The organism is Limnovirga soli, assembly GCF_013106755.1.
Lineage (GTDB): Bacteria > Bacteroidota > Bacteroidia > Chitinophagales > Chitinophagaceae > Limnovirga > Limnovirga soli.
Genome location: NZ_WHPF01000018.1, coordinates 1 through 57,671 on the forward strand (window position 1 = coordinate 1; position 57,671 = coordinate 57,671).

Consider the following 57,671-nt stretch of genomic DNA (forward strand, 5'->3'; position numbering starts at 1 on the left):
CACATGAACGCTCCGCGCATTGGTCCGGGCCAACGCCTCCCCCTGTGTATTGGGTATTGGAAGTTTTGTTTTCTTTTGGTTTGGTGTTTTATATTTTTTTTGTTGTGCTTATAGCTGCTAGCAAAAAGGATAACAGTTCCGAAAAAAGCGCACTAAACAAGCATTGATTATCAATAGCTGATTTTTTTGGTACGGCTATTTAGTTCGTCTATTTTTGAGTTGTGTGTCATTATCAACTTCTAAACAATGCGACTAACAAAGGTTTTACTTTTATTGTTTATATGCTGCTTATCACTTCGCTGTCAGACAGAAATGCGAAAATCATTTTTTATTTCTGTGGAATATTCATCTTGGGGTTACTCTACCAAATATTGTTTGACTCAAGATTCGATTCTTTTGAAGGTGAATAAAAATGTGGTTGAGAAAAAAATGGAAGATTTATATTCAAGAGCATTGACTAAAAAGGAAAGTGTCAAGATCTATCAGTTTTTGACATCCCTTTCTTATGATACATTAAAGGATGAATATATAAAGCAAGGCATTTATGACGCAACAGACATTCGTGTTCAATTATACGGAGACGGGTTGCATTCGAAGAATGTGTTACTGTATATAAGTACAACAGCTATCACTGACACAATAGAAAAGCTTGTTCAAAGACATATATTGGACACAAATTTTCAGTTAAGAAATTTACATGCATTGCAATAACGAATGCACCACAAAAGTATTTGCAATAGCAGGGGGGACGAATGAACAATCGGCAACAAAGTGGAAAGCAGTGTCTCTAAGGTTTAGGTGTATAATGGTAAATTAGGTGAAATGCTTGATTCCTGCCAAGCATTGAAGGTTGTTGGCGGGGACGCCAATGCCAGCGAAAATATTTATTGGGTAATGCGACTATATTTGTATTGTATGATTTCAGCCAATTCATATTTATTTAGAATAAAAACCTTTTACTGTTGTATTTTAATAATGACTGTATTCAATTCCTGCTTCCTACTAGTCCCGTATGAACCTTCAAAGGAGGAAAAAGAGGATGTTTTCAAAACTGTGAAGTGGGATAAACAAATATTGACTGATTTTTCTAAATACGATTCTTTAGCCCAAATTTTGCTTTCTAATCTGGACACAATTATTAATTACAAAAACAAAACAACTTATGTTACAATAATTGAAGGGGGTGGCAAGGAGACAAAAGAATTGGCTAATGAAACCTGCTATGCGTTTTTTGACGGAAATGATTACTATGATATAAAAAAAATACCACCCTATCTATCATCTAAGGTAGACTGTCTATGGACATTGGTTGGCAAACCTGAAATAAAGATTTGTAAAGAAAAAAGACCTGCTAATCTTTCTCTTCGAATTAATTTTACGGAACGAAAAAACAATGTTTTAGAATGTCATGTTCTCTATTGGCGCCTCACTGATTTTGATAATCATGACAGCTTTTATTTGATTAAAGACACCGCACTTAGTAAAGACTGCATTTATAGAATAGGTATTACAACAGACAATAGTGGATGGTAGAATTTACACGAAAAGTACATACTTCAATAACAGCGAAAAATGTTTTTGTAAACCTAAATGGTTAATTGTTGGCATTTGTCACTTTCTTTGTCTTGATACAAAGAAAGTAACCAAAGAAGAATTAAGGCCCACATGAACGCTCCGCGCATTGGTCCTTGCTCACGCCTCCCCCTGTGCAGGTGGTGTTGGAAGTTTTGTTTCCTTTTGGGTTCGTCTTTTATACTTTTTGTTGTCATTCTTATGGCTGGTAGATGAAGGCTAACAGCTGCGAAAAAAGCGGACTATGCAAGCATTGATTAGTAGTAGCTGATTTTTTTGGTATGGCTATTTAGTTCGTCTATTTTTGATTTGGTTGCAATCAACAAGAGTCGTTTAATCTCTGGTTCATTTTTTTATTCATATATTCAATAAACAAAGGAACATCCACATCGACATTACGCTATGAAATATATATTATTTTTTACTTCCTTATTTTTCTTTATTAATAGTAAAGCTCAAACAGACACGACGATTTACGGATACATAGATTCGGTAACAGTGAAAAATGTGCAAATACCTCCGAAATTTTCTGGTGGTGACGGAAATTGGAAAATGTATTTAAATAAATATTTAAAGTATCCTAAAGATGCTAAACAGCAAAAAATAGAAGGGACGGTTATGGTTGAATTTGTAGTAGAAAAAGACGGAAGTCTATCCAATATTACTATAGTCCATTCAGTATATCCAAGTTTAGATGAAGAAGCAGTTAGATTAATTCAGCATTCAATGTGGACGCCAGCTGTTCAAAATGGAGGTAATGCCAGATATAGAAAAAGACAACCCATCGAATTTCGTTTGCTAAATTAAATTTCTGCTGCGGTTCGCTGGGACGCCAATACCAGCGAAACGGCATAAGTAAAAATCTACCTTACTTCTGAATTTGAAAAATGGATTGTATCCGTTTTTTTCAAATCTAACCCATTAATGCTTATGTCTTTTAAGAAAGACCCTTTGAATATACCTTCAACCTTTTTAGATTTGATATATTCATAAACAGAGTCTTCATCGAATATAAAAATGTGAAGTTTGTTTTCCTTTTTCAGCACAGGGGGCTCTCCATAGATATCTATTAATTTTTGTTTATTTATGGAATATTTCTGTCCATAAAACAATATGGTATCATTTACCGTATCTCCTCCATACATCACTGTAAGATTCCGATTTGAAATATTATCAATAGTTACTATTTTTTCTGCACGATCCATAATACAAGAATTCAAGAAAAAGCAACAATAAATAAACCTATTTCTCATGAATTTTTTTTGATTTGAAACTTTTTTGGACGATTTTGATTGTTTGCCATTGCTGATTGAAGATACTTGATTCCTGCACCAGTATTGAAGGCTGTTAAGGCGGCCGCAAACAGCATCAATTTTTTTAAGGTAAACTTATTTTCAAATTTTTAGGCACTTTTAGTTCCATCCGTTTTAATTCAAATTCTTCTTTGGTTAATGGCCCAACCAAAAGGTTTTGCTCATGAGAAATTATCCAGTAATAAATTGAATCCTTATTTGGTGGGTAATGTATGGTAGCAGCAAATTCTCCCTCGAAACAGGGCAATACTGGTTTTTGGGCTGCAATTATATACTCCTTATTATAATCATAAGAAAGAATTTCACAGGGTATAAGTTTTCCGTAATAATCTAAACCATCTTTTTCTATCACATTTTGATGAACGCCTTCTTCATAAAAATAATATTCACCACTTATTTCTTCATAAGTATCCGACTGGCAACTACCCACCCATGCGGCCAAAACAATTAAACAAAGCATTTTTCTCATCATTGCAATTTCATTTTTTCTTGCTGCTGTTGATGTCCGCACCTGGCTGTTGCTGGCGGGGGTGCCAACTGCTGGAAAATGTTCTTTTTTAAAATCCGGTATCTACCGGTTCTTTTACATTTAACAAAGAATCTATCTCTGATTGCTGAATGTACATCTTCCATTTTTCATTCCAGCTGATTGATATTGAGCTTATTTCTGGTTTTTGATTTGCATTTTTAGAAAGGCTATTATTAAAATCTATTCCTACTACAAAATACTTTTTTTGTTTCATATAAGTATCCCAATTCCCTGCCGGCAATTTACCTCCCGGCTTCTTTCCAACAAAAGTTATCGCACTTACTGGTAAATCTGATTTAATAGTATCAATATATTGTTGGGCAATATTTGCAAACTGCCTTATTGTGATGGATTTATTTATATAATTGGTTACTACTAAATAATCACCATAAGTCTTATATCCATTATTATTCCCTATATCCCGATAATAAAATAATATTTCTTGCTCACCATACTGCTTATTTTTGCATCCCGTGTTAGAGCAAAGGATACTGCTCATTAATAAAAGCACCATGTAAATTGGTTTGTAATTGCCTAATTGCATAATAGTTTATTTTTTTCCTTTTCCGCAGCGTTTAATAATAATTGCATTATGCGAGGCAGTAACTATTCGGTTTATATTAGTAATGGTAATTTACAAGAAATACTTGATTCCTGCACCAGCAGCAGCGAAGAATTATTTACAATTATAGGAATATTGGAACAAGACATTGTGGTTGCCTTGTTCAAACCAAATGCCGTCAATTAAATAGTATTTAATATCAACAATTTTTAATATCGGAAAATTTCCATTTATAGACTTTTTGTATTCTTCACTAGGCGATTTATTTACATTAAAGTCGCCAGATAAGATTTCATAATCGTTAATGAAAGCCATATGATTTTTATCAAATTTCAAACTGATTGTAGTATCATAGGTATAAGTTCGAGTAGAATCTTGCTGGGATTTATTTTGATCGTGGATTTCTAATCCTAAACTATTATCATTTATATTGTAAAAATTAACACTATAGTGCCGGTATTCTTCAAATAAATGCAATGAATCCGCAACTGTGTTATATGCTTTATCCAGACTCTCCTTATATTCAGATAAAAAATGCATAGCTGTATAAAGATGTTTATTATTTATACACAATAAAAGTGTGCGACGTATTTTTATTCCAGAACCACCTTTTAATGAATAAGTAATTTTAAGGAACCTGCCGTAAACCTGAACATCTCCCACTATATCAGTAAAATCAGGAATACAAATGGAATCAGAATTGAAAGTAATGCTGATTTTGTTATTGGTATATTCGGGATTGACTCTTATAATACAATCATCTCCCTCTAATGACTTAACTCTAAAGCTATTTTGTGCATAACTATAATTGCTGATTGTTATACTTAAAAAAATAATTATCAAACAATTTTTTATGACCATTTTTATGATTTCCTTTTCCGCTGCGGTTACTACTAATAGCGTTGTGCAAGGCAGTTACTCTGCTGTTTACGTTTGTAATGGTAAATTACATAAAATACTTTATTCCTTTGCCAGCATTTAAGGCTTGTGGCAGCGCCGCCATAAGCAGCGAAAAAGAATTATTTCAAATCAATTATTGCATTTTTGGGGGCCATAAGCAAAATGTCTTTTTGCCTATCCAATATTTGATTGTCAAGTGAAAGATTTAAAGTATCGTTTTTTTCACTACACACCACGATTTCTCTGATATAATCATATTCTTCGTTATATAATTGACGATAACTAAAAAACCAAGTCTTTGAATTTATAGGTTTATTTGCACTAGAAATGAAATTCTCATCTAAAAATAATATAAGCTGCATAAAAGTTTTACTTGACTCTTTAGACAATCTTGGGATTTTTAAGGTATCAGATATTTTATGTTTTTTAAAATTGTTTATATACAAATAGTCTTCCTGCAAGACATAATGTGGTAAAAAACTAGCGTCTTCAGGTACATGGGGCAAACTATCTAATAATATTTGAAGATGTAATAGTGCATTTTGAACTGTGTCGATATTGTCTTTAAAAACTATGATATTTCTATTTTCATTTATATCTCTACAAGAACATAAACACAAAAGGGCGAAAAATATAGTTATATTCCTAATCATATTACCTAAGTTTAAAATTTTCAATTGCCTAAAATACCATTTGTGGATCTCTTAAAGGGTGTTGTTGGCGTTCCGCAAACAACTGCGAAAATGGCCTAGTACAAGGCAGTGTCCAAGCGGTTTACTTTTGTAATGGTAATTTATATAAAATACTTGATTCCTGCCCAATCATTGAAGGCTGTTGGCGGGGACGCCAACAGCAGCTAAAAAATACTTCATTCCTGCGGCAGCATTTAAGGCTGTTCGCGGGGACTCAGACAGCTGCGCAAATCAGTTATCTTTTTTGTTTAAAAAGTATATCCTGCCTTCAAAAAAGTAAGCCATTTCATTAAATGTAATTATTTCAAAATATATTTTATTTGAAATATTAAGTAGAGATACATTTTTTCTGCATGGGCGGTACCCATAAAAGAAAGTAGTCGTTTTCAGGTTCATCTCCTCTAAAGTATTAATGAAATTAAGTTTATAAGTGGGCTGATGAACTCTGATTGGGCTATCAAAAAATTCAAAGTTGAAATTGGTAGAATCAAAATACAACTCCTTGCCAATTTGTAGTTTTATTTCATTTTCTTTTTTTGGACTACTTCCGGTTTTGGCAATCGAACTAATTATCCATTTGCCAAATAAATTAGTTACTTTTTTTGTACTTAATGTGTCTAGATAATCTTCCTGGATATTTCTATAGTAAAATTTTATAGAAGTGTCTGCTTGATACAAGCTATTTGAATTTTTATATTTCCCATAGATTGTATTACTATATAGTATACAATATACCAATGTAGTAAAAGCAATTATTTGTATTGGTTTCATAAAAAAAGTTTCCTACTTCTGTTGGTTTCAATACCAGCCTATGTTGGCGTCCCAGCCAACAGCATCGAAAAATAGCAGCGATAGATGCTTTTGTAAAAATAAATGGTTTCTTTGCGATGTTTGTCACTTTCTTTGTCTTGATGCAAAGAAAGTAACCAAAGAAAAATCAAGGACCACATGAACGCTCCGCCCATTGGTCCGGGCCAACGCCTCCCCCGGTGCAAGTGGATTTGGAAATTCAGTTTCACTTTTTTTCATCTTTTCCACCTTTTGCTTTTCATTGGCTGTTTAGCGAATATCGATCTGCTGCACTTCACCACAGTAGCACAAAAGCTTAATGACTATTTCCCCCCCGAAAACGGGCAGTTTCGTTTTCGGGTGTCTTTTTTTGGTTCTTTTTTGGACAAGCAAAAAAGAACAGACACGTTTCATGATGAGACAAATACATAGAATCGATTTCCCAATTAAAATTCTGGCTTTTTGAAGTTGTAAAAATTAATAGCGCACTGCATTTCCAGGTTGTATTTTATACAGTGTTTGTCACTTTCTTTGCCTTGATGCAAAGAAAGTAACCAAAGAAAAATCAAGGACCACATGAACGCTCCGCGCATTGGTCCGGGCCAACGCCTCCCCCTGTGCTTGGGGTATTGGAAGTTTTGTTTGCTTTTGGTTTGGTGTTTTATATTTTTTGTTTTTATGCTTATAGCTGCTAGTAAAAAGGCTAACAGCTGCGAAAAAAGCGCACTATACAAGCATTGATTAGCCGTAGCTGATTTTTTTGGTACGGCTATTAAGTTCGTCTATTTTTGAGTTGAGGGCAAGCTTAAACGGCATCTCGTTCGACATAATATTCATGACAAATGTTTGCAGAATTTATACACAGACCAACTTCGGGGCAATACCCAGAAAAACACTTCGGAACAATTTCACCAAACTGCCTTTGGGTAAAGTTTACTGATATAGAATATGAAGATTGGGTTGGCTCATTTCAACAAGGTTGGGACGGCAACGGAACTTTCATTATCAACCTTGACAAAAGGGAGAAAGCTTTTGTTGTCGCAGGCGGGCAAAGTTTTCTAATTGACATTTCAACTAAGCTATTACTAAACAAACAAGAAATTTCAGACACAACATCCGCAATTCTAAATGACGACCAAAGCATAATTTATTTTTCAGGTGGGTATGACTTACAATATTTAGATTTAGATGGAAATATATCTGTTTTATTTGACAAGTGTTATTTTGACGACTTAAAATTGATTGAAATAAAAGACAATAGACTTTATGCAAAATATTGGCATTATCAACGAGACAAAGAACCATTTCTGTTTGAAATAAACTTGCATACAAAAGAAGTTAAGGACTCGTATTACAACAGAGACTAACAAGAATACACCAATGAGAATCCTAATCCTTCGTTATTTGACAGAATAGCAAAATGGATAAAAATGTAGGATGAGACTTCTATAGCCATTTTATTCGCTTTGGTACAAGCTGCATAGCATTACCCGGCGCACAAGAGTGCGACGCAAGTAATGCTGATTATTTATTTTTTGCCTGGAGCCTGTTAGTCTTTTTTCTCTAAAAATATTTCGGCCATCATACAACGTACACTGCCGCCGCCAATGGTTTCGATGGTTTTAATATCGATGGGTAATAAAGTGGTGTGGTGCTGTAGTATTTGTTTTTGCTCACGGGTTAATGATATATAGGCCGAACGGCTGAGGATGGTAAAGTTTTTGCCTTTTTCGTTTTTTACCTGTAACATATTGCCTGCATATGCATGTACCTGTTGCATGGTGATGGGTATAATTTCGTGCCCGGTGCTTTGCAGTAGTTGCGATAGGGCTATGCGTTCTATTTCTTCGGGGATAGACTCCATACAAATGATGGCATAGCTTTCGCCCAAATGCATGATTACGTTGGTATGGTATACATCGGTACCGGTTTCGTCTTTTGAATGAAAGAGCATTGCTTTGTAGCCGTGTGCAAAGGCGAATTTTTCGAGCACGGCTTTGTTGGTACGTGCAGAAATACAGGCATAAATAATTTTGTATTCATGGTCTATAATCATGCTGCCGGTGCCTTCCAGAAAAAGATGTTCGGCTTCGTACTCGCTCCAGTCTTCTACGTCTTTTACTTTATAATTATCGGCCAGCATTTGCAGCAGGTCGTCTCTTTTTTCAATACGCCTGTTGGCGGCATACATGGGAAATACGGCTACAGTGCCATCCTGTAAGGTGCAAAACCAGTTGTTGGGGAAAAGCGCATCGGGTTTTTTGGGCAGGGGTGTATCCTGCACTACCAGTACTTCAATTTTCTTTTTGCGTAAGGTATCAATAAAATTATCGAATTCTTCAACGGCTTTTTCCTGCACCTGTTGTTGGGTAAGTGAGGCAGATTTGGATTGAAAAACATTGTTGGCAGCGGTTTCTGCATTATACCCAAAACTTGCCGGACGTATCATTAATATGGTGGAAGCTATTTTACTCATACACTAAATATTTTCTCTGAGCAGTGGCATGCTCATACAATGTGCGCCACCTCTTGCTCTTGATAATTCTGCAGAGGGCAGTACAATTAATGTGTTTTGTACCTGTGCAGGGGTTAACTCTTTGTTTTGAAATTTTTGTAATAAATCTGTGACCTTGATTACGTTAAAACCGGCCGCCTGAAAGGCTTTCATAGTTTCATCGTTACGGTCGTACCCAACTACAACGCCTTCTTTAAGGGCCAGCAAGTTACAGGAGTCTGTCCATTGTTCGCGTTCATCGTATGGAAAAACATTGTTGCCGCTGTAAATAATGGTTACGTCTTCGGGCGCCACGCCATAGTCTTCGATACTGATATTGTGCAATAAGGATTCGAGCCCCTGAATTTTATCACGGATATCGAGTTGGTAATTGGTACCGGGATGATAGGCTTGTTGTAAAGGTTTATAGAAACGTAGTACCTCTATATTTTCCAGATCGGGCATGTCTTCTTTTTCCATCAGGTGCAGGTAGTAAGCGTATTGGGTAGCATTTTTTTGCTGCATTACTTTTTCGGAAAAGCGGCCAAAGAGCACCCAGGTGTTTTTGCGTACCTGTGTAAATACGGTATCAATATGCATCATGGCACGTTGCTTGGGTATTTTTACCACAGATATTTTTTCTATACCGGTTTGGTTATTGGCAAATATTTTATGAATGATTTCATCAACGGCGCTGGGGGTGGTTCTTTCGCTGCAGCCAATTAATAAATGGTTGGGGGCAATCATCATCACATCGCCACCTTCTACCGATGTTTTAAACACCTGCTGTTCGCTTTGTTCGAGTAAAAAGAAATCGCTTGATTCTGATATCTCGATTACTTTTTCGGGATTGTTTTTATATAGGTGATAATAGGTGATATACTTCATTAGCATGCTTTCTCTTTCCCTGGCAGGGGTGGCGGCATTGCTTAATAAAATATGATCGTTGATGACGATACTAATATCACGTGTAAATATAAAATTGGGCAAAGGTGCAAATACAAAATCGTTGGCATTATTATCGGCAATATGCAATACGCCGCTAATTAATACTTTAGCCAGTTCGTAGGGGTCCTGAATGGCATCGAGCATGCGTTCTGTAGCAAAACTACAGCCCTCCCAGGCACATACAGCAGATACAATGCGTTGTTTGATGGTTTCGTTTTTAAGCACCTGCGCCAGCAGATATTGTGTATCAATTACTTTATCGCTGTTAAAATAATCGGGATGGTGTGGCTTATAACAGTCAGGCTGTTTTTTGTGTGCCTGCTTTTTTTCAAACTCGGTGATATATGGAATTTTTTCCGGGTCAAGAAAGTACAGGAGTAGTTTTACATACTCGTTATATTCCCTGCGCATCTGGCTGATGTGTACTGTATCATCGTACAGCCATTCTTTAAATTTACCGGGTACTACTTTTCCTATACCGCCATCGGGGCTATGCACCAGCAAACGCTTTAGCGTTCCCAGTTCGGAGTTTACATGTATAGTAGCATTTGAATTCATAGATATAATTATTATACAAAGCAACGAAACTTAAGCCAAACAGGCATAAGCCGGGTATTAATTGTTTATTGTGATATGATGCTGGTACAGAAAAAAGGCGATTTTATTGCAATAAAAACACTGTTGCAAGTATTGAGAGCATTATAACAGGCTATCTATTCTTTTGGCCAGTTTATAATCTTTGGCGGTAATAATATCGCCAGCATCGTGTGTGTTTAGCCATATTTCTACCTTATTGTATACATTTTTCCAAAGAGGATGATGGTTCATTTTCTCTGCTTCTATGGCTACCCTGGTCATAAAAGCAAATGCTTCTGAGAAGTTATTGAAAGTAAACTTTGCGTATAAGGTATTCTTCTTTTCTGCCCAGTTGCCTTTGGCAGGTATTTTTTTTGCATGCATAATAGTTTTTTTAATCTAACAAATTAAAACAAGCTCTTGTTCGCCCAATGGCAGGTTACAGTAACACCGCTAAAAAACAAGATTACCTTTGGTTTTTATTTTTTCGTTGGTTAACTCTGCCACCAGTTGTACACCATTAATTTGCTTAACACTTTGTATTATTTGCTGGGCGTAATTATAAGGTGGTACACCCCCTTTTACCAGCCATAGAAAATCCATATGTTTAAACTCTGGCAGCAGGTATTCCCCATCGTACTGATTGTGGTAAATATAGTGGTTAATATCTGTTACGCTTTCTGTATGCTGGTATACCGGGAAAAAATAGCGACGCCCTTTTTTTTGAATTTCTATATTAATATCTGTGTTTAACCTGAAATTATAGCCCAATACATTATTTACCTGCCAGCAAAACCGGTAACTTTTGGCAGTTACAATAATGCCCAATAAAAATGCATCTTCAAAGAAGTCTTCGTTTAATGCATCAATATCTAACTTAAGCTTCATGGTTAAAACTGGATGTTAAACTCCATCTCTTTATCTGCGCGTTTTATTTTCAATACAGATGAATCACCTTTTTTAAAGTGCTGTAAAGCCTGCATGTAAGATTGCACATCAACAAATTTATAATCGCCCAGCTGTAATAAAATATCGCCTGCCTGTAAGCCGGCACGTTCTGCTGCTTTGCCCTTACTAACGCCGTCTATACGCATGCCTGTGCCGCTAAAGCCATAATCTGGTATAACACCCAGGGTAACGGGTAAGGCTACCGAACGGGCTTCCTGATCTCTGGTTTTTGTAAATGGCAATTTACCTTTTGCATCGGTAGCTTCTATAATGGTATTAATCAGGTTTACAATTTGTACTTCGCCGGCATAATTAATTTTATCCCAGTCGTCGCTGGCTTTATGGTAATCGCTATGGCTGTTGGTAAAAAAGAAAAGCACCGGAATATCTTTTCTGTAAAAAGATGCATGGTCGCTTGGGCCAGAGCCGCTGCTATCAAATTTAATAATCAGGTTGGTATTATGAATGTTATTAAAAACGGTACCCCAAACCGGTGATGTGCCATAACCACCCACCGTTAATTTATGGGTAGTATCATAACGGCCCACCATATCCATATTCAACATATAATTGGGAACAATATTTACACTGGGTTTTTCCAGCCAGTGTTTAGAGCCAAATAAGCCCAGTTCTTCGGCAGAAAAAGCTATAAATAAATAGTTGTTATTGTGGGCGGGTGTTTTTTGTAATATCCTGGCCATTTCAATCATGGCGGCAGTACCACTGGCATTATCATCGGCGCCATTGTGTATTTGTCCCAGACCATCCAGACTATTGCCATCTTCGCCATAACCCAGGTGATCGTAATGCGCACCAACAATGATGGTGGTAGGCGCATTAAAATTTAAGAAACCTACTACGTTTCTTGCTTTACGGATGGGATGTGTAAGGGTAACTGTAAGCTTTACTTCGTAGGTATCTGTTTCATCGTCAAAGAATTTCTTTAAACCATCGGCGGTAATATAAATTATGGGGATGGTTACTGCGGCGGTAGCATCGTTTTTATTGAACTGAATATTATCAACACTATGGGCGCTGTTAAAAACAATTAAGGCCTTGCCGCCTTTTTCCATGGCATGTTTGGCGCTGGCCAGTAAAATGGTATTAATGTCAAAATGCGGATTGCCTTTGTTTTCTTCCACTACATCTTTAACATCAAAAAACCAGGGTTCTGCTTTTTCCTGTAATGCGGTAGATACAAAGCCTGCAGCGGTACCATTGCCTGAATAGGATAAGGGGAAAAAATCTTTTTTCAATTCCAGTTGCTTATCGTTTACCGAGAAGCTATTGTTATCGGCTGTAAATTGACGGCCTTCATCAATATCAAACTCCTGAATATAGCCATCTGCGCCCTTTGGTGCTAAACCAATTTTGGCAAACTGAGCACTTATATATTGCATGGCCAGCAATTCGCCCGGAGTGCCGGCACGGCGGCCTTCCAGCTTATCATCGGCAAGGTATTGGATATTGGTTTGAAGGTTGGTTAGCGTTATTTTATCTGCCTTAAGTTGTGCCTTTTTTTGTTTTTTGGTTTGAGCAAAACAAAGCGCAGGTACCATTGCAATAATCAGCAAAAGTTTTTTCATAATAAATAGTTCTGTTTCAACAGCAAATGTAATAAGGGCTTTTATTCTTAACTAATTTCTTTGTTTGGCAGACAGGCAGCAAGTGTGTTGGATAAATACAATTATGTTACCAGCGTATGGCAATTATGGCATCGGCTCTTGCCACGTTCGGTTCAGGGTTCCTCATTTATAGCAGCAAAAAGGGATATTAGTAAGCTGTAAAATGACCAAAATAATAAAAGCGGATAAGAACAAAAAGCAATCTACAAATTCCTACTCCCAACCGCACATCCTCCCATTCTCAAATCCGCACATCCGCAAATTCTCCCCTCCTCCAATCTGCCTTTCCTGCTGCCATTGTTGCTAACCGTACAAGAGTGCGACGCAAGTAAAGCCAAATAGATGCACAATTGCACGGCTCATGCACTGTATTATTGCACTTGCCGGCCTTTCCATTCATATTTGCCAAACTTACCCAACCATCCGGATATAACGGTATATACTATATGAAATGGTTGCATAGCCGGAAACCACCTGAGTAAAGATTGGGCATTAAAAAAGCGGGCAACCGGTAGCAGAAAGAATAATTCGCAGGCCGTTTTTGCCAATAATAAATAACCAAAAACAGGTAAGAAACTTTGGTGCCAAATAGCTAGCAAAGGCAATAACAAAAGCATGAGGTTAACCAGGTACACCAATAGCAACACAAGGAATATTTTTTTATCGGTATAGCTGGTGGCTTTGCTTGCCCAGCGAATGCGTTGGTTGATAAAGGATATCCAGTTGGGCATGGGCTGGGTGGCTACAATGGCTTTTTGGTTAAACAGGTAGCCAATGCCATTGGGATAGGCCAATTGTATTTTATGCATCAGCAGCATATCATCGCCGCTGGCAATGGTATCAACGCCGACAAAACCATTTACTGCATAAAAAGCGGCTTTGGTATAAGCAAGGTTAGCACCGTTGCACATACTATGAAAACCGGCACTTACCGATGCTGCTGTTATACCCTGTAAGCTAATAAAATCAAGGCTTTGAAACACTGAGATAAAGCTGCGTTCTTGTATAAATTGTACTGGGGCTGCTATAAAAACAGCATTGCTCTTTTGTATATAGGCATCAAATAAGGCGAGCCATTGCGGGCTAACTATGCAATCTGCATCGGTAGTAATTATCCAGTCGTGTTTGCTGTAACCAATGGCAGTTTCTATTGATTTTTTTTTGTAGGAATTAATAGGGTAATCAACAATATTTTTTAATTGAATTAGCTGGATATTTTGGTGCAGTTGCATTAGCTGTTGCACTATTTCAGCGGTGTTATCGGTAGAAAAATCGTCTATTACGATTATTTCAAAAAGAGCGGTTGGGTACTGGTTTTGTAAAATGGAGTTTAAACAGACACCAATATTGGCGGCCTCATTTCTTGCCGGAATAATTATGCTAAACCTGTTAACCGCAGTGGTATTGGCCGCAGGTGTAAACATAGCCAGCTTTTTAAACCAACTATAATAAGTAAGTAGCAGTATACAATATACAATGGTGATACAAATTGCAAATATGGAAATGAAGGGCCACATAACTGCAAATAAAGTTTAAATTACTGAGAGAATAATGCGCCAATAGCAGTGGCAAATCTTGGTTTTAATAAATCATGCCCGCCTTCAATGATGGTGATACTTACCAGATTGTTTTGTTGTTGCAGGTATTTGCTTCTTTTGGGTACAATAATCCTATCATAACTGCCATAAAGGATATTTACCGGAATTTGGTACTGCTGTATAAGCTGTTTAATCTTTTTTTGTTTGGGTGCAAAATGGCGCAGGGCAGTCCACCGTTGATATAATTGTGTGCGAATGGTAGGGTCGTCCATATGCGCATGTACAAATTTGGTAATGCTTTTATTAAGTATGCCTGTTTTTCGGCCCACCGTTACAATAGCAATAAACCAATTAGGATATTGCATGGTATATTTAAACAAGGCATTTCCCCATTGGGTTTGTGTACCCAGGCGGTACCAGAAATTAACCTTTAACCCATCTGGCGCCAATAATACCAGTTGCTTTATTTGGGTAGGGTACAATTGTAATAAATGTAATGCCAGTCTTCCACCCAGGCTATAGGCAAGAATGGAAACAGGATCTTGTATAAAATTGGTTGGGTGGTGTTTTGCTGCAATAGTTGCCAGTACTTCCCAAAACTCGGCGGGGTGTATGTTTATACCTTCCTGCCATTGGGTATTACCATGAAAGGGGATATCGATGGCAATACATGTAAATTGCGAGGCAAGTTCTTTTTCCAGGAAATTAAAACTGCTGCCATCTTGCCCAAAACCATGCAGGCATAACAGACATTTGGGGCCATGGCCCCAAATCGTATACTGTATCAATGAGTTTTTATGCTGTAGAAAATGCATTTGCATAGCCAGCAATATTTTATAAATATTAGAATATTTTAACCCCGTATTGTTGGTAGATTGGTAAAGATAGTTGAATTTTGAAATTAGTTGCATAACTAACTATATGTCCAACAACTATTTTAAAAGAGGTGAAATTTATAGTGTAATCAACGGAATGGCCAGTAGTGCAGTGGCCCGGCGTTTGCAAAAGCATTTCAGGGATGCCAGTTTGGATATTACTATTGAACAATGGAGTATTTTATACCATTTATGGCTGGAAGATGCGTTAAGTCAGCAGGAGTTATGTAACCGTACATTCAGAGATAAGCCCAGCATTACCAGGCTATTAGACAATTTGGAAAAGCAACAGCTGGTAAAACGGATCGCTTCTAAAACAGACAGGCGGGTAAATATTATTTGCTTAACCGATCAGGCCAAAGCCTTACAGGATATTACCATAGAGCTGGCCAACCAAACCATGGATGAAGCATTAAGTAATGTTACCAAAGAGGAAATAGAAACGGTGAAAAAGGTATTAAATCAGGTGTACGACAACCTAAACAAATAAGCAACAAGTACTGTATTTATAAACTACTTGCCATTATATTATTTATCAAATTTCAAAAAAATAACCCATGAGTGCTGCAACACTACCACACACAGCTTTAAAAGGCGGGGAATGGCTGATTAAAGAAACAAATTCCCAGGACATTTATATACCTGAAGATTTTTCTGAGGAGTATGTAATGATTAACGACATGAGCCGCCAGTTTATTGATACGGAGGTAATACCCGTAATTGACCGTATTGAAAAAATGGAGCCGGGCCTTATGCACTCTACACTGGCTAAAGCGGCAGAACTGGGTTTGGTGGGTGCTAGTGTTCCCGAGCAATATGGTGGACTGGGTAAAGACCTGATTACTTCTACCATTATCAACGAAAACTTTGGAAAAGGCTATTCTTTTTGTGTTGCCTTTACTGCGCATACCGGTATTGGTACCATGCCCATTTTATATTTTGGCAACGAAGCACAACGCAATAAATATATACCCAAACTTATTTCGGGTGAGTGGACTGGCGCCTATGGTTTAACAGAACCTAATAGCGGCAGCGATGCCCTGGGTGCTAAAACCACGGCTACGCTAAGTTCAGATGGTAAGCACTATATATTAAACGGTCAGAAATGCTGGATAACCAATGGTGGCTTTGCCGATATTTATACTGTTTTTGCCAAAATAGATGGCGATAAGTTTACCGCATTTATTGTAGAACGTGATACCGAAGGATTTACCCGCGGCCCCGAAGAACATAAAATGGGTATCAAAGGTTCCTCAACGGTTCAGTTATATTTCCAGGATTGTAAAGTGCCGGTAGAAAATGTATTGGGCGAAATTGGCCGTGGCCATATTATTGCATTTAATACCCTAAATACAGGCCGTTATAAATTGTGTGCTGCTACACTGGGTGGCGCTAAAGCTGCCGCTGCACAATCAGTAAAGTATGCTATTACCCGTGAGCAGTTTAAAACCCCTATTGCCAATTTTGGAGCCATTAAACATAAGCTGGCACAAATGGCTGTTTTATTATGGGTTGGAGATGCCGGTATGTACCGCACCGGTAAAATGATTGACGAAAAAGAAGAAGAGCTTAAAGCACAGGGTTTAAGTTTTGAAAAAGCCTATCTGGGAGCAGCTGAAGAATATGCCATTGAATGTGCTTTACTAAAAATATATGGTAGTGAAGTGCTGGATTATGTAGTAGACGAAGGTGTTCAAATACATGGTGGCAACGGGTTTAGTGATGAATATGAAATTAGCCGCGCCTACCGCGATAGCCGTATTAACCGTATTTACGAGGGTACTAACGAAATTAACCGTTTACTTACCGTAGACATGATGCTAAAACGTGCTATGAAAGGTACACTAAACCTAATGGGGCCTGCCATGGCTGTAAGCAAAGAGCTAATGAGCATACCCGATTTTGGCAACGATGACGATACCCCATTTGCGAAAGAGAAAAAATATATTGCCAACTTTAAAAAAGCCATTATAATGGTAGCCGGTGCTGCTGTACAAAAGCTGATGATGAACCTGGATAAAGAACAGGAAATTCTGATGAATATTGCCGACATGTCAATAGATACTTACCTGGCAGAAAGTGCTTTGTTAAGGGTGATAAAACTTACTGAACGTAACGGTGAAGCTGCTACTGCTTTGCAGACTGATATTATGCATACTTTCTTATATGATGCCGCAGACCGCATTAACAAAAATGGTAAAGATGCCCTGAATGCATTTGCCGATGGCGATGAATTACGCATGATGCATATTGGCCTGAAACGTTTTACCAAAGTAGATGCATTTAACAGCAAAGCAGCCCGGAGAAGGATTGCAGATAAAATGATTGCCGAAGGTGATTTTTGTTTTTAAATACAGGATTTTGAACTAAGCTGAAGTACAGGCATTGGGCTTTACTTGCCACGCTCGGTTCAGGGTTCCTCTTTTATGGCGGCAAAATTAAATTACATGTTTTAGCAGGCGTAAGTATTGTGTACGTTTGTTAAAACATGTTTTTCTTTTAAACAACGCTTACAATGCTGCCATTTATTCCACCGCACAAGAGTGCGACGCAAGTAAAGCTGCAATAATATTTATAGCAGGGCTAATAAAAAGCTTTCAACTGGGTTTAATATGCCAATAATTGTTGTATGTTTTCGTGTAAACGGGCTTTGGCCAAATAGTTTTTTTCCAGCGCTATATTAAAAGGAATTGGCGTATCTAAAGAAGCGCAACGTATTACCGGTGCATCTAATAATTCAAAGCAATGCTGGCTTATCCATGCGGCAATTTCTGCACCTATACCGCCGGTTAAATTGTCTTCATGAAATACTAATACTTTGCCCGTACGTGCCACTGTAGCTTTAATAGCGTCATAATCCAGGGGCAACAAGGTTCTAAGATCGAGAATGTCAATGCTTATTTGCGGGTATTGAGTAGCATATTCTACGGCCCAATGTACACCGGCGCCATAGGTAATGATACTTATATCAGTACCTGCCTGTACTTGTTTTGCTTTGCCTATTTCTATTGTGTAATAGTCGTTGGGTACCGGGCCACTAACACTACGGTACAAGGCCTTATGTTCAAAAAACAGAACCGGGTTAGGATCATTAATGGCGGCTATTAATAAGCCTTTGGCATCTATGGGGCTGGATGGATATACTACTTTTAACCCGGGTGTATGTACAAACCAGGCTTCGTTGCTTTGTGAGTGAAATGGCCCTGCGCCAACGCCTGCACCTGTAGGCATTCGAACCACCACATCTGCCTGTTGGCCCCAGCGGTAATGCATTTTTGCCAGGTTATTGATAATTTGGTTAAAACCTACGGTTACAAAATCGGCAAATTGCATTTCCATCATGCTTTTAAATCCGGCAAGGCTAAGGCCAAGTGCTGTACCCAGTATAGCACTTTCGCATAAGGGAGTGTTGCGTACCCTTTGTTTGCCAAAGGCAGTAAGAAATCCTTCAGTAATTTTAAAAGCGCCGCCATATTCTGCAATATCCTGGCCCATTAAAATAAGATTGGGGTGTTGCAACATGCTTTGAAAAAGCCCGTCTTTAATGGCATCAATCATCCTTTTTTCCGGTGCATTTTCTATGATATTTATTGGTAAACTGTTATTGATAATGGTAATACCTGTTTGGGCAGGTACGGGGGCATACACATCCTGTAATTCTTCGTTGGTATCGGGTACAATATCATCCGCAGTAAAAGCAATTTGTAATTCGGCTTCTATCAATTGCCTGATGGATTCTTTTTGCTCTTCAATAGCTGTTTGGGTAAGCAATTGTTGAGAAAGTAAATATTCCTCGAAATTTTGCAAAGGATCTTTTTGGGCCCATTCTTCCATTAGGGCAGAAGGAACATATTTGGTGCCACTGGCTTCTTCGTGACCCCGCATGCGGAAAGTGGTACACTCTACCAGGTATGGCTTTTGTTCTCTAATACAATACTCCCTAATGCCTTTGATAGAATCTATTACTTCCAGTATATTATTGCCGTCTATACGTACGCCTTCCATGCCATAACCTTTTGCACGTTGCACCAGGCTTTCGCAACGGTATTGTTCGTTGGTGGGGGTACTTAAGCCATACCCATTGTTTTCTATGATAAAAATTACGGGTAAATCCCAAACGGCTGCTACATTAAGTGCTTCGTGAAAGTCGCCTTCGCTGGTGCCGCCATCGCCGGTAAAAGCCATGGCTACTTTGGGCTGTTGTTGTAAGGTTTGTGCCAGCGCTACGCCATCTGCAATAGCCAGTTGCGGGCCCAGATGTGATATCATGCCGCAAATATGGTGCTCTTTACTGCCAAAATGGAAGCTTCTTTCTCGCCCTTTGCTATAACCTTCTTTATTGCCCTGCCACTGCATAAATAATTTGTGTAAAGGCATATTGCGCCCTGTAAAAACACCCAAATTGCGGTGCAGGGGCATTATCCATTCATCGCTATCAAGCGCATAGGTACAACCTACTGAAATGGCTTCCTGGCCAATACCACTAAACCATTTGCTTATTTTGCCCTGCCTAAGTAAGATGAGCATTTTTTCCTCGATAAGCCTGGGTAATAGCAGCCTTTTATAAATATCAAGCAGTGCTTCGTTGGTAAGATTTTTTCTATCGAAATACATGGCAGCAAATTATGCGTTGTAAGTTATAGGTTTTAAACAATACGTTTTATGATTTACGCCGGTATTGTAAAAAAACTGCCTTGTTTAAACAAGTTTTCCTGTAGCTATTTTACAGGTAAGTTACTGCATTTTTTGCTGCCAATTGAGGCGAACGATGAACCGAGCGTAGCAAGTAAAGCTTAATACATGTTGGTACGCCGGGCCAATAATTATTTATTAAATGGATACTCGCTAACCCAATGAAATCCACGGTTGATTAGCCTGAAATTTTGTAATGGAAATTGCTGCATTTTTATGCTCACTGTATCATGTTGCCATATACCATTTAACTGAAGGGTATTGTTCATCTGGCTATATTGCAAAATGGATTTATTTGTAGTATCAGCATCAGTATACATGGTTATTTTTTTGGCGGCTGTATCGGTTTCAAATACATAGGCATGCAAGCTATCATTCATTGCCATTACTGTGGCATAACCATAGCTGCCTACAATCAGCTTATGCCAGTATAGAGAATCGGTTGCCAAAGGTGTAAGTGTATCTTTGTTTTTTACAAATTGCTCTGTGGTGTAGATGCCATACAGAGCAGGTTTTGGGGCATCATCTCCATATTGGCTAAGGGCTTCTGAACCCTGATAAATATAGGTGACAAAAATAAACAGTATAGTGCCATATTTTACAACCACCAATGCTTTGTTTATCCATGGTTTTTTAAAGGTTGGGGTGGCAATATCTGCAGGTGCCGCAGTGGTATTAAGTACCAGAAACTGCAATAATCTTTGCAGGTCTTTGGCTAATAGAAATAATGACATCACCACCAAAGTGGTAGACAATAATTTTACCGGTACATCAAAGCAATAATTAATAGCCATTACATTGGCGGCAACCACTAAAGATAATAACGCACCCATGGTTTTGGTACGCCTGAAGAGTAGAAAAACACCGCTAAAAACTTCACCAAAACCAGTAAAATAATTATAGCCTTTAGAGAAACCCATAAAGGTCCATGCCAGTCTCATGGGCGACGAATTGCCATAGGGCTCCATTAATGTGCCTGATGAAGGAAAAGGAAATTGCAGTTTGAATACTTTGTAAAATCCATAGGTTAACATGGTAAAGGCCAAATAATAGCGCACTAAAACAGTTAACCAATAATATAATACATTATAATTTTTGCGGTTGGTTGGTACTATGCTCCACACAATTGTAACCGCAACAGATAGCATGCTTATAAAAAACAAAGTTACCCAATCGTATAAGGTATCGCCACTGCCGGTGGGGTGTGCAGCAGCTTCATTGGTAGTATGTAAAATATGAGTGCCTATCCATGGAATAAGTGAACGGAAAGGCTGAATATAAATTTCAAACAAATAATCAAAATAGGGAAAGAAGCCATTGGGATAAAACAAAACAAAAAGCACAAACAAGGTAAAAAAGAAGCGAAATCCTAATTTTTTGAGAAAGCTCCACTCTTCGGCGGCAGATTGAAGTTGTTCCATCATTAAACTGTTTATTTTTATTCAAGATAGTGTTTATTAGATTTGCGAAACGATTGTGCTGTAACATTTTTATTCCCTGCAATGAGAAAAATAGTATTTCTGGTTAATCCAATATCTGGAACAGCCAAAAAAGATATTGTATTAAAAGCTGTTGAACATACCTGCCAAAAAGAAGGATTGCATTTTGAAATAATGCCCACCCATGCCAATGGCAATTATACCTTGTTAAAACAAAAAATACACGAAGAGCAAATAACCGATGTGGTAATCATTGGAGGCGATGGATCTGTTAACCAGGTAGTGCATGCATTGCACCGGGAGCCGGTAAGGTTTGGGGTTATTCCATTGGGTAGTGGCAATGGCTTTGCCTATGCAGCTGCTATACCTGCCAATATGCAAAAAGCAATCGACATTATTGTACAGGGCCATTCAGGCAAAGTAGATGCATTTCGCGTAAACAACAGGTTCTCTTGTATGCTAACCGGCATTGGTTTCGATGCTAAAGTAGCACACGATTTTGCCACCAAAGCCAGGCGTGGTTTATTAACTTACACACAACAAAGCCTTATCAATTTCTTCAAAGCTCAACCCTACCAGTTTGAAGTGGTGCTGCCCGAATTTTCTTTTTTCACCGATGCTTTTTTCATCAGCATTGCCAATGGCAACCAATTTGGTAACCATGTAACCATTGCACCCCAGGCCGTATTAAACGATGGTTTGCTGGATGTGGTAATAGTACAAAAAATGAATAAGGCAAAACTGCCATTTGCCATTTTAAGACAAATGCGCGGCAACAATAAATTGCAACAACTGGTAGATGATATTGCCCAAAAAAATATTTTATATTTTCAGGTTCCCTCCATTAAAGTACGCAACCATCGGCTGGCGCCTTTACATATAGATGGTGAGCCGGTAGAAACTGCAGAAGAACTTAACTTTGAAATTATAAAAGATTGTTTCGATCTGTTGCAGCCTGCAAAAAGTTTTAAAGAAAATCAATAGCTGTATGTACCCGGCTTTGGTACAGGTATATGGCATCCGTTGCGTCGCACTCTTGTGCGGTATAGCACTGTTCTGCAAATACAGCCTATTCTTTACCCATCCCTAAAACACAAATGGCTGAAAATTTACTTTCATCCATTTGCCAATCATCTATCAATAATTATAAAGGTCTTACCCAAATATTTCTAAAACTTACCGGGTTGCCATCATCGCCATGATCCTGCAACATAATCGACTTTGCGCCATGTGCCGAATACGGCGCCCTGCCAATCCAGTCTGTAGGCCCCAGCACCGAAAAATTATTTTGAATCAATATACCGTTTTGTAAAACCGTAACCCTTGCCGGTGAAAGCAGGCTGCCATCTGTATTAAATCGGGGAGCTGTCCATATCACATCATAACATTGCCATTCTCCCGGTTTACGGCATGCATTTACCAATGGTATAGATTCTTTATAAATAGCACCACACTGCCCATTGGGGTAGGTAGTATTGTCGTAGTTATCCAGCACCTGCAGTTCGTATTGTTCCTGCATAAAAATACCACTGTTGCCGCGGCTTTGTCCACTGTTTATAACAGGTAATGGTTCCTTCCATTCAATATGTAATTGGAAATCGGTAAACTGCATTTTTGTTTTAACACTTCCACTGCCTTTAACAACAGTCATAGCATTGTCTTTTATCAAAAACTTTGCCGGACCGCCCTTGGTGGTTTCCCACATTTCGCTGTTGGTGCCATTAAAAAGCACAATTGCATCAGATGGGGCATCCTGTGGGGTAATACCGGGTGTAACAATGGCAGGTACCGGTGTCCATACTTCTGTTTTAGCAGCTTCCCTGGCCAAGCTATCTCCCCTGGAATTTTGGGCAAAAACGGGTGCCATGCCAATGCAGGCGGCGGCGGTTAGTACAAGTTTACATTTCATGTTGTTGTAATAAATGGTAAAATAAAAAAACGGTTGAATACTTTAGAAGTTTCAACCGTTTTAAATGTATAAAAAAATTATAAAGGTCTTACCCAAATGTTTCTAAAACTAATAGGCTCACTGGGATCTCCGTGAGATTGCAGTTTAATGGGGCTTGGTCCGTGTTTTTTGTAAGTGTGAGCTCCAATCCAGGCGGTAACTCCATTAATGGTTACATTGTTTTGCAATAAAACACCATTATGCATTACAGTTACCCTGCCAGGTGATTTTACAGTACCATCCTCATTAAACCGGGGGGCCGTCCAAATTATATCATACACCTGCCATTCGCCTGGTTTTTTACAGGCATTGGCCAAAGGGATTGTTTCTTTATACACCGAACCGGTTTGCCCATTGGTATAGGTTTTATTGTTGTAACAATCCAGTATCTGAATTTCATAGCCTTCATCACCGGGGCCTGTAGATGCCAGAAAAATACCGCTATTACCACGGGCCTGTCCTTCGCCATGGATTACTTCGGGTACACGCCATTCCAGGTGCAGCTGGTAATCCATAAAACTTTGTTTGGTTTCTATATTGCCGGTGCTTTTATCTACTGTAATAATGCCATTGGCCACTTTCCAGCCAGCCGGTTTTGAATGATCGTTTACTGATACCCATTGATCCAGATTTTTACCATCGAATAAAATAATGGCATCTGATGGGGCGTCCATTGGTGTGGCGCCTGGAGTAACTACGGGTGGTACGGGTGTCCACACCTCAGTTTTAGCGGCCTCTTTGGCCAGGCTGTCCCAGTTTTTTTGTTGGGCAATGCTACTTAATGCTAGCGGAAATGCAAGAGAAAAGACAAGCAATTTTTTGTTCATGTTGTAATAATTTTTTGAAAATAGAAATCACCTAATTTTTATTATGCCTTATGCACAATTGGTTTGTTATTCACTGTTGTATTGGCTGCATAAAGTTATGTTGTACAAGTGTGCGACGCAAGTAAAGTTGACAGGTATTTGTTAAGCCGGGCTAAAAATTTGTATTATGCCTTTGGCTGTTTTTTTTGCTGTTTTTGAAAATAGGCGCACATGGTTTGCAAAGCACAGCTATCGCATTTGGGGTTACGGGCCAAACAGGTGTATCGGCCATGTAATATTAGCCAATGGTGTGCTATATGCACCAGCTCTTTAGGTATGTATTGTATAAGTTGTTTTTCGGCTGCCAGCGGGGTGGTGGCTTTTATGGTTAAACCCAGCCTGGCAGCTACCCTAAACACATGGGTATCTACGGCCATATTAGGCTGGGCATCTATTACCGATGTAATTACATTGGCTGTTTTACGCCCAACACCAGGAAGTTGTACCAGTTCATCCACGGTCATAGGTACCTGGCCGTTGAATGTATTTACCAGCATATTGGCCATGCCAATTAAATGTTTGGTTTTATTGTTGGGGTAAGAAATACTTTTTATGAGGGGAAACAATTCTTCGAAACTGGCTTGCGCCAATAATTGCGGGGTGGGGTATTGGTTAAAAATGGCCGGGGTGGTAAGGTTTACCCGCTTATCGGTACATTGGGCGGATAGTATAACCGATACCAATAATTGATATGGATTATCGTACATTAATTCCGTTTCTGCAACGGGCATGTTTTGCTGAAAATAGGAAAGTACCTGCTGGTAGCGTTCTTTGCGTGTCATAGAAATATGCGTAAACTGCAACGAATGTACCTTAAGAAAACAAACTATACCCTATTAATCAGGAAGTTATTTTAGCCGTTTGCATAGCATATTGCATGATAGCATTGATGGTTTGCCTGCGCGGAGATTGCAATGGCATATTGTTGATGCGCCTGGCAGATTCTTTTAATACACTGTATTTTTCCTTTAAGGCCCAGCTTTGCTGTAATTCCAGTTCTACTGCGGCTCTGTGCGAGTTATTTGATTCGTTATACATAAAAAGTACCAGGTCTTCAATTGTAGAATTAGCCATATGAAAGCATTTGTAATTTGTAAATAAAATACATTACCACTTTGATGTTTCATAGGATACCGCTATTTAAACGCCCTGCTTTACGGTATATTGTATTAGTTGCTAATTTTTAACACCGGTACTATCTGGTACGGTAATAAAAATATCCTCGTTATCTTTTTTCATAAAATATTTTTCACGGGCATATTTTTCCAGCGCTGCGGTGTTATTGCTTAAATCTGATATTTCTTTTTTGGTTTTTGCAATTTCCTGTTCGTAGTAGGCTTTTTTGTTTTGTAGCTCTTGTAGCTCTTGCTTACGTTGCCATTGCTCAAATATGTTATTATGGTCTGTAATTAATACCACCACAGCAAAAACAAGTATTGCTACCAGGTATTTATTACTAATCAGCTGAAGTATTTTGCGGATAACAGGCATAAAAAAATCGTTGACCTTAGTAAAAATACTAAAACGGCCAACGATTTATATTATTTTTTTTATATCCTATTTGCTAAAAAGGCTTTTACCATTTGGAAAAACGCCATTGGTACCCAGTGCTTCTTCAATACGAATTAGCTGGTTGTATTTGGCCATACGGTCTGTACGGCTGGCGCTACCTGTTTTAATCTGGCCACAATTTAAAGCAACAGCAAGATCTGCAATGGTTGTATCTTCTGTTTCACCACTACGGTGGCTCATAATGGTGGTATAACCAGCATTTTGTGCCATTTGAACCGCGTTGATAGTTTCGGTTACAGTACCAATCTGGTTTACTTTAATTAAGATGCTGTTGGCTACGCCTGTATCAATACCACGTTTTAATATTTTGGTATTGGTAACAAACAAATCATCGCCTACCAGTTGTACTTTATGGCCAATGGCATCAGTTAATTTTTTCCAGCCATCCCAATCTTCTTCGGCCATACCATCTTCAATAGAAACAATAGGATATTTATTTACCCATTCTGTCCAGTAAGCAACCATTTCATCGCTGGTAAGTACTTTACCATCGCTTTTATGGAAAATATATTTGCCATCCTTATACATTTCACTGCTGGCAGCATCCAAAGCAATGGCAATTTGCTCACCTACTTTATAACCGGCTGCTTCAATAGCCAATAAAACTGTTTCAATAGCTTCTTCGTTGCTTTGTATATCTGGGGCAAAACCGCCTTCGTCGCCAACATTGGTGCTAAAGCCTTTCTTTTTCAAAACCGATTTCAGGTGGTGAAATACTTCTACACCCCAGCGTAAGCCTTCGCTAAAACTGCTTGCACCTACTGGTACAATCATAAATTCCTGATAATCAATCTTGTTATCGGCATGGGCACCGCCATTTAGAATGTTCATTAAAGGCACGGGTAAAACGGTTGCATTTACGCCGCCTAAATAACGGTATAAAGGCAGGTTGCTTTCCAATGCAGCAGCCTTTGAAACTGCCATAGAAACAGCCAACAGGGCATTAGCACCCAATTTGCCTTTATTATCGGTACCATCCAGCTCAATTAATTTTTTGTCAATGCCTGCCTGATCGCAAACATTCCATCCAATCAGTTGATCGGCAATAATATCATTTACATTCGAAACTGCTTTTAAAACGCCTTTACCTACGTAAACAGCTTTATCGCCATCGCGTAATTCTACTGCTTCGTGAATACCGGTACTGGCACCACTTGGTACTGCTGCACGGCCTAAATGACCATTCTCAGTTAACACATCTACTTCAATAGTAGGGTTTCCACGACTGTCAAGAATTTGCCTGGCATGAATTAGTTCTATGTAGCTCATATTCGTTGTTGTTTATGATTTTTAAATATTGGTTGTTATTTGTTGGGCCCGGCAGTTGAGTAAGATGGCATCGCCGCTTGCGTCGCACTCTTGTACTTTCGGGTATTTGCGCTGCAAAGAAACAACCTTCTTTCCGATATTTAAAGCAGGATACTAAATTTTAAAGTTCTGTGCCGCACAAATAAACAAACACTTGTTCTTTATTTAGCACTACTGACCCTTTTGCCCAATAATGGGCTAAACGCTCCAGTGTGCGACGCAACGGCAGGTAAATAGCACTTTAAAAGTCTGGTCCAAAAAATGGCTATACGCCAATAAGTGCTAAAAATTCGTCTTCGCTAATAATTTTTACGGTATTAATTTTTTTGGCTTTTTCCAGTTTGCTGCCCGCATCTTCGCCCACTACCAGGTAATTTAATTTACTGCTAACGCCACTTACAATTTTACCACCATTTGCTTCGGCCATGGCTTCGGCATCGCTGCGTTTTAGTTTTGCCAGCGTACCTGTAAACAAAAAGGTTTGCCCTTGCAGGGCGCCGCTTGCCACTGCTTCCCGCTTGGTATTGTGCAATTGCAAACCCAAAGCCTGCAATTGGTGCAGCATATCAATATTTTGCGCATTTTGAAAAAACCGGTAAATACTTTGGGCCACTTTTACACCAACATCTTCCATTTGCTGCAATTCTTCCTCGGTTTTTTGGGTAAATTCAAAAATGTTTTCAACGGCATTGGCCAATGTTTTGGCAGTGGTTTCGCCCACATAGCGTATGCCCAAAGCATAAATAAGCCGGTATAATGGCTGTTGTTTGGAAGCGGCTATGGCGGCCTGTATATTATCAATGCTTTTTTTGCCAAAACCTTCCAGTTGCCCAATGGCATCAAAGTTTAATGTGTAAATGCCGGGAATATCAGATAATAAGCCCAGTTCAAAAAACTTGCGCACATTGGCTTCGCCAAAGTTTTTTATATCCATGGCATCCTTACTTACAAAATGTATTATGCGTTCTGCCACCTGTGCAGGGCATTCAATATTAATACAACGCCATACGGCTTCTGTATCTTCTTTAGCCAGCTCGCTGTTACATACCGGGCAGTTACGAGGGAAAATAATAGGTGTTTCACTGCCATTTCTAATATCGGGCAAGGATTTTACTATTTGTGGTATAACATCGCCGGCCCTTTCAATTAAAACAGTATCACCTATATTAAGGTCTTTTTCTTTAATATAGTCTTCATTATGTATAGAAATACTGGAAACCGTAACGCCACCAATACCTACCGGGTCTAATTTGGCAACCGGTGTTATTGCCCCGGTTCTACCCACCTGAAATTCAACGGCTCTTAATTTAGTAGTAGCCTGCCTGGCTTTAAATTTAAAGGCAATAGCCCAGCGCGGGTGGTGGGTGGTCATGCCCATTTTATCCTGCAGGGCAAAATCATTTACTTTTATTACCATGCCATCAATTTCATAGGGCAGGGTATCCCGCATGGCTTCAAAATCCTGTACATGTTGTATTACTTCATCAATACCTGTTAGCACCAGTTTTTCTTTTTGCGGGCTGCGAAAGCCGCACTGCCACAATAATTCCAGCGTGCCTGCATGTTTTTGCAGCAGGGCTAATTTTTCGGGGTCTACAGCAACGTGCTCGTTCTCAGTATAAAAACTTATGTGGTATAAAAAAGCATCCAGGTTTCTTTTGGCAACCTGCTTGGGGTCTTTTTGTCTTAAGCTGCCGCTGGCTGCATTACGTGGATTGGCCAATGGCGGTAAACCTTGTTCTGCCAATGCCTCGTTGTATTGTTGAAATACGGCTTTTGTCATAATTATTTCACCCCTTATTTCTACCTGCTGCAACCCATAGGCAGAAAAGGGCGCTGATAATGGTATTGATTTGATCTGCTTAATATTGGTGGTAATATCTTCGCCTTCTACGCCGTTTCCCCTGGTTGCACCCCGGGTAAACACATCATTCTCATAAATCAGCGAAATACTGGCGCCATCAAATTTGGGTTCTACGCAATATTCAATAAGGTCTATACCAGTTAATTCCCGGGCTTTTCGGTCAAAATCATATAAATCATCTGCATTATAGCTGTTGTTTAAACTAAGCATGGGCACCAGGTGTTGTACCGTATTAAAAGCCTCGTTTAGGCTATTACCTACCCGTTGGGTAGGCGAATCAGGGCTTACCAACGCAGGGTTAGCTGCTTCCAAAGTAGTTAAGTGTTTGTACAATTGATCGTATTCTGCATCCGCAATCAGGGGATCGTTCAATACATAATAACGGTATTCATGCAGGCGCAAAACTTGGCGTAATGCATCTATTTCATTAATTGATACTTGTTGTTGTTGCAGCAAAAGGGTAGTAGTTGCCTGCAATTCTTTGGTTAATGCTGTAGTAAACATATTTAAATTTGTACCCCGTAAAGTTATAGGAGAAAACCACTTTGGCATATTTTCAGGCAAAATTTCAAAGTGTTATTTGTACACAATGCTGATTATGTATATTTTCGGGCTAAATAGTTGATGCCTAATATCAATTACTATTTACCGGGCTTTCGGTTTTTGCCATCATGAAAAAGATTTTATTGTGACAACTGATTTACAATTAAAACAGGAAGGATTAATTAAAGACGCCAGAAAACTTGTGGAATCCTATCCCCGTGTTCCTATAACGGTAGACTGTGTAATTTTTGGCTTTGATGAAAATGAATTAAAAGTATTGCTCATTAGAAGTGACCTTGAACTGTTTAAGGATAAATGGTCACTATTGGGCGATTTTGCCGATGATAACGAAATACTTGACGATTCAGCCTATCGCGTATTACGCGAAAGAACCGGCATGGATGATGTATATCTGGAACAGGTAAAAACCTTTAGTAAACCCAACCGCCACCCCGGTGGCAGGGTACTTACGGTAGCTTATTGTTCTTTACTAAATATTGAGCACCACCAGCTAAAAAAAATGGATAATGAATTACACTGGCATAGTGTAAAAACCATCAAGGATATGGCTTTTGATCACCATGAAATTCTGAATGAGTGTTATGCCTGGCTGCAAAAACGTATACAGGAACATCCACTGGGTTTTAACCTTTTACCCGAGAAATTTTCCCTGCGCGAATTACAAAATTTATACGAAGCCATCCTTGATAGAAAAATGGACCGCAGAAATTTCAGAAAGAAATTTTTTGCTATGGACTTTTTAATCGACACTGGTTTATACGAAGACGATGTGCCACACCGCCCCGGTAAACTCTACCAGTTCGATTTCAAAAAATATGGCGATACCAAGAAAAAATGGAGCGGTATAGATTTTTAAAGCCAATCTGTTCTTTGGTAGCCCGGCAATAGAAAAGGCAGGGTACTTTACTTGCGTCGCTCTCTTGTACTGCAGATACTTTATGCAGCAAGGGTATAACTTTTATTGATCTAAAATAATTTTCCTTGTTCGCCGGGTCTTTTAAACTGGCTGGTATCCAATCCCCAACGTTCTGCATTTAGGCCATACAGTTTATTATATTTTACAAACTGCTGTTTTACCAATTCACTAATTGGGCCTTCACCCCGCATGCGCAGTCCCCATCGGCTATCATTTACCTGTCCGCCATGCCCGCTTTCAATCAGGTGCCAAACCTTATCGGCCCTGTCGGGGAAGTTTTTATACAGCCAATCATGAAACATAATTTTAACAGCACCATTTAATCGAATAAAGGTATAGGCAGAAAATGTGGCGCCATGTTCGCTGGCTGCCTTCATAATGCGTTGCATTTCATGTTCGTTTAATCCCGGTATCATGGGCCCCAGCATTACACCCATACGCACCCCTTCATTACTTAGTTCTTTTATGATACGAAGACGTTGTAGTGCTGTTGTAGTTCTGGGTTCCATCACCCGCCGCAGGTCCTCGTTAAAAGAGGTAATGGATACCAGTATGCTTATCAGGTTTTTAGCTGCCAATTTTTTAAGAATATCTTTATCCCGCAGCATACCTGCATTTTTGGTAATCATACCTACGGGCTGGTTAAAAGCCAGGCACACTTCCAGTAATTGCCTTGTTAATGCAAACTTTTGCTCAGCAGGTTGGTAGCAATCTGTGTTACCGCTTAAGGATATGGGCATACATTGCCATTTAGGGTGCATTAAAAATTTACGTAACAGGTCTGGAGCATTTTTCTTTACAATTATTTTTCTTTCAAAATCTAGTCCGGCACTATAACCCCAGTATTCATGCACATTTCGGGCATAGCAATAAATGCAACCATGCTCACAACCCTGGTAGGGGTTCATGCTATAGAACATACCTACATCTGGGCTTTCTACTTTGTTTACTATACTTTTAGCATTTTGCTCAAGGTATTGAGTGGCAGGGTTGGGTTCGGTCCAATCGTCTATACCTTCTATGTGTTCTTTTGTTGTTTCGTGTAACAGAAAGCGGTTTTTGGTATTAATTTGTGCGCCGCGGCCCTGCAGGTACTGCCCGTTTTCATCTCTGGTTTTACCGGGTTTTGGTTTGGCATTGGGATTGTCGTTAATATTCTTCATTTAGTTAGTTTATGCAGGATGATGTTTTATACCATAAGCAAGATGCGCCCCATTTCTATAGCCGCCTCAAGGCCTGAACTTTGAACCGAGCGTGGCAAGAAAAGCCCAATAATTAATCTGTTGCCGGCTAACAACATATTACCAATATAACTAATTGGGTAGTTGCCATTGCAGTGCTAATAACGGATGCGCTTATCAGGATCTTTTGCTTTTTTTGTCACTGCCTGATTGGTCATAAATAAACTTTGTTCAAACACATGTATTACACAGGTTACAACACCCCAGGCCCTGTATTCACTAAACTCTGAGAGTTCGATATTGGCATATTTGGGATTTTCGGCGATGAGCGATAAGTGGTTAAAACTTTGCTGGTAACGGCGAACTACCAAATCTCCGTTAATGGCGGCTACTACTATTTTTCCATTTGCAGCTTTTATACTTCGGTCCACAATCAGCACATCCCCGTTAAAAATGCCTGCACCGGTCATGGCTTCGCCATTCATTCGAAAGAAAAATGTGGCGGGTTTATTTAAGATAAGCTGCTCATTCAGGTCTATGCCCCGTTCCATATAATCATCAGCTGCAGCGCCAAAACCGGTAGCATTGGCGTTAGTTACATCCTGTTGGGTAAATTGTTTAGAGCCGTTATAGGCCGCTTTGTACATGATATCTTCTTGCATATTTTTTAATATTAAATGGCTAAATAGTTTAGTAAAATAAAACTAAAATATTTATCTTTATGTGCTGGATGCGAAATATTTTTATGCACCTTAATTATTAAATAGATAAATATGCAAAGCGAGTTGACATTAGCACCTACATTAGGGTTTACCATGCAGCAGATGTATGAGTATTTGCTGGTAGTGCATCCGGCAGACGAGGTGCACAACCAGATTACGCAGGAGAAACAGCTTTTCTATGATGTTTATAAAGAAAAGCTGGCTATTAAAACAAAACCGCATATTACAGTAGCAAATTTTTTTGCTAAAGAAGCCATGGAAGATACCCTTTTGCGTTATATGCAGCGGATACTGCATACACAAAAAAGCTTTATGGTTACGCTGAATAATTTTAGTGGCATTCCACCGCATACCGTATATGCAAGGGTGCAGGATCATGAACCATTTAAAGAGCTGGCTGCTGCGTTAAAAGTTATAACCCAATATATTCAAAGCAATGACTGTCCTCCTGCCCAACTCATAAGCCATCCTTACCTTACCATTGCCCGCAGGTTGCAACAGCAGGTATACGATAAAGCCATATTTGAGTATTCGCAAAAAACATTCTATGCCAATTTTCCTGTAAAGGAGCTGGTATTGCTAAGGCGGCAACACCAATACGATGCATATAAGCAGGTACAGGTATTCAGGTTATTGGGTAATTGATTTTTAATATTTCAAAAGCAATACACAACTATGGAAAACGAATTATTGGCATTACCCGGTTACCGCGTATGCGATTATATGTTGGTTTTGCCACCCAACGAAGCACTATGGACCAGCATTATGGAAATAAAAACGGCGTTTGGTGCCAATTACGATTGTCCTGCGGCACAATGGGCAAAGCCATATATAACATTGGTAAGGTTTAAACAGTACGAAATGATGGAGCCGCGCATTATTCGCCGGCTACACTCCTGTGGCATGACTATGGCACCATTTAAAATTGAATTGAATGACTTTGGCAGTTTCCCCTCGCATACTATCTATTTACAAATTACCAGTAAACCAGCTATTATGGATGCTGTTGCAATACTGCGCACAGCCCAATCGCTCTTAAAAATAGATAACGATAATAAACCGCATTTTATAACAGAGCCCTATATAGCAATTGCCCGTAAACTATTGCCATGGCAGTACGAAAAAGCATGGCTACAATACAGGCACCAGCATTTTTCGGGTCGGTTTATTGCCAGCAAAATGCTTTTATTAAAACGCGGGGAAAATGAAAAAGGGTACCAAACCGTTATGGAAATTCCTTTTCAACAAATACCGGTATTGGCAAAGCAGGGTGAATTATACCCGCCGCAATAAACCTATAGGCAAAATTTAGTAAGAAGTATACATTTTATTTACCCAACAGTATTAATACTATGAATCCCGGTTGCGTCGCACTCTTGTACGGTTGATATATGGCTCAGCAAAAACAATACAGCAAAACATATCAAAATAGTAACAGGCATTAGAAATGGTTTTAGACAGTACAATAGATTTGGCTATGGAGCAAATACCTGAAATGGCTGCGGCAAAATCTGCACGCAAAGCATTTAAAGCTATTGTAGATTGTAATAGCTTTTATTGTAGTTGCGAACGTGTTTTTAGACCAGCATTACATGATAAACCTGTTGTTGTACTCAGTAATAATGATGGCTGTATTATTTCAAGAACCGATGAAGCCAAAAAGCTGGGAGTTGAAATGGCTGGTCCCTATTTTAAAGCAAAGCCATTAATAGAAAAATACCAGGTAGCCACTTTTTCTTCCAACTATAATTTATATGGCGACCTGAGCTGGCGGGTAATGGAAACATTACGGCAAATAGTAGGTGCAGCCAATGTAGAAGTATATTCTGTAGACGAAGCTTTTCTTGATTTGGATGCAGTACCCTACGAGCAATTATACCAGCTTGGTAAGCATATTAAGGAAACAGTAGAAATGTGGACAGGCGTTGCGGTAACAGTGGGCATAGCACCCACCAAGGTATTAAGCAAGGTGGCTAACCGCCTGGCGAAAAAAAATAAAACACAAAGCCAGGGAGTAATGGTACTTGATACGAGAGCACAAATAAACGAAGCACTTAGCCTAACCGCTGTAGACGATATTTGGGGTGTGGGCCGGCAATATGCCAATAAGTTGCACACATTTGGCATTGATGATGCTTACCAGCTAAGCCATATGCCACAGGAATGGGCCAATAAAAATATGGGTGGTGTTGTGGGTATACGTTTAATTAAGGAGCTTAAGGGAGAGCAGGCCATTTTTATGGAAGAAGCACTTACGCAAAAAAAAATGATTGCCACCACCCGCATGTTTGGTACACCCGTTACAGCCATAAAAGATATTAAAGAAGCCGTTGCCACCTATACATCAAGAGCTGCTGAGAAGCTGCGCCGGCAAAATGGCGCAGCTTCCACCATCAGCGTATTTGTGGTATATAGGGCAGATGTAAAACCCGGTGAACGTTTTAGTCATGGTCCAAATATTCATGCCTCTGTTATACTACCACATGCCACCTCCAATACCAACGAATTAATTAAAGCGGCCCTGGTATTGGTAGAAAAAATTTATGAAAAAGGCCGGCTGTATAAAAAAGCCGGCGTTACACTAAGTGGCATTGTAGCCGATGAAATGCTGCAGGGTAATTTGTTTGTTCCTGCGGCCCAAAACAATAACCGTATGCTAATGAGCATGATGGACAATATCAATTTTAGTATGCGAAACGATATGTTGAAATTTGCCTCATCAGGTACTACCCGTGATTGGAAAATGAGGCAGGAACTGCGCAGCCCCCGATATACTACCCGTTGGGATGAATTATGTGAGGTGCACTAAATAATTTGATGCCATTTAACCGGAACGATGAACCGAGCGTGGCAAGTAAAGCCTGATACAAGCGCTACAGCCGGCTACCAAAAATAAAGGCATAAACTATCTACAACCATATAGCAGCAAGTGTTAATGATCGCAGTCGTCTTCATGGGCATGATTGTGTACCCTGCAGGAACGGTAATTGGTAATATGTGCAGTGATGATAAGCAATACTGCAGGAACAAGAAAATAAAACTGGTACTGATGCCAGATTTGTTTGGCCAGCAGCAACAATATACCCACGGTAAACATGATGATAGGTTGCGTGCGGTGATGATGTTTTTTCCAGCCATGATATAATGAATAGGCCCCAATACAAAATGCCAGGAAAATCATTATTACTTCAAACGAGAAATTATCAATAATGTTTATACCAAATATGGGTAATGAAGTAAGTACTAAAGGCAAAATGGCACAATGTATGGCACAGGCCAGCGAAGCCGTAATACCCAATGCATCCCAATTTATCTTTTGTTTTATCATAACGGGCGGCAAATATAACACTTTGCAACTTTGTTGCAAAATAAACTTCAATATGGAATAATGTGTTAAATAGTTGATGAGTGATATAACTTTGCACCAATTCGGTTGTTAGTTTATACAACCTGTTAAAGGCATAGCATGAAAAAGAAATTGATTGGATATAGTATATTTTTTGTGGTGTTGGTGATACTTTTTTTGGTAGTTGTGTTTTGGGGAACTGATAAATGGCAGGCTAAATCGCCGTCCATTAGTTTTGTAAAGCCGTTTACATTTGTTACACAGGATGGTGGGCATTTTTCTGAAAGGGAAATGCAGGGAAAAGTATGCGTGGTTAATTATTTTTTTACAACCTGCAAGGGAATTTGCCCCAGAATGAATAATAATATGCATACCATTTACAATGCTTTTAAAGATGAACCCGATTTTATGATCATTTCTCATACCTGCGACCCCGAAAGAGATTCTGCTGTGGTGCTAAAGCATTATGCAGACTCGCTGCAGGTGAACACTGCCAAATGGGTGTTTTTAACCGGCCGTAAAGACAGTTTATACAATCAGGCCCGCATTAGCTATTTGCTTGACGATCCAAAAAATAGTGTAGAAAAAATTGAAGACCAGTTTTTACATACCCAGTTTTTTGCCCTGGTAGATAAAAACGGAGATGTAAGGGGCGGCGTTTATGATGGCCTTAAACAGGAAGACCTTGATAAGTTAAAAGCAGATATAAAAACCCTTCTGGCCGAAAAAGCAGGCAGCAGTAGTTTTTCCAATAATTTATTTAGCAATAATCCGCAATAATGAAAACTGAAATAGCAGAAATATTAAAGCGTAATCAGCTAAGTGTTACCGATAGCAGAACCAGTATTCTGGAGCTTTTTCGCAGCAGTAAATCAGCATTGGCGCATGCCGATATTGAGAAAAAAACAAGTGAACAGTTCGACCGTGTTACCATTTACCGTACCCTGCAAACCTTTGTAGAAAAGGGTATTGTACATACCATTCCAACGGCCGATAACTCAGTGCTTTATGCATTGTGTAAAGACAATTGCTCGCAGGGCCACCACCACGATAATCACGTGCATTTTATTTGCGACGATTGTGGAGTTACTTATTGCCTTGAGCATATCAGTATTCCCAATGTGCAGGTGCCCGAAGGGTTTATTACCAAACAAACCGATCTGGTAATGAGTGGACAATGTGATAAGTGTAACGCTTAATTCCGGTAATTTTTATATCAATTATGTGCCCGGCAAGTGCAACGCTATTAAACATCCTTGCGTCGCACTCTTGTACGCATGCAACCATATGCAGCAAAAGCCAAAGCAAACAGCCCGGCTAATCTTCCCATACGGTTAAGCCTTCACTGCAATTGGCACAAATATCAATATTCTTGCGGCTCGTCATTAATTCGCGTCGAAACTGTTTATAGTTATCGTTATGCCAGGTTTCTTTAAAAGATTGTGTTTTTAAATTGCCCAGTTGGTGCATGGCATCCTTATCAAAACAGCAGGGTACTACTAGTCCATCCCAGGTAATAACATTGGCATGCCATAATTTCCAGCAATGGTTACTCAACCCGCTTTTAATATTCATTTTGCCGGTGCTATCTTTTTTATAACGGCTGTATTTATCAATGCTTGGAATGAGGTTATTGGGGTCGTTTTCATAATCGTAAACCTGTGCTGTTTTAAACCTAACCTGGTCTACACCAATTTCTTTTGCCAGTTGCTTAATAGCATCAATCTGGTGTTCGTTGGGTTTTACCACCAAAAACTGAAAAAAGACAAAAGGGGTTTTACTATTCAGTTGCTTTTTCCACTTAACAATATTGCGGGCACCTTCCAGTACCTTTTCCAGTTTGCCGCCTACACGGTACTGCTGGTAAACATCCTGTGTGGTGCCATCTATTGAAATAATTAAACGGTCTAAACCACTTTCTACGGTTTGTTTGGCTTTTTCATCAGTTAAATAATGCGCATTGGTAGAGGTAGCAGTATAAATGCCTTTTTTGCTGGCATATTGTACCATTTCTAAAAAATCGGGGTTTAAAAAAGGTTCCCCCTGAAAATAGAAAATAAGATAAAGCAACTCCCGGTGTATATCGTTGATGGTTTCTTTAAAAAAATTCTTCTGCAGCATACCAGTTGGCCTGGTAAATTCCCGTAAACCACTTGGGCACTCAGGGCAGCGCAGGTTGCAGGAGGTAGTAGGTTCAAAAGAAATAGAAATAGGATACCCCCATTGCTTAGGTGTGCGCAACAGTTTACTAAGCTGGTAACTGCTGTATACTTTAGCCGCATTCCATAACCGCCTTATGGTAAACTTGCTAAAAAGATTGATGGTATCATTTAAATTAAAGTAAGGCATATATGTGTAAAATTAAATGCATACCGCTAATCAATCCAAAGTATCTTTTTTATATACGTTTGCTATCTTGCGTTTATAGCACCAGCTGGCCTGGCAAAAAAAGTGAAATATATAGTGTTGCAAATTGCTTTTTTGTAAACCTTAAATTAGCGGAACACTGCACTGCATTGGCTTATAGCCGAAATGGGTTGTATAAAAAAAGTAAGCGCTTGTATTTTGTTGAGTAGCAAGACAGGCGTACAAGTGTGCGACGCAAGTAAAGCTCCTTTAAATAACCTGGTGTTTGGCCAATAAAAATTGATTTTATTAAAACTTGTTGCTTAAATAATGATTAATCTATTACATATAAAAGCTAGAGGCATGAAAAAATTACTATCCGGATTTTTATTAACGGTACTAACCGGGCAAATTTTGGCACAAGAGCAGGTTTGCAAAGAAGTTAACACCATTGCCGCCATGGAAAAACTGGCCAAAGAGAAAAGGTTTAAACCTGTTTCACTAACTCTGGCATCGAATAATTATAACGTTTACTATTATAAGTGCGAGTGGACGATTGACCCGGCGGTTTATTATATCAGCGGCAAGGTTTCGCCTTCTTTTACCATTACAAATGCTACTAACAACCTAGTTTTTGATTTGTCTGACGCATTAAGGGTAGACAGTGTATATATGCGCAAAAAGAAATTAAATTTTGTGCGTAGCGGCAATGCAACCGTAACCGTTCAATTACCCAAAACCTATGGGGCAGGTAAAAAGGATTCAATTACTTTCTATTATCAGGGAGCCCCTGTGGGTGGCGGCTTTGGTTCTTTTATACAATCAACACACAATTCCAAACCTGTGTTATGGACATTAAGTGAGCCCTATGGTGCCAGCGATTGGTGGCCATGCCGCAATGGGTTGGATGATAAAGCCGATAGCATTGACATTTATATCACACACCCCGGCAAATACAAGGCTTCGAGCAATGGTATGTTGCAAAGTGTAGCTAAACAGGGTAAAAATGCAACATCCTATTTTAAACACAGGTACCCAATTGCCTCTTATCTGGTAGCTTTAGCTGTTACCAATTATACTACGGCTACAGATTTTGTACAATTGGGCAATACCCAAATGCCTGTTATTTCAAATATTTATCCTGAGGATTCTGCTTCCTTTCATGCTGCTATAACACCCGTATTAAATGGTTTACAACTGTTTAGCAACACCTTTACTTTATATCCTTTTGCTAAAGAAAAATATGGCCAAACTCAATTTGGTTGGGGTGGAGGTATGGAGCATCAAACCAACTCTTATGTAATTGGTTATGGCGAAAATTTACAAACACATGAGCTGGCCCACCAGTGGTTTGGCGATAAAATAACCTGCGGCAGTTGGGAAGATATTTGGTTAAACGAAGGTTTTGCTACTTTTTGTGCCGACTTTTTGTACACCGAAAACTATAATCCGGCACAAAACAAAATAAATATAAAGGCAAACCTTGATTATATTGTATCTCAACCCGGCGGATCGGTTAAGGTAGATGATACCACCAACATCAACAGAATTTTTGATGGCCGCCTTTCCTATGATAAGGGCGCATTTTTATTGCGTATGCTGCGTTTTACCATGGGAGACAGTTTGTTTTTTACCGCCTTGCGTAATTATTTAGAAGATCCCCAGCTAAAATACAATTTTGCCCGTACAGCCAATTTACAGCATCATTTAGAAGCCGTAAGCGGGTTAAACCTTACGTACTTTTTTAACCAATGGTATCAGGGGCAGGGCTATCCCTCCTTTACGGTAAAATGGAGCCAGAACGGATTAAACCAGGCCAATATTAATATCAGTCAGGTTACTTCGCATCCCTCGGTATCTTTTTTTCAGGTGCCACTGGCCTTAACTTTTAAAAATGCTACCCAGCAAAAAACCATTATTGTACAACATACTATCAATAACCAAATAGTAATTGACAATATTGGATTTAAAGCAGATACCGTTTTAATAGATCCCGAAAACTATCTTATCAGTAAAAACAATAAAGCTATTAAACAAGCTCCTTTGGCAAAAGCCGACAACCTGTTGCAAATTAGTGTTTCGCCAAATCCGTTTACCAACAGGTTAAGTGTAATGGTAAATGATAGTGATGCTAAAAAACTTCTGTTCCAATTGTTTGATAATGCGGGTCAATTAATGTTTTCCACTACAGCGCAGCAAAATGTACAGCATACCTATACACTACAAACACCAGCTCATTTATTGCCAGGTAATTATGTATTAAAGGTTATTGCCAACAATAAAACAAATAGTTATAACGTAATAAAAAAATAAAATAGTAACCTGCATTGGTAAAAAATGATTGCCTGCAACAGGCAATCATTTTTTATTATATAATTGCTGCAATAGAATGGTACGTAAGAAAAAAAGAAAATTTAAATGGTGGGTAATGCCAATGCTGCTATTGCTTTTACTTGCAGCCTGTTTGCTGGTAATGTACTGGTGGCAGGTGCAACAACAAAATAAAGCCAGGTTTACACAATACGATGGGTACAATATTCCATTGCCGGTTGGATATCCCATTCATGGCATAGATGTAAGTTATTACCAGCAATACATTTACTGGCCATCGGTAAAGCAAATGAAAGACGAGGACATTTCCCTTGCTTTTGTTTTTATAAAAGCTACAGAAGGCACCAGCAATACCGATAAGCAATTTAACCGCAACTGGCAACAGGCAAAAGACCAACATATTACCCGTGGGGCATATCATTTTTTTATAGCCACTAAAGATGGTAAACAGCAGGCAAAACAGTTTATTCAACATGTAAAACTAAGCCATGGCGATTTGCCGCCCGTAATTGATGTAGAGCAACTCTATGGTGTTTCGGCAACGCTAATGCGCCAACGTTTAAAAACCTGCCTGGCCGAAGTAGAAAAAGCCTATCATGTAAAACCCATTATTTATTCAGGGGCAGATTTTTATAACAACTACCTGGGCAAAGCATTTAACCAATATCCCTTATGGGTAGCGCACTATTTCGAATATAACCAACCACGCGTAAACCGGGTATGGCAGTTTTGGCAACATAGCAGCAATGGAAAAGTAAGTGGCATACCTGCACCGGTAGATTTTAACGTGTTTAATGGCGATAGTATTGCTTTTAAAAAATTGCTAGTGCCCTAACATACAATAATGCAAGTAAAGTATAATACCAGCTACAGGCTATTATGGCATCGCCGCTTGCGTCGCAAGCACTTCAGGGTTCCACATATATGGCAACAGAATTATATGTGAACAATTGCAACGAAAGATGAAAGAATACAAAAATCCAAACATGTTGTCGCATTTTTTTACCTATTCGTATCAACTTATCCAATATTGATGTAAAAGAATTGCAATAATTATAATAATGCTATAATTTTCAAAGCTTAAGATAAAGGTTGCCTAAATTTGTTTTTTCTAACATTCTATTTAAAAGTCAATACATGTTTTTATATAAAAGAAGGAATATATCCTGTATGCTGGTGCTTGCATCTGTGCTGGTAATAAGTTCCTGTAGCAATAAAAAAGCAGAGCAGCAAACACCCCCTGCACAGCCGGCACCAATGGTAGATGTAATTATTGCACAAAATACCAGCATTTCCAATAGTATAGAGGTAAATGGTACCGTGGTAGCCAATGAATTTGTAGAGCTGCATCCCGAAACCAATGGCAGGGTAGTATACCTGCAGGTGCCAGAAGGCAATTATATAAACGAAGGCACGGTAATAGCCCGTATTTATGATGCCGATTTACAGGCGCAGCTAAGCAAAGCCACCGCACAGCTGGCCCTAGCCAAAACAACCGAACAAAGACTAAAAAAGCTATTGGATGTAAATGGCGTAAACCAGGCCGATTATGATGCCGCGGTAAATGAAATAACCAGTCAGCAATCTGAGGTAAACAGGTTAAATGCTTTAATAACAAAAACGGTGGTAAAAGCACCTTTTAGTGGTATTGTGGGTTTGCGTAAAATTAGTATTGGGGCCTATGTTACCTCAGCGGATATTATTACCACCATTCAGCAGGTAAATAAACTAAAAATAGATTTTACGGTGCCATCCTCCTACGGCAGCCTTATAAAAAAAGGCGGCCAGATAGATGTTGGTTTTGATGGCGATAAAGTACACCATAAAGCAATTATAGTAGCTACAGAGCCACAGATTGATGCGGCTACCCGTAACGTAATGGTAAGGGCAATGTTGCAAAGCGGCAACCCCAGTCCCGGCACTTTTGCAAAAGTGTATATTAATGCTTCAGCAAAAAATGTAAGTAGTATTATGGTACCGGCCAATGCCATTATACCCGATGCACGTAACAAAAAGTTGGTGGTTGTAAAAAATGGCAATGCGGCATTTGTAAATGTTGAAACCGGGGTTCGCCAGGCAGGTGTGGTAGAAATAACCAGTGGTATAAGTGCCGGAGATTCGGTAGTGGTATCTGGTGTATTGTTTGCAAGGCCTGATAAGCCGGTGAAAGTGAAAGCAGTAAAGCAATTAAAAGATATTGCCAATTAGCCTTTATTAGTATAGCTGAATAGTATTGTTGCCGTACAAGAGTGCGACGCAAGTAAAGCAGCCAAAGGAGTAAGGGCCGGGCCCAAAAATAATTTTATCATAGCAGTATAATGGCAAATTAGCCATATTAATTGTACAATGAATATTTCAGAATTATCGCTCAAGCGACCGGTTTTGGCAACAGTAATGAACCTGTTGATCATGCTGTTTGGTGTGGTGGGTTATACTTTTTTGGCTGTAAGGGATTACCCTGCAATAGACCCGCCAATTATAACCGTACGTACCAGTTATGTGGGTGCCAATGCCGATGTAATTGAAAGCCAGATTACTGAGCCTTTGGAAAAGCAGATTAATGGTATACCGGGTGTAAAAAGCATAACATCATCAAGCCAGGTGGGCGCCAGTAATATTACTGTTGAATTTAATTTGGATGTAAACCTGGAAACTGCCGCCAATGATGTACGCGATAAAGTAGGACAGGCACAGGGCAATTTACCACAGGATATTGATGCACCACCCGTTGTAAGTAAGGCAGATGCCAGCAGCGACTTTATTTTAATGCTGGCGGTACAAAGCCCTACCAAAAGCCTGTTAGAATTGAGTGATTATGCAGAAAATGTATTACAACAAAGGTTTCAAACCATTAACGAAGTAAGTGGTGTAAATATATTGGGGCAGAAAAGATATGCCATGCGTCTTTGGCTAATACCCGATAAAATGAACGCCTTTAATGTTTCTTTTACCGATATAAGTGAGGCATTAAATAAAGAAAATGTAGAAATACCTGCCGGCAAAATTTATGGTAATAATACAGAGCTTACCATAAAAACCCTGGGCCGGCTAACAACAGAACAGCAGTTCAGGGATTTGATTATTAAGGAAGGTGCCACCGGTATTGTTCGCTTAAGCGATGTGGCCAATGTAGAGCTTGGCCCCGAAAACTACGAACAGGCATGGAAGTATAATGGGGTTAGTGCCGTAGGTTTGGCAATAAGTCCGCAACCCGGCGCCAATTACATAAAAATTGCGGATGAATTTTATAAACGGCTGGATGAAATTAAAAAGACCAATAAATCTGACATTGAATTAAATGTTACAATCGATAATACCAGGCTGGTAAGGCAATCTATAACAGAGGTGGAAGAAACTCTATTAATTTCCTTTAGTTTGGTAGTGTTGGTAATCCTGTTTTTCTTTAGAAACCTGCTGATTGCCCTAAGGCCGTTGATAGATATCCCTATTTCATTAATTGCTACTTTCTTTATTATGTATGTTGCCGGTTTCTCGGTAAACATATTAACCTTATTGGGAATTGTGTTGGCTACAGGATTGGTGGTAGATGATGGTATTGTGGTAACTGAGAATATTTTTAGAAAAATGGAAGCAGGTTTGCCCATACGCAAAGCTGCATTGGAGGGAAGTAAGGAAATATTCTTTGCCGTAATATCTACTTCTATAACGCTGGCAGTTGTGTTTTTGCCGGTAATATTTTTACAGGGGTTTGTGGGTAGCCTGTTTAGGGAATTTGGTATTGTGGTAGCTGGTGCAGTATTAATTTCTGCATTCGTATCCTTAACCATAACCCCGGTACTTAATGTGTATTTAAATAGGAAAAATGCCAGTCATGGCTGGTTATATGTAAAAACAGAACCCTTTTTCGCCGGTATGGAAAACGGGTATAAAAAGCTGCTGAAGGGTTTTATGAAATTGCGCTGGATGGCATGGGTAATTGTATTGGCTTGCGTTGGCATCATCTGGTATACCTACACCAACCTGCAAAGCGAAATTGCCCCTATGGAAGACCGCAACAGCGTTCGTTTTTCTTTAACAGCACCCGAAGGTACCAGCTATGATAAGATGATACAATCATCCGATAAGCTGGTAGATTTTTTATACGATTCTGTGCCCGAAAGATCTTTTGCCTTTGCTGCTACACCTGGTTTTAGTGGTACCGGCGTTAACTCAGGTTTTGGCAGGGTGGGCCTTATACCCGCTGACCAACGAACCAGAACCCAGAACGAAATTGCGATGGACCTAACCAAGAAAATGGCGCGGTTTAACGATGTTAGGGTATTTGCCATACAGGAACAAACCATTTCTGTTGGTCTTGGTTCACGTGGTGCATTGCCCGTACAATTCATTTTACAAAACCTGGATTTTGATAAATTAAAAGAGATAGTGCCCAAATTTGTAGAAGAAGCCCGCAAAGAGCCCACTTTCCAAAGTGTTGATGTTAACCTTAAATTTAATAAACCGGAGCTGCAGCTCACCATCGATCGTATTAAAGCCAAAGACCTTGGCCTGTCTACTACTGATGTGGCCTCTGCCATACAATCTGCTTTTAGCGGCCGCAGGCTGGCTTATTTTATCATGAATGGTAAACAATACCAGGTAATTGGGCAAGTTGCACGCGACGACCGTTCTACACCCGCCGATATTGACCGCCTATATGTGCGCAATAGCCGCGGAGAAAATATTCCCTTATCCGCAGTAACCAAACTGGAGGAAAATAGTAATCCGCCTACATTATTCCACTATAATCGTTTTAAAGCGGCTACTGTTTCCGCTTCACTAGCCGAGGGCAAAACCATTGGCGATGGCGTAAAAGCCATGCAGGCGATTGGCGATAAATTGCTCGATGAAAGCTTTCAAACCTCATTAAGTGGCCCATCCAGGGATTATGTAGAAAGTTCTTCCAATACCGCTTTTGCATTTGGACTGGCATTATTGTTAATATACCTGGTACTCGCAGCCCAGTTCGAAAGTTTTATAGATCCTTTTACTATCATGATTACTGTGCCGCTAGCGCTGGCAGGTGCCTTATTAAGTTTGTATATTTTCGATCAAACACTTAATATTTTCTCTCAAATTGGTATGATTATGCTAATTGGGTTGGTTACAAAAAACGGTATCCTTATAGTAGAATTTGCCAACAAAAAAAGGGAATTTGGTTTACCCAAAGCAGAGGCAGTGTTAGAAGCAGCTACTCAACGTTTAAGGCCAATTTTAATGACGAGCCTTGCCACCTCCTTAGGTGCTTTGCCAATTGCATTAAGCCTTGGTGCATCTGCTACCAGCCGTATACCTTTGGGTATTGTAATTGTGGGCGGTATCCTGTTTTCATTGGTGCTAACATTATTTGTAATACCGGCCGTATACACCTATTTCTCCGGTAAACACAAAGTAAAAGAAACGTCAATAACAGAATAAACGGTTAGTTGTTAACCAGGCAAAAGTATATACATTAAACATCCGTTGCGTCGCACTCTTGTACAACAGAATGCCCTGCAGCAAAACATATTGTTGTAAAAGAAATTATATCCATATAATGAAAAAGGTTTTTATTTTTTTATGTTTTATCGCCTCTTTAGCGCAGGCGCAACAAGCCCTCAGCTTAAAGGATGCAATCAATATTGCCCTTAAAAACAGTTACGATATTCAGCTGGCCAAAAACAATGTTGAAATCAGTACCATCAATAACAACTATGGCGTAGCCGGCGGATTGCCACTTATCACCGGTACTGCTTCTGATAACGAGCAATTAACCAGCCTAAATCAAAAGTTATCCAATGGTACCAATATCAATAAATCTGGGGTAACAGGCAACAGCCTTAATGCAGGCGTAACTGCAGGCATTCTCCTATACAATGGCATGCGTGTAGTAAGTACCAAACAAAGGTTAGAACAATTGCAACAGCAGAGCCAGCTTTTATTAAATGCACAAATTCAAAATACCATTGCGCAGGTAATGACGCAGTATTATGAAGTAGTGCGCCAGCAAGGTTATCTAAAAACCATCGAGGGTTCATTGGCAGCCGCACAACAGCGGTTATCAGTAGTGCAAACCAGGCAGCAGGTAGGCCTGGCCAATAATGCAGATCTTTTCCAGTCGCAGCTCGATTTAAATGCGCTGGTACAAACACAGCAAAGCCAGCAATTGGTCATCGATCAGTCAAAAGCCGATTTGCTTACCTCACTGCAATTAAAAGCCGATTCACTTATTAATATTAGTGATACCATACTGGTAGAAACCGGTTTACAGCAATCAACCATTTTAAGCGGTATTGCCAATAACCCCACCATTGCTGCCGCCGATGAACAAATACGCATTAATTCGCTGATAGAAAAGGAAACTGTAGCACAGCGCTACCCATCCCTGCGGTTTAACAGTGGATATAATTATGGCCGTTCCAGCAGCACAGCAGGCTTTAACCTGCTAAATCAAAGCTATGGTCCGTTTGCCAGCATCAACTTATCTGTGCCCATTTATAATGGTTCTATTGCCAAAAGGCAGCAGCAAACCGCTGCCATAGCCACACGCAATGCGCAGCTGCAAAAAGAGTTGCTGGTACGCGATAATACCAATATTGCCGTTAAAACATTTCAGGCCTACCAAAATGCCATACAGCAACTGCAAACACAACAGCAGAACTATAGCTTATCCAAACAATTGCTCGATCTGGTGTTGCAAAAATTTCAATTAAAGCAAGCCACTATTATTGATGTAAAACAGGCGCAGCAAAGCTTTGAAGCAGAAGGCTATCGGCTGGTAAATTTAAATTTTGCAGCAAAATCGGCCGAAATTGAATTGAAGCGTATTACAAATGCACTTAGTTTTTAAAAATCTCCACACATCTTTGCACAAATAATTTGCTCATGAAAAAGGTTGCATTTATACCTGCACGCTATGCAGCTACCCGTTTTCCGGCCAAACTAATGCAAATGCTGGGCACAAAACCTGTAATCAGGCATACCTACGATAATACCGTGGCCACCGGCTTATTCGATGAGGTGGTGGTGGTTACCGACAGCGATATTATTTTCAATGAAATAACCAGCCATGGCGGCAAAGCAGTAATGAGCAAAAAAGCCCATGAAAGCGGTAGCGACCGTATTGCCGAGGCAGTTGCAGATATGGAAGTAGATATTGTGGTAAATGTACAGGGCGATGAACCCTTTGTAAAAGCCGCTCCCATACAACAATTGCTGCAGGTTTTCGAAGGGCCGCAAGGCCAAAATGTACAAGTGGCCAGCCTAATGCAGGTATTAACCAATCCGCAGTTTATTAACGACCCCAACTACGTTAAAGTGGCGGTAGATATGCACTTCAATTCGCTAATGTTTAGTCGTTCGGTAATTCCTTACCCGCGTAATAAAGAGCTGCCTGTTACCTATTATGAACATATTGGCGTATATGCTTTTCGTAAACAGGCATTGCTACATTTTACCAATTGGCCCATGACACCCTTGGAAGCCGCCGAGAAAATAGAATGCCTGCGTTATCTGGAACATGGCATTCCCCTAAAAATGGTGGTGGTAGATTATATGGGCGTAGAAATAGATACCCCCGAAGACCTGGAAAGGGCCGCCAAATACTTATAATCGTTTAATACTTATTTTTTGGGGCTGTTGGCAATAGTACGGTTGGCAGCAATAATACGGGCTTTCCGTTACTAGTCCTCACTCACTGCGTTCGTTGCGGGCTATACACTGCAATCCCGCAGCCATTCAGCGCCGGTAACAGGTATTTAGCTATTAACACGGTAGCTGTATTTTGCCGCCACAAAGCCGGAACCCTGAACCGAGCGTGGCAAGCGGCGATGCCACTTATTCACATGCCGACTACCAAATTTTAGCCTGTTTTTTAGGCAAAAAATAGCTGATAAACCTGCTATTACAGGGCATTTACCCGCATTTTCAGTTGTAAAGTATACAGTTACTCATTTTCGGGATTTTTTCTTTCTTTTTTTATGCACTTTCTGCCATTTTTTGTGGATAATCGTGCAAATGCAATGGCGCTATGATGTATGAAAATGCAGGCTTTCATTTTCCACATGCTGTTAATATCTCTGCTGTTGTTTTCTCGTTACATAAAGATATTTTCGTCTACTGCTTTACAATTTGGTAACAAAGCAAAACACCTTTTTCACAACTAAATAAATAAATAGCTCTATATGACTAAGCAACCCAATAAAGGCCTGGAATTTCAACGCCGTTTCACCAAGGAAGGCCAAACCGCCTTCGACCTGTTTGAGTACGATTATCGTACCAGCATCATTCGCAACCCAAGTGGCGAAGTGGTGTTTGAAATGAATAATGTAGAAGTGCCCAAACAATGGAGCCAGATTGCTACAGATATTCTGGCACAGAAATATTTTCGTAAAGCTGGTGTACCACAGGCAGATGGTAGCTTAGGCCGCGAAACTTCAGTAAAACAGGTAGCACACCGTATGGCCAATTGCTGGAGAGTATGGGGCGAACGTTATGGCTATTTTGCTTCAGAAAAAGATGCTGAAATATTTTACGATGAGCTGGCTTACAGCATTCTAAATCAAAGTTGCGTGCCTAACAGTCCGCAATGGTTTAATACAGGTTTACACGAAAGCTATGGCATTACCGGTAAACCACAGGGCCACTATTTTGTGGATGCAGTAGATGGTGTATTAAAAAAATCATCTAATGCCTATGAGCGTCCTCAACCACATGCCTGCTTTATTTTAAGTGTGCATGATGATTTAGTAAACGAAGGTGGTATTATGGATTTGTGGACCCGCGAAGCCCGTATTTTTAAATATGGTTCTGGCGTTGGTACCAACTTTTCCCAAATTCGTGGCGAAGGTGAAAAGTTAAGTGGCGGTGGTACTTCCAGTGGATTAATGAGTTTCTTAAAAATTGGCGACCGTGCCGCCGGTGCTATTAAAAGTGGTGGAACTACCCGCCGGGCTGCCAAAATGGTTTGTTTGGATATAGACCATCCGGAGATTCTGAAATTTATTAACTGGAAAGTAGAAGAAGAGAAAAAAGTAGGCGCATTAATTGCCGCTGGTTACGATTCTCATTACGAAGGGGAAGCTTATTTAACCGTATCTGGCCAAAACTCAAATAACTCTGTACGTATTTCCAATGAGTTTTTTAAAGCATTGGAAGAAGATGGCAACTGGGAATTAAAAGCAAGAACTGATGGCCGTGTAATGAAAACTATTCCTGCACGTGAAGTGTGGAACCAGATTTCTTATGCTGCTTGGCGTTGTGCTGATCCCGGTACCCAATACGATACTACCATTAACGAATGGCATACCTGCCCACAAGGTGGAAGAATTAATGCTTCTAACCCTTGCAGCGAGTATATGTTCCTGGATAATACCGCTTGTAACCTGGCCAGTGCCAACCTGATGAAGTTCTTTGATACTGATACCAATAAACTGGATATTGAAGGCTTTGAATATACCTGCCGTTTATGGACAGTAGTGTTGGAAATTTCTGTATTAATGGCGCAGTTTCCTTCAAAAGAAGTAGCTCAATTATCATACGATTACAGAACATTGGGTTTAGGTTTTGCCAATTTGGGTACCGTATTAATGGTAAGCGGTATTGCTTACGATAGCGAAGAAGCCCGTGGTATTGCCGGCGCCATTACTGCGGTAATGACGGGTATTGCCTACAAAACCTCTGCTGAGCTGGCTGCCGTTCATGGCCCGTTTGCCCGTTACGAGGAAAATAAAGCCGATATGCTGCGTGTAATGCGCAACCACCGCGCTGCTGCCTATGATGCCAACGAAGCTTATGAAGGTTTGAGTGTAAAACCAATTGGTATTAACGCCAAATATTGCCCCGATGATTTATTAAGGGCCGCTACTAAAGCCTGGGATGATGCCGTACAAATGGGTGAAAAATATGGTTACCGCAATGCGCAAACCACCGTTATTGCCCCTACTGGTACTATTGGCCTGGTAATGGATTGCGATACCACCGGCGTAGAACCCGATTTTGCACTGGTGAAATTTAAGAAACTTTCTGGTGGTGGTTATTTCAAAATCATTAACCAAAGTGTACCGGCAGCCTTAAAAAATCTGGGTTATAGCCAGAAAGAAATGGATGCCATTATTAACTATGCAGTAGGTGCTGCCAGTTTCGAAGGGGCTCCGTTCATCAATCCAACTACTTTAAAAGAAAAAGGGTTTTTACCGGAAGATATCAAGAAACTAAACGATGCCGCCAAAGCTGCATTTGAAATTGGTTTCATCTTTAACAAATACTCTTTAGGCGAAGCTTGTTTGGAAAGACTTGGTTTTACCGCCGCCCAATACAACGACTGGAGCTTTGACTTATTAGATGCTTTAGGCTTTACCGAAGATCAGATTGATGCCGCCAACGATTATATCTGTGGTACCATGACAGTAGAAGGTGCACCTTACCTGAAAGACGAGCATTTGTCAGTATTTGATTGTGCCAACAAATGTGGTAAAAAAGGTCAGCGCTTTATCCATGCCTATGGTCATATAAAAATGATGGCCGCCTGTCAGCCATTCTTAAGTGGCGCTATCTCTAAAACCATTAACCTGCCACACGAAGCAACTGTAGAAGAAATTGCAGATTGTTACCTGTTAAGCTGGAAAATGGGATTAAAAGCAAATGCATTGTATCGCGATGGTTCTAAAATGTCTCAGCCACTAAGCAACAAGTCCGATAAAAAGAAAAAGACCGAAGAAACAAAAGAAGAAGAAACTACCACTGCAGCAGCTCCATTGTTGCAGGAAGAATCTACCATTGTAGATTTGGCCAAACTAAGTGTAGAAGACTTGCTGGATGAAATGCAGAAACGCATGCAGGAAAGCAGCGATACCTCCTTAAAACGCCAGTTATCTAAAATAGTAGAAAGAAAATCATTACCGGCCAAACGCCGTGGCTTTACACAAAAAGCAAGGGTTGGCGGTCAGGTACTCTTCCTGCGCACCGGCGAATTTAACGATGGTACCCTGGGTGAAATATTTATCGATCTGGCCAAAGAAGGTTCTACCTTACGCAGTTTGATTAACTGTTTTGCCATCTCTATTTCTGTTGGTTTACAATATGGTGTTCCATTAGAAGAATTTGTAGAAAAATTTGTGTTCACCAAGTTCGAGCCGGCTGGTATGGTAGACCATCCGAATATTAAAACCACTACTTCTATTGTAGACTTTATATTCCGCGCATTGGCATATGAATACCTGGGCCGTACCGATCTGGTACATGTGATAGACAAGCCCGAAATTGGTAACCTGGGCGATCCTAGTGATGTAACTATCTTAGGCAGACCAGCTTTAAGCAATGTAAGGGTAAATGCTTCACCGGCGCCACAGCCACAAAAGGCGGTACAAAAAGCTGCCCTGCACCAGGAAAGTGGTTTGGATGCAGTAAATGCAGCAGCCAAAAATATGCAGAGCGATGCACCGGCTTGTAATGTATGCGGCCATATTACTTTGCGCAGCGGCACTTGCTATAAATGCCTCAACTGCGGCAACAGTATGGGTTGCAGTTAACCAGCCATAACTAACCGCTTATAACATAAAACCGTCTCCTAAAAGAGGCGGTTTTTTTATTATGTACCCGTCTATTCTACACAGATCGGCTTTACTTGCGTCGCACTCTTGTGCGACAGGTACTTTGGGCAGCAGATAAATGAGTACAATCAATAAAAGTTTATTCTTTTGTTGGCATCCCCTCCAACATTTTCTATACCATTGCTGCACGCATCAAGTGCAGGTGCTTATTCTTTTTTGCTTGTCCAAAAAAGAACCAAAAAAGGACAACCGAAAACGAAACTGCCCGTTTTCGGGGTGGAATATGTATTAAGCTGTTGTACTACTGTGGTGAATTGCAGCAGAGAGGTATTCCGCAAACAATCGATTTAATTTGGCCTTTAGCCACTAGCTGTTAGCCATTAGCCAAACAGCCAATATTTATTTGTCTTTAGCTAGCAGCTAATAGCCAACAGCTAACAGCCATTTTTGCTGTTGTACTACTGTGGTGCATTGCAGCAGAGCGTTTTTCGGCAAACAACTTATTTAATTTGGCCTTTAGCCACTAGCTGTTAGCCTTTAGCCAAACTGCCTATATTTATTTGTCTTTATCTAGCAGCTAATAGCCAACAGCTAACAGCCATTTTTGCTGTTGTACTACTGTGGTGCATTGCAGCAGAGCGTTATTCGGCAAACAGCTGATTAAATCTGGCCATTAGCCACTAGCTGTTAGCTTTTAGCCAAACTGCCTATATTTATTTGTCTTTAGCTAGCAGCTAAAAGCCAACTGCTACCTCCCTTTTTGTAATTAACTTCATTGTATTATACCTGGCCTATTGCGGCTGAAAGGTTTACCTATAAAATTGAAATTGTGCTGTATAAACTAACCATTGTATTATTGTTTACAGGCTACTTGCAGGGCGTTGCGGCGCAATCTTTAACGCGCAACACAACCGGCTTTCATGATGGCTATTATTATTCGTTTTGGAATGATCATTCGAGTGGCACGGCATCTATGACACTGGAACCTAAAGGCCGCTATACCATCCAATGGACCAATATTGGCAATCTTACTGCCGGCAAAGGCTGGCGTACCGGTAAGGAGGATAGAAAAATTACTTATAAAGCCACATTCAACGGCGGAAGTAATGGCTTTTTGGCTGTATATGGCTGGACCAAAGATGCTTTAATAGAATATTACGTGGTAGAAAATTATGGTGAGTGGACGCCCCCCGGTGCCACCGAACTTGGTACAGTTGATACAGATGGTGGTACCTACCGTATTTACAAAACACTACGTATTAATCAGCCTTCAATTGCTGGTACAGCTACTTTTTACCAGTACTGGAGTGTGCGTAGCACCAAACGAAGCCGGGGTACGGTAACATTTGCCAATCATGTAGCGGCATGGAGAAAATATGGTATGTACCTGGGGCATATTTGGGATTATCAAATTATGGAAACCGAAGGCTATAAGAGCAGCGGTTATGCTGATGTGCAACTACGCACCAGTGCCACAGATGAAACTGATAAATAGGCTTGATCTGATGAGGGTTGAGTATGGGCATGCCAGGTTATTTATTCAATAAGAAGGATATTGCTGATTAACATAAATAAGGGGTGGAATTTGCCTGTAAGCTAATTTTTGATTACTGTTAATTATTGAAATGCCTTTTATAATTGGCTAAAAGTTTTGTGGGAATAAGCACAAGTTGCAGAGTGCTTCTTGTATTTTACAGGATTGTTTTATTAGTTTATATTCGTTTATTATCTACACCTAATAAAAATCCTGCCATATGCCAGTTGTACGTACAGAAACCAACGCAACTTATGCCTTGCAATACAATAATGGAACTCCAATACCATTGAAAGATTTTAGTGGATTACACACCAAATCAATTACAGAAGTAGATAGCACGGATGGTGTTTTTAAAAAGAATAGAATTCAGGCACTTGAATTTAATGAAGTAACGCTTACACTATCTATGCCTTTGCAGGAACCTGCACGTCAGCTATTCGATGGGGTAATGAAGGGTAATTTAACTACTGTTTTTACAACCATTTTCAGGCTGGAAGCAAACAGTAAACTTGTACAATCTTTTGAACTGGGAAATTGTAAGATTAAGCAAATTAGTTTTCCATCTTTAGATGCAACTTCGAAGAACGCAGGAAATGCTACTATTACATTTCAGCCAGCACATATTGATATGACACTGGGTAATAATTCAAGAATAGCAATTTCCGCCCCAAAAAATGAAACACGATTTATTGCTTCAAATTTTAGGCTGGCTATTGACAATGTGCCCACGAGCCGGATATCTAAAATTTCTGCATTAACAGTTTGTCCGCATACAGTGGAAAATATATCTGCAACTGATATACTTGATTTTATTGAATTTAAATCCTTGCAAATTCAAATTGCAGAAGCTGAAATGGAAGACGAAGGCTGGCAAAAATGGTTAACCGATTTTGTAAAAGTTCAGCAGAAGGAGGGTAGAAATGGATCCCTTCAGTTTTTAGGGCCCGATTTAAAAAAGGTAATATTGGAAATATCGCTTACGAATATTTTTATTGCATCAACCGGTTTTCATGAAGATGGTGCTGAAAACCAAATTGCTAAAGCTTCGATAGAGCTTTTATTTGATTTTGCAACAATGGCAGGTAATACTACCCCTGCCGACACGAAATTTATACGTTCGGGTGTGGTTGTTAAACCGCCGGTTTTAAATATACCTGATACCAAAACTCCTGATGTAAAGCCTGGTAAATAAAACACGCTTTATAAAGTTGTTTTATGCTTTGGGAGTACCAGATTTACCTTGCATTAAAAGTTTGGTGTGGCAATTAGGTGTGCAGGGAATTACAAATATCGCGTTAGGTAATTCATACATGGAAAAGCAGGAATCTGCCTGATAAAACGCTTTGCTAAAAGTTGAATAATGGTATAAAAGCACAAGAGTGCGACGCAAGTAAAGCATCATTATTATTCAATTGCCGGGCCAATAAACTGACAACTATTAATCAGGATTTTAATGCATGGTCAATCCCAAAACTTTTACCTGAATAGGCTTTAAGGCTGGTCCATTCAGTAAAAGGTTTAGTCCAAAAATCATCTGTTGCCGGAAGGCCTAATGGCAGAAATGCTACGCTGCAGAGGTATAGGCTACCGGTTGAAATATAGGATTCTCCGATATCTGGCTGGTGGCCGCAAAAGCCAATGGATAACCAGCCATGCTCATCAAAAGTGCCGGGTGCTTCCATACTTCTTTTTATAAGTGCGGTAAGTGCAGAACGTATTTGCGGGGGTGGTAAACTGGCGGGTAACAAATGTTGTAATGCCAGCTGTGCCAATAATTGAAATGCTCCACAACGATAGGCAATAGACCTGCCAACAGGTGGGAAGGCCCCTTCGGGGGAAATGAGGCGTTCCATTATTTCGGCATAGCGTTGAGCACGTTTTGTGTACAAGGCCAGGGAATCTTTATAGGTAGGATTGGTTAGCTGCAATGTGGCAGAAATATCCAGCAACATAGGTTGTATTACAAAGCTGTTATAGTAATCAAATGCCAGTTCGGCACCGTCGCCATAAACACCATCGCCTTTATACCATGTTTCATGTTTTGTTAGTGCATAATTTATAGGGTCGGCCTTATATTTGCCGGTGAATTGTAGCAAGGCGGTTTCTACCATTGCTGCAAATAATAGCCAGTTGTTTTGGGGTGGTGTTATGCTGCGGGTATTTTGTAAAGCTGCAACCAATTGCTGTTGAGTAGTAGTGTCCAGATTGCCCCATAACTGGCGGGGCGCCCTTAGCAAGGCATGGGAGAGAAAAGCTGCATCCACCAATGGCTGGCCCTGCTGGGTAAAATTCATAAAATCGGGGGAGTTGGGGTTGACAGCATTTTTAATAGATGCTGTTGCCAGTGCGATGTATTTTTTTCTAAGTTGTCCTTCAGCACTGCTGTCGGGTCCAAGCTCCAGCCAGGGAGCTAGTCCGGCCAGGGTTCTGCCTAGGGCTTCCAGGTAGGTAACCTGTTTACGGCCGGGGAGTGCATCTGCTTTTGCTTCTACCGGCATCTGGGTTTTTAGTTTGCCCTGACTAAGGGATGTTAATACCGGCAGGCTTATTTTAGTTAACATGTTTACCCAATAATCGCGGAGATTGGCAGTGTTATTTTCTACAGGATTTGCCATGGAGTAATTGAATGGCCATACACCTGCTGCACCAATGGCAGTGCCGGTTTTAAGAAATTTTCGCCTTTGCATGATAGCCTTTTTTGATAGAAAACAAAAATAGCGGGATTTGATGTGCTGAATGGTATTGATTGCTACAAAAGCTTATCAAATTTGAATTGGTGTATTAGGGTGGATGATTTGTTGGTGCAAATTGATAAAACAGTATTGTATAGCCGATAAATAGGTGCGGTTAAATTATCTTAGTAATGCAATGTAAATAGGTAATTATGGATCGTTATCAGCAAACATGGAATACCTGGAATAAATTGGCCAAACTATATGAGGACAAGTTTATGGATATAGACTTGTACAACCAGACCTATGATATGTTTTGCCAATACATTACGCAAACGAATTCCGGTATTTTAGAGATTGGTTGCGGCCCCGGAAACATTACCAGGTATTTACTTGGTAAGCGGCCGGATTTTGACATAACTGCCATTGATGTAGCACCTAATATGGTTGAGCTGGCCAGCCGCAATAACCCCACCGTTAATTGCATGGTAATGGATTGCCGGAATATTGATACCATTGCCAATAATTTTAATGGGATTGTTTGCGGGTTTTGTTTGCCCTATCTGAACAAACAAGATGGTAGTAAACTGATAAAGGATTGCAGTAATTTACTTAACAAGGGTGGATACTTATATTTTAGTACTATCGAAGGGGATTATAGTGCATCGGGTTATCAAACAGCCAGCACCGGCGACCAGACTTTTGTTTATTACTATGATGAAACTTTTTTAAGAAAAGTGCTAATTGAAAACAGATTTGATTTGTTGCAACTAATTAAGATTAACTACCCAAAAATTGCAGGAAAAAGCGAAGTGCATTTGGTATTGATTGCCCGTAAAAAATAACCTTTAATAATTGCATGGGTTGTAAAGGTTGACAATACAATAAATGAATTTCTATCAGATGCTGCATATTCGACCGCACAAGTGTGCGACGCAAGCGGTGATGCCACCTGTTTTGTTGCCCGGCCAATAAATAATAGATTACCTGAAAATGTAAATAAACAGCTTGTTTAGGTAGTGCCTGGTGTTTTGCCGCTTTTTATTTGTTCGAAAAGTGCTTCCATTTTAAATACATGGTCCAGCGTATCGTCCAGATAAAAGGTTAATACAGGTATGCGGCGCAGTTGGTTTTTAACCCTATCTGCCAGTTCTCTTTTTATTTCCCATGACTTACCGTCAATTTTTTTCATGGCTGCATCTATGTCATCCACTTTAAAGAAGCTGAGGTATATTCTAGCTTCCAGCAGGTCGGGGGTTATTTTAACATTTGAAATAGAAACCATTCCACCATTAATCATATTCAGGGAAAGGCGCCTGAATATATCATTCATTTGCTCCTGAATTACGCTTGCCACTTGTTTCTGACGTTTTCCTTCTGTCATATTTGTACCTTTACAGGCTGTAAAATTAGCATGATTGCGGTTAGCAGCACCAATTTTGTTGTGATACCGCTTAATTTTAGATAGTTTATGAAGA

General features: G+C 39.7%; 52 protein-coding genes (1 of these 52 running past the window's edge). 24 read left to right on the forward strand and 28 right to left on the reverse strand.

The features are described from left to right. The first annotated feature begins 336 nt into the window (after positions 1-336). The 3 genes from GD597_RS19745 (at position 337) to GD597_RS19755 (ending at position 2,379) form a co-directional block, all read left to right on the forward strand. Positions 337-711 (forward strand): hypothetical protein, encoded by a 375-nt coding sequence (locus GD597_RS19745; RefSeq protein ID WP_171609639.1) that lies wholly within the window; start codon positions 337-339, stop codon positions 709-711. A gap of 111 nt (positions 712-822) precedes the next feature. Beyond that, the gene (locus GD597_RS19750) at positions 823-1,533 is read left to right on the forward strand and encodes a hypothetical protein (protein ID WP_171609640.1); all 711 of its coding nucleotides are present in this window, start codon (positions 823-825) and stop codon (positions 1,531-1,533) included. Between the two features lie 441 nt (positions 1,534-1,974). Continuing rightward, a complete protein-coding gene (locus GD597_RS19755; protein WP_171609641.1) occupies positions 1,975-2,379 on the forward strand; it encodes an energy transducer TonB in 405 nt (134 codons plus the stop codon). 56 nt (positions 2,380-2,435) lie between these two features. Here the strand turns inward: GD597_RS19755 and GD597_RS19760 are convergent, their stop codons facing one another. From GD597_RS19760 to GD597_RS19785, 6 genes are all read right to left on the reverse strand, one after another. Next, positions 2,436-2,777 carry a hypothetical protein gene (locus GD597_RS19760; RefSeq protein WP_171609642.1) on the reverse strand — a complete coding sequence of 114 codons (342 nt, stop codon included), beginning with the start codon at positions 2,775-2,777 and terminating at the stop codon, positions 2,436-2,438. 172 nt (positions 2,778-2,949) lie between these two features. Further along, complete coding sequence (locus GD597_RS19765) at positions 2,950-3,357, reverse strand: DUF3997 domain-containing protein (protein WP_171609643.1); 408 nt, start codon at positions 3,355-3,357, stop codon at positions 2,950-2,952. Between the two features lie 85 nt (positions 3,358-3,442). Beyond that, a complete protein-coding gene (locus GD597_RS19770; RefSeq protein WP_171609644.1) occupies positions 3,443-3,958 on the reverse strand; it encodes a hypothetical protein in 516 nt (171 codons plus the stop codon). A gap of 132 nt (positions 3,959-4,090) precedes the next feature. After that, a complete protein-coding gene (locus GD597_RS19775; RefSeq protein WP_171609645.1) occupies positions 4,091-4,819 on the reverse strand; it encodes a hypothetical protein in 729 nt (242 codons plus the stop codon). A 176-nt stretch (positions 4,820-4,995) separates the two neighbouring features. After that, positions 4,996-5,529 carry a hypothetical protein gene (locus tag GD597_RS19780; RefSeq protein ID WP_171609646.1) on the reverse strand — a complete coding sequence of 178 codons (534 nt, stop codon included), beginning with the start codon at positions 5,527-5,529 and terminating at the stop codon, positions 4,996-4,998. 270 nt (positions 5,530-5,799) lie between these two features. Further along, a complete protein-coding gene (locus GD597_RS19785) occupies positions 5,800-6,339 on the reverse strand; it encodes a hypothetical protein (RefSeq protein WP_171609647.1) in 540 nt (179 codons plus the stop codon). Between the two features lie 860 nt (positions 6,340-7,199). Here GD597_RS19785 and GD597_RS19790 point away from each other — a divergent pair. Next, positions 7,200-7,724 (forward strand): hypothetical protein, encoded by a 525-nt coding sequence (locus GD597_RS19790; protein WP_171609648.1) that lies wholly within the window; start codon positions 7,200-7,202, stop codon positions 7,722-7,724. A 182-nt stretch (positions 7,725-7,906) separates the two neighbouring features. Here the strand turns inward: GD597_RS19790 and ctlX are convergent, their stop codons facing one another. From ctlX to GD597_RS19825, 7 genes are all read right to left on the reverse strand, one after another. Further along, a complete protein-coding gene (gene ctlX / locus GD597_RS19795) occupies positions 7,907-8,833 on the reverse strand; it encodes a citrulline utilization hydrolase CtlX (protein WP_171609649.1) in 927 nt (308 codons plus the stop codon). A 3-nt stretch (positions 8,834-8,836) separates the two neighbouring features. Next, positions 8,837-10,357 (reverse strand): arginine deiminase family protein, encoded by a 1,521-nt coding sequence (locus tag GD597_RS19800; RefSeq protein ID WP_171609650.1) that lies wholly within the window; start codon positions 10,355-10,357, stop codon positions 8,837-8,839. A 141-nt stretch (positions 10,358-10,498) separates the two neighbouring features. Next, a complete protein-coding gene (locus GD597_RS19805) occupies positions 10,499-10,759 on the reverse strand; it encodes a 4a-hydroxytetrahydrobiopterin dehydratase (RefSeq protein WP_171609651.1) in 261 nt (86 codons plus the stop codon). Between the two features lie 69 nt (positions 10,760-10,828). Beyond that, complete coding sequence (locus GD597_RS19810) at positions 10,829-11,263, reverse strand: IPExxxVDY family protein (RefSeq protein ID WP_171609652.1); 435 nt, start codon at positions 11,261-11,263, stop codon at positions 10,829-10,831. A 2-nt stretch (positions 11,264-11,265) separates the two neighbouring features. Then, positions 11,266-12,909, reverse strand: coding sequence for a M28 family peptidase (locus GD597_RS19815; protein WP_171609653.1), 1,644 nt, complete (start codon positions 12,907-12,909; stop codon positions 11,266-11,268). Between the two features lie 410 nt (positions 12,910-13,319). Then, the gene (locus GD597_RS19820; RefSeq protein ID WP_171609654.1) at positions 13,320-14,372 is read right to left on the reverse strand and encodes a glycosyltransferase; all 1,053 of its coding nucleotides are present in this window, start codon (positions 14,370-14,372) and stop codon (positions 13,320-13,322) included. A 113-nt stretch (positions 14,373-14,485) separates the two neighbouring features. Beyond that, on the reverse strand, positions 14,486-15,397 hold the full coding sequence (locus GD597_RS19825; protein ID WP_171609655.1) for an alpha/beta fold hydrolase: 912 nt from the start codon (positions 15,395-15,397) through the stop codon (positions 14,486-14,488). Between the two features lie 10 nt (positions 15,398-15,407). Between GD597_RS19825 and GD597_RS19830 the strand changes: the two genes are divergently transcribed. Together GD597_RS19830 and GD597_RS19835 are read left to right on the forward strand one after the other, a co-directional pair. Beyond that, positions 15,408-15,851, forward strand: coding sequence for a MarR family winged helix-turn-helix transcriptional regulator (locus GD597_RS19830; RefSeq protein WP_171609656.1), 444 nt, complete (start codon positions 15,408-15,410; stop codon positions 15,849-15,851). Positions 15,852-15,918: 67 nt separating this feature from the next. Next, positions 15,919-17,712: an acyl-CoA dehydrogenase family protein gene (locus GD597_RS19835; protein WP_171609657.1), complete on the forward strand. Its 1,794-nt coding sequence runs from the start codon at positions 15,919-15,921 to the stop codon at positions 17,710-17,712. A 256-nt stretch (positions 17,713-17,968) separates the two neighbouring features. Here the strand turns inward: GD597_RS19835 and GD597_RS19840 are convergent, their stop codons facing one another. Both GD597_RS19840 and GD597_RS19845 read right to left on the reverse strand, forming a co-directional pair. Then, on the reverse strand, positions 17,969-19,975 hold the full coding sequence (locus GD597_RS19840; protein ID WP_171609658.1) for an alpha-ketoacid dehydrogenase subunit alpha/beta: 2,007 nt from the start codon (positions 19,973-19,975) through the stop codon (positions 17,969-17,971). Between the two features lie 209 nt (positions 19,976-20,184). Next, the gene (locus tag GD597_RS19845; protein WP_171609659.1) at positions 20,185-21,477 is read right to left on the reverse strand and encodes a hypothetical protein; all 1,293 of its coding nucleotides are present in this window, start codon (positions 21,475-21,477) and stop codon (positions 20,185-20,187) included. 78 nt (positions 21,478-21,555) lie between these two features. Between GD597_RS19845 and GD597_RS19850 the strand changes: the two genes are divergently transcribed. Beyond that, positions 21,556-22,476, forward strand: coding sequence for a diacylglycerol/lipid kinase family protein (locus GD597_RS19850; protein WP_171609660.1), 921 nt, complete (start codon positions 21,556-21,558; stop codon positions 22,474-22,476). A gap of 160 nt (positions 22,477-22,636) precedes the next feature. On the opposite strand, the gene GD597_RS19855 is transcribed toward GD597_RS19850, so the two are convergent. The 7 genes from GD597_RS19855 to ligA all read right to left on the reverse strand — a co-directional run bounded on the left by GD597_RS19855 (position 22,637) and on the right by ligA (position 29,554). After that, positions 22,637-23,401 (reverse strand): 3-keto-disaccharide hydrolase, encoded by a 765-nt coding sequence (locus GD597_RS19855; protein WP_171609661.1) that lies wholly within the window; start codon positions 23,399-23,401, stop codon positions 22,637-22,639. 77 nt (positions 23,402-23,478) lie between these two features. Further along, positions 23,479-24,267: a 3-keto-disaccharide hydrolase gene (locus GD597_RS19860; RefSeq protein WP_171609662.1), complete on the reverse strand. Its 789-nt coding sequence runs from the start codon at positions 24,265-24,267 to the stop codon at positions 23,479-23,481. Between the two features lie 164 nt (positions 24,268-24,431). After that, positions 24,432-25,088 carry an endonuclease III gene (nth, locus tag GD597_RS19865; RefSeq protein WP_171609663.1) on the reverse strand — a complete coding sequence of 219 codons (657 nt, stop codon included), beginning with the start codon at positions 25,086-25,088 and terminating at the stop codon, positions 24,432-24,434. Positions 25,089-25,146: 58 nt separating this feature from the next. Next, entirely contained in the window at positions 25,147-25,380 is a 234-nt protein-coding gene (locus GD597_RS19870; protein WP_171609664.1) for a hypothetical protein, read from the reverse strand. A gap of 102 nt (positions 25,381-25,482) precedes the next feature. After that, positions 25,483-25,797, reverse strand: coding sequence for an FtsB family cell division protein (locus GD597_RS19875; RefSeq protein WP_171609665.1), 315 nt, complete (start codon positions 25,795-25,797; stop codon positions 25,483-25,485). A gap of 66 nt (positions 25,798-25,863) precedes the next feature. Further along, the gene (gene eno, locus GD597_RS19880) at positions 25,864-27,147 is read right to left on the reverse strand and encodes a phosphopyruvate hydratase (protein WP_171609666.1); all 1,284 of its coding nucleotides are present in this window, start codon (positions 27,145-27,147) and stop codon (positions 25,864-25,866) included. Positions 27,148-27,451: 304 nt separating this feature from the next. Beyond that, a complete protein-coding gene (gene ligA / locus GD597_RS19885) occupies positions 27,452-29,554 on the reverse strand; it encodes an NAD-dependent DNA ligase LigA (RefSeq protein WP_171609667.1) in 2,103 nt (700 codons plus the stop codon). 184 nt (positions 29,555-29,738) lie between these two features. On the opposite strand from ligA, the gene GD597_RS22165 reads away from it, so the two are divergent. Further along, the gene (locus tag GD597_RS22165) at positions 29,739-30,470 is read left to right on the forward strand and encodes an NUDIX hydrolase (protein ID WP_317170324.1); all 732 of its coding nucleotides are present in this window, start codon (positions 29,739-29,741) and stop codon (positions 30,468-30,470) included. Between the two features lie 110 nt (positions 30,471-30,580). On the opposite strand, the gene GD597_RS19895 is transcribed toward GD597_RS22165, so the two are convergent. Both GD597_RS19895 and GD597_RS19900 read right to left on the reverse strand, forming a co-directional pair. Next, the gene (locus GD597_RS19895; RefSeq protein ID WP_171609668.1) at positions 30,581-31,693 is read right to left on the reverse strand and encodes a PA0069 family radical SAM protein; all 1,113 of its coding nucleotides are present in this window, start codon (positions 31,691-31,693) and stop codon (positions 30,581-30,583) included. A gap of 176 nt (positions 31,694-31,869) precedes the next feature. Beyond that, the gene (locus tag GD597_RS19900) at positions 31,870-32,373 is read right to left on the reverse strand and encodes a LexA family protein (protein ID WP_171609669.1); all 504 of its coding nucleotides are present in this window, start codon (positions 32,371-32,373) and stop codon (positions 31,870-31,872) included. 111 nt (positions 32,374-32,484) lie between these two features. Between GD597_RS19900 and GD597_RS19905 the strand changes: the two genes are divergently transcribed. The 3 genes from GD597_RS19905 to GD597_RS19915 all read left to right on the forward strand — a co-directional run bounded on the left by GD597_RS19905 (position 32,485) and on the right by GD597_RS19915 (position 35,242). Beyond that, complete coding sequence (locus GD597_RS19905; RefSeq protein WP_171609670.1) at positions 32,485-33,078, forward strand: 2'-5' RNA ligase family protein; 594 nt, start codon at positions 32,485-32,487, stop codon at positions 33,076-33,078. 30 nt (positions 33,079-33,108) lie between these two features. Next, a complete protein-coding gene (locus GD597_RS19910; protein WP_235954368.1) occupies positions 33,109-33,726 on the forward strand; it encodes a 2'-5' RNA ligase family protein in 618 nt (205 codons plus the stop codon). Between the two features lie 154 nt (positions 33,727-33,880). Then, complete coding sequence (locus GD597_RS19915; RefSeq protein ID WP_171609671.1) at positions 33,881-35,242, forward strand: Y-family DNA polymerase; 1,362 nt, start codon at positions 33,881-33,883, stop codon at positions 35,240-35,242. A gap of 123 nt (positions 35,243-35,365) precedes the next feature. On the opposite strand, the gene GD597_RS19920 is transcribed toward GD597_RS19915, so the two are convergent. Next, complete coding sequence (locus GD597_RS19920; protein WP_216368636.1) at positions 35,366-35,761, reverse strand: MerC domain-containing protein; 396 nt, start codon at positions 35,759-35,761, stop codon at positions 35,366-35,368. Positions 35,762-35,899: 138 nt separating this feature from the next. Here GD597_RS19920 and GD597_RS19925 point away from each other — a divergent pair, with 138 nt between their 5' ends. Together GD597_RS19925 and GD597_RS19930 are read left to right on the forward strand one after the other, a co-directional pair. Further along, on the forward strand, positions 35,900-36,559 hold the full coding sequence (locus GD597_RS19925) for an SCO family protein (RefSeq protein ID WP_171609672.1): 660 nt from the start codon (positions 35,900-35,902) through the stop codon (positions 36,557-36,559). Continuing rightward, the gene (locus GD597_RS19930; protein WP_171609673.1) at positions 36,559-36,978 is read left to right on the forward strand and encodes a Fur family transcriptional regulator; all 420 of its coding nucleotides are present in this window, start codon (positions 36,559-36,561) and stop codon (positions 36,976-36,978) included. Before GD597_RS19925 ends, GD597_RS19930 begins: the two co-directional genes overlap by 1 nt. A gap of 118 nt (positions 36,979-37,096) precedes the next feature. Here the strand turns inward: GD597_RS19930 and GD597_RS19935 are convergent, their stop codons facing one another. Next, a complete protein-coding gene (locus tag GD597_RS19935) occupies positions 37,097-38,128 on the reverse strand; it encodes a radical SAM/SPASM domain-containing protein (protein WP_171609674.1) in 1,032 nt (343 codons plus the stop codon). Between the two features lie 360 nt (positions 38,129-38,488). Here GD597_RS19935 and GD597_RS19940 point away from each other — a divergent pair, with 360 nt between their 5' ends. The 9 genes from GD597_RS19940 (at position 38,489) to GD597_RS19980 (ending at position 54,713) form a co-directional block, all read left to right on the forward strand. Further along, entirely contained in the window at positions 38,489-40,438 is a 1,950-nt protein-coding gene (locus GD597_RS19940) for a M1 family aminopeptidase (protein WP_171609675.1), read from the forward strand. A 76-nt stretch (positions 40,439-40,514) separates the two neighbouring features. Beyond that, positions 40,515-41,291: a glycoside hydrolase family 25 protein gene (locus GD597_RS19945; protein ID WP_171609676.1), complete on the forward strand. Its 777-nt coding sequence runs from the start codon at positions 40,515-40,517 to the stop codon at positions 41,289-41,291. Between the two features lie 302 nt (positions 41,292-41,593). Then, positions 41,594-42,664 (forward strand): efflux RND transporter periplasmic adaptor subunit, encoded by a 1,071-nt coding sequence (locus GD597_RS19950; RefSeq protein ID WP_171609677.1) that lies wholly within the window; start codon positions 41,594-41,596, stop codon positions 42,662-42,664. A gap of 138 nt (positions 42,665-42,802) precedes the next feature. Then, entirely contained in the window at positions 42,803-45,874 is a 3,072-nt protein-coding gene (locus GD597_RS19955) for an efflux RND transporter permease subunit (RefSeq protein WP_171609678.1), read from the forward strand. 118 nt (positions 45,875-45,992) lie between these two features. Then, a complete protein-coding gene (locus GD597_RS19960; protein ID WP_171609679.1) occupies positions 45,993-47,285 on the forward strand; it encodes a TolC family protein in 1,293 nt (430 codons plus the stop codon). Positions 47,286-47,320: 35 nt separating this feature from the next. Beyond that, positions 47,321-48,046 carry a 3-deoxy-manno-octulosonate cytidylyltransferase gene (gene kdsB, locus GD597_RS19965; protein WP_171609680.1) on the forward strand — a complete coding sequence of 242 codons (726 nt, stop codon included), beginning with the start codon at positions 47,321-47,323 and terminating at the stop codon, positions 48,044-48,046. Positions 48,047-48,618: 572 nt separating this feature from the next. After that, positions 48,619-51,963 carry a vitamin B12-dependent ribonucleotide reductase gene (locus GD597_RS19970; protein WP_171609681.1) on the forward strand — a complete coding sequence of 1,115 codons (3,345 nt, stop codon included), beginning with the start codon at positions 48,619-48,621 and terminating at the stop codon, positions 51,961-51,963. A gap of 850 nt (positions 51,964-52,813) precedes the next feature. Further along, positions 52,814-53,479, forward strand: a complete 666-nt coding sequence (locus tag GD597_RS19975) for a glycoside hydrolase family 11 protein (protein WP_216368637.1) — start codon at positions 52,814-52,816, stop codon at positions 53,477-53,479. Positions 53,480-53,738: 259 nt separating this feature from the next. Beyond that, on the forward strand, positions 53,739-54,713 hold the full coding sequence (locus GD597_RS19980; RefSeq protein ID WP_171609682.1) for a hypothetical protein: 975 nt from the start codon (positions 53,739-53,741) through the stop codon (positions 54,711-54,713). A 250-nt stretch (positions 54,714-54,963) separates the two neighbouring features. Here the strand turns inward: GD597_RS19980 and GD597_RS19985 are convergent, their stop codons facing one another. Then, complete coding sequence (locus tag GD597_RS19985; RefSeq protein ID WP_171609683.1) at positions 54,964-56,208, reverse strand: DUF2264 domain-containing protein; 1,245 nt, start codon at positions 56,206-56,208, stop codon at positions 54,964-54,966. 197 nt (positions 56,209-56,405) lie between these two features. On the opposite strand from GD597_RS19985, the gene GD597_RS19990 reads away from it, so the two are divergent. Further along, positions 56,406-57,038, forward strand: coding sequence for a class I SAM-dependent methyltransferase (locus tag GD597_RS19990; protein ID WP_171609684.1), 633 nt, complete (start codon positions 56,406-56,408; stop codon positions 57,036-57,038). A 167-nt stretch (positions 57,039-57,205) separates the two neighbouring features. On the opposite strand, the gene rbfA is transcribed toward GD597_RS19990, so the two are convergent. Next, complete coding sequence (gene rbfA, locus GD597_RS19995; protein ID WP_171609685.1) at positions 57,206-57,577, reverse strand: 30S ribosome-binding factor RbfA; 372 nt, start codon at positions 57,575-57,577, stop codon at positions 57,206-57,208. Between the two features lie 87 nt (positions 57,578-57,664). Here rbfA and GD597_RS20000 point away from each other — a divergent pair, with 87 nt between their 5' ends. After that, positions 57,665-57,671 carry the 5' portion of an ABC transporter ATP-binding protein gene (locus GD597_RS20000; protein WP_171609686.1) on the forward strand. The gene runs 1,820 nt beyond the window's last position, so only the first 7 of its 1,827 coding nucleotides appear in the window; its start codon is at positions 57,665-57,667; the stop codon falls past the right edge of the window.

What these genes read in the sequence shown, in the direction of transcription:
- ctlX (WP_171609649.1), bottom strand. Translation starts at nt 8,833, where the DNA reads ATGAGTAAAATAGCTTCCACCATATTAATGATACGTCCGGCAAGTTTT.
- GD597_RS19955 (WP_171609678.1), top strand. Translation starts at nt 42,803, where the DNA reads ATGAATATTTCAGAATTATCGCTCAAGCGACCGGTTTTGGCAACAGTA.
- eno (WP_171609666.1), bottom strand. Translation starts at nt 27,147, where the DNA reads ATGAGCTACATAGAACTAATTCATGCCAGGCAAATTCTTGACAGTCGT.
- GD597_RS19940 (WP_171609675.1), top strand. Translation starts at nt 38,489, where the DNA reads ATGAAAAAATTACTATCCGGATTTTTATTAACGGTACTAACCGGGCAA.
- GD597_RS19750 (WP_171609640.1), top strand. Translation starts at nt 823, where the DNA reads ATGCTTGATTCCTGCCAAGCATTGAAGGTTGTTGGCGGGGACGCCAAT.
- nth (WP_171609663.1), bottom strand. Translation starts at nt 25,088, where the DNA reads ATGACACGCAAAGAACGCTACCAGCAGGTACTTTCCTATTTTCAGCAA.
- GD597_RS19870 (WP_171609664.1), bottom strand. Translation starts at nt 25,380, where the DNA reads ATGGCTAATTCTACAATTGAAGACCTGGTACTTTTTATGTATAACGAA.
- GD597_RS19805 (WP_171609651.1), bottom strand. Translation starts at nt 10,759, where the DNA reads ATGCATGCAAAAAAAATACCTGCCAAAGGCAACTGGGCAGAAAAGAAG.
- GD597_RS19860 (WP_171609662.1), bottom strand. Translation starts at nt 24,267, where the DNA reads ATGAACAAAAAATTGCTTGTCTTTTCTCTTGCATTTCCGCTAGCATTA.
- GD597_RS19785 (WP_171609647.1), bottom strand. Translation starts at nt 6,339, where the DNA reads ATGAAACCAATACAAATAATTGCTTTTACTACATTGGTATATTGTATA.
- GD597_RS19835 (WP_171609657.1), top strand. Translation starts at nt 15,919, where the DNA reads ATGAGTGCTGCAACACTACCACACACAGCTTTAAAAGGCGGGGAATGG.
- GD597_RS19825 (WP_171609655.1), bottom strand. Translation starts at nt 15,397, where the DNA reads ATGCAACTAATTTCAAAATTCAACTATCTTTACCAATCTACCAACAAT.
- kdsB (WP_171609680.1), top strand. Translation starts at nt 47,321, where the DNA reads ATGAAAAAGGTTGCATTTATACCTGCACGCTATGCAGCTACCCGTTTT.
- GD597_RS19895 (WP_171609668.1), bottom strand. Translation starts at nt 31,693, where the DNA reads ATGAAGAATATTAACGACAATCCCAATGCCAAACCAAAACCCGGTAAA.
- GD597_RS19815 (WP_171609653.1), bottom strand. Translation starts at nt 12,909, where the DNA reads ATGAAAAAACTTTTGCTGATTATTGCAATGGTACCTGCGCTTTGTTTT.
- GD597_RS19985 (WP_171609683.1), bottom strand. Translation starts at nt 56,208, where the DNA reads ATGCAAAGGCGAAAATTTCTTAAAACCGGCACTGCCATTGGTGCAGCA.
- GD597_RS19770 (WP_171609644.1), bottom strand. Translation starts at nt 3,958, where the DNA reads ATGCAATTAGGCAATTACAAACCAATTTACATGGTGCTTTTATTAATG.
- ligA (WP_171609667.1), bottom strand. Translation starts at nt 29,554, where the DNA reads ATGTTTACTACAGCATTAACCAAAGAATTGCAGGCAACTACTACCCTT.
- GD597_RS19915 (WP_171609671.1), top strand. Translation starts at nt 33,881, where the DNA reads ATGGTTTTAGACAGTACAATAGATTTGGCTATGGAGCAAATACCTGAA.
- GD597_RS19800 (WP_171609650.1), bottom strand. Translation starts at nt 10,357, where the DNA reads ATGAATTCAAATGCTACTATACATGTAAACTCCGAACTGGGAACGCTA.
- GD597_RS19960 (WP_171609679.1), top strand. Translation starts at nt 45,993, where the DNA reads ATGAAAAAGGTTTTTATTTTTTTATGTTTTATCGCCTCTTTAGCGCAG.
- GD597_RS19875 (WP_171609665.1), bottom strand. Translation starts at nt 25,797, where the DNA reads ATGCCTGTTATCCGCAAAATACTTCAGCTGATTAGTAATAAATACCTG.
- GD597_RS19925 (WP_171609672.1), top strand. Translation starts at nt 35,900, where the DNA reads ATGAAAAAGAAATTGATTGGATATAGTATATTTTTTGTGGTGTTGGTG.
- GD597_RS19755 (WP_171609641.1), top strand. Translation starts at nt 1,975, where the DNA reads ATGAAATATATATTATTTTTTACTTCCTTATTTTTCTTTATTAATAGT.
- GD597_RS19820 (WP_171609654.1), bottom strand. Translation starts at nt 14,372, where the DNA reads ATGTTTACACCTGCGGCCAATACCACTGCGGTTAACAGGTTTAGCATA.
- GD597_RS19970 (WP_171609681.1), top strand. Translation starts at nt 48,619, where the DNA reads ATGACTAAGCAACCCAATAAAGGCCTGGAATTTCAACGCCGTTTCACC.
- GD597_RS19905 (WP_171609670.1), top strand. Translation starts at nt 32,485, where the DNA reads ATGCAAAGCGAGTTGACATTAGCACCTACATTAGGGTTTACCATGCAG.
- GD597_RS19850 (WP_171609660.1), top strand. Translation starts at nt 21,556, where the DNA reads ATGAGAAAAATAGTATTTCTGGTTAATCCAATATCTGGAACAGCCAAA.
- GD597_RS19910 (WP_235954368.1), top strand. Translation starts at nt 33,109, where the DNA reads ATGGAAAACGAATTATTGGCATTACCCGGTTACCGCGTATGCGATTAT.
- GD597_RS19990 (WP_171609684.1), top strand. Translation starts at nt 56,406, where the DNA reads ATGGATCGTTATCAGCAAACATGGAATACCTGGAATAAATTGGCCAAA.
- GD597_RS19765 (WP_171609643.1), bottom strand. Translation starts at nt 3,357, where the DNA reads ATGATGAGAAAAATGCTTTGTTTAATTGTTTTGGCCGCATGGGTGGGT.
- GD597_RS19845 (WP_171609659.1), bottom strand. Translation starts at nt 21,477, where the DNA reads ATGATGGAACAACTTCAATCTGCCGCCGAAGAGTGGAGCTTTCTCAAA.
- GD597_RS19790 (WP_171609648.1), top strand. Translation starts at nt 7,200, where the DNA reads ATGTTTGCAGAATTTATACACAGACCAACTTCGGGGCAATACCCAGAA.
- GD597_RS19780 (WP_171609646.1), bottom strand. Translation starts at nt 5,529, where the DNA reads ATGATTAGGAATATAACTATATTTTTCGCCCTTTTGTGTTTATGTTCT.
- GD597_RS19760 (WP_171609642.1), bottom strand. Translation starts at nt 2,777, where the DNA reads ATGGATCGTGCAGAAAAAATAGTAACTATTGATAATATTTCAAATCGG.
- GD597_RS19945 (WP_171609676.1), top strand. Translation starts at nt 40,515, where the DNA reads ATGGTACGTAAGAAAAAAAGAAAATTTAAATGGTGGGTAATGCCAATG.
- GD597_RS19920 (WP_216368636.1), bottom strand. Translation starts at nt 35,761, where the DNA reads ATGATAAAACAAAAGATAAATTGGGATGCATTGGGTATTACGGCTTCG.
- GD597_RS19900 (WP_171609669.1), bottom strand. Translation starts at nt 32,373, where the DNA reads ATGCAAGAAGATATCATGTACAAAGCGGCCTATAACGGCTCTAAACAA.
- GD597_RS19950 (WP_171609677.1), top strand. Translation starts at nt 41,594, where the DNA reads ATGTTTTTATATAAAAGAAGGAATATATCCTGTATGCTGGTGCTTGCA.
- GD597_RS19855 (WP_171609661.1), bottom strand. Translation starts at nt 23,401, where the DNA reads ATGAAATGTAAACTTGTACTAACCGCCGCCGCCTGCATTGGCATGGCA.
- GD597_RS19840 (WP_171609658.1), bottom strand. Translation starts at nt 19,975, where the DNA reads ATGTATTTCGATAGAAAAAATCTTACCAACGAAGCACTGCTTGATATT.
- GD597_RS19980 (WP_171609682.1), top strand. Translation starts at nt 53,739, where the DNA reads ATGCCAGTTGTACGTACAGAAACCAACGCAACTTATGCCTTGCAATAC.
- GD597_RS19830 (WP_171609656.1), top strand. Translation starts at nt 15,408, where the DNA reads ATGTCCAACAACTATTTTAAAAGAGGTGAAATTTATAGTGTAATCAAC.
- GD597_RS19810 (WP_171609652.1), bottom strand. Translation starts at nt 11,263, where the DNA reads ATGAAGCTTAAGTTAGATATTGATGCATTAAACGAAGACTTCTTTGAA.
- GD597_RS19930 (WP_171609673.1), top strand. Translation starts at nt 36,559, where the DNA reads ATGAAAACTGAAATAGCAGAAATATTAAAGCGTAATCAGCTAAGTGTT.
- rbfA (WP_171609685.1), bottom strand. Translation starts at nt 57,577, where the DNA reads ATGACAGAAGGAAAACGTCAGAAACAAGTGGCAAGCGTAATTCAGGAG.
- GD597_RS19935 (WP_171609674.1), bottom strand. Translation starts at nt 38,128, where the DNA reads ATGCCTTACTTTAATTTAAATGATACCATCAATCTTTTTAGCAAGTTT.